This window comes from Knoellia terrae, assembly GCF_048606435.1.
GTDB lineage: Bacteria > Actinomycetota > Actinomycetes > Actinomycetales > Dermatophilaceae > Knoellia > Knoellia terrae.
Genome location: NZ_JBMBWH010000011.1, coordinates 1 through 54,578 on the forward strand (window position 1 = coordinate 1; position 54,578 = coordinate 54,578).

Sequence of the window (54,578 nt, forward strand, 5' to 3'; positions counted from 1 at the left end):
GCCCTCAACGGCGCGTCACCAGCCGACCGCGTGCCCAACCTCTCCGGACAGAACACCTAGGCTTGGCGCCCATGAAGGTCCTCGTCATCGGCGCCGGTGCCCGAGAGCACGCCATCGTCCGCAGCCTCGTGGCCGACCCCTCGGTCGACGCGGTCGTCGCCGCCCCCGGCAACCCCGGCATCGGGCTGGTGGCGCGGTGCGAGCCGCTCGACGACGTCACCGACGGTGCGGCCGCCCTGGCGATCGCCCGCCACCACGAGGTGGACCTCGTCGTCATAGGCCCCGAGGTCCCGCTCGTCGCCGGCATGGCGGACGTCCTGCGGGACGGCGGGTTCGACGTGTTCGGGCCCTCGGCCGACGCCGCTCGCCTGGAGGGGAGCAAGGCCTTCGCCAAGCAGGTGATGTCCGCCGCCGAGGTCCCGACCGGGCTGGCCCACCTGTGCACGACCCTCGACGAGGTCACCGACTCGATGGACGCGCTCGGCACGCCCTACGTCATCAAGGACGACGGTCTCGCGGCCGGCAAGGGCGTCGTCGTCACCGAGGACCGCGAGGCGGGGGTGGCGCACGCCGCCGCCTGCCTCGCCAAGGACGGAGGCCAGGTCGTCGTCGAGGAGTTCCTCGACGGCCCCGAGGTCTCGCTCTTCGTCCTGAGCGACGGGGTGAACGTCCTCCCCCTGTCACCCGCCCAGGACTTCAAGCGGGTGGGGGACGACGACGCCGGGCCCAACACCGGCGGCATGGGCGCCTACAGCCCGCTCGACTGGGCGCCGGCCCACCTCACCGACGACCTCGTGAGCCGGGTCGCCCAGCCGACCGTCGACGAGATGCGCCGCCGGGGCACGCCGTTCGTCGGGGTGCTCTTCATCGGTCTGGCCCTCACCTCCCGCGGCCCCCGGGTCATCGAGTTCAACGCCCGCTTCGGCGACCCGGAGACGCAGGTCGTGCTCGCCCGGCTCCGCACCCCTCTCGGCCAGCTGCTCAGGGCGGCTGCCACCGGCCGGCTCGACGAGTACGACGCGCTGCGGTGGTCCGACGAGCATGCCGTCACGGTGGTCGTGGCTGCCCACAACTACCCCGGAACCCCCCGGACCGGCGACCGGGTGGACGGGCTCGACGACGTCGAGGGCGTCCCCACGGCATACGTCCTGCACGCAGGGACGGCGCTCGACGCCGAGGGGGCACTCGTCTCATCCGGTGGTCGGGTGCTCTCGGTCGTCGCCACGGGCGCCGACCTGCGTGAGGCCCGCGAGCGTGCCTACGCGGCGGTCGGCCACGTGGAGCTCGAGGGGTCGCACCACCGTGGCGACATCGCGCTGCGTGCGTCGCGCGGCGAGGTCACCGTCGGCTGATGGACCGCCCGCAGCCGGAGCTCGGCCTCACGGTGGACTGCACCAACGCCCCGGCGTTGGCGCGGTTCTGGTGCCGCGCCCTGGGCTACGTCGAGTCGCCCCCGCCGCAGGGGTGGAGCGACTGGCCGAGCTTCCTGCGTGAGCACCAGGTGCCCGAGGACGAGTGGGACGACGGCGCGACGATCCGCCCGCGCGCCGGCGACGGGCCGTCGATCAGCTTCCTGCGGGTGCCCGAGCCCAAGACCGTCAAGAACCGCGTCCACCTCGACGTCAGGGTCAGCGGCGGGCGCCACGTCGAGCAGTCGCTGCGGGAGGAGCGCATCCGTGCCGCCGAGGCCGACCTCGTGGAGCACGGCGCCCGGCGTCAGCGGGAGGACCGGGTGGACGGTCACCTCGACCACCTCGTCATGGAGGACCCCGAGGGCAACGAGTTCTGCATCGTCTGAGCGTCGCCCCGAGCCCGGAGCCCTCAGTCGTCGACGCCGCGCGCGCTCAGCGCCTCGCCCAGACGGTCCGCGTGCCGCAGCGATCGGACGATCAACGGCACGGCGAACGCGCGTGGGCTCGACCTGAGGCCGCGTGCGTGCTGCGCCTCGCGCACCTCCTGCGCCAGTCCGAGGACCACGTGCACCGAACGGATCCCGAGGGCGAGCATCAGCCCGACCCGCTGCGGGTCGACGCCGAACCGGCGCAGCCAGCCGGCGCAGCGCACGACGACGTCGACCATCGCCGTCGTGCGGGTCGTGAGGGTCACCAGGCCGGCCAGCAGGACGAGCACGACGAACGAGCCCACGACCCCGACGCCGGTCCGCCAGGAGGCGAACACCCACTGGACGGCGAGGAGCGGCACGGCGACCCACGCCAGCCCGACCACCTGCCGGAGCAGCGCCCGCAGCGGCAGGCGCGCGACGGCATACCCGAGAAGGACGAGCGCGAGGGCGAGGGTGACCTGCCACGGCTCCCGCCACACCGCCAGCGCGACGCCGGTGGCCACGAGGAGGAGCAGCTTCGGCCCGGCCCCGACGCGGTGCACCAGCGAGGTGCCGGGGAGGTAGAGCGGGACGGCCTGGACGGGCATCAGCGGGTCGCGAGCTCACGGTAGGCCGCGACCGCCTCGTCGGCGCCACCGTCGTGGACCACCCGGCCCTCGTCGAAGACGAGGACGCGCTCGAAGCCGCGCAGCAGGTCGAGGTGGTGGGTCACGAGCACGACCTGCTGCGGCAGGTCGTCGACGAGGCGTCGGACCATCTCCGCGTTGCGCAGGTCGAGCAGGGTGGTCGGCTCGTCGAGGACGAGCAAATCGGGCCGGGTCACGAGGACGCTCGCCAGCGCGAGGAGCTGCTTCTGGCCTCCCGAGAGGAGGTGGGCCGGGTGGTCGGCGTGGTCCGCCAGCCCGTATGCCGTGAGCGCCCGTCGGGTGCGTTCCTCGACCTCGTCGCGGGTGAGGCCGCGGCGCCGCAGGCCGAAGGCGATGTCCTCGCCGACCGTCGGCATGACGATCTGCGCGTCCGGGTCGGTGAAGCAGAAGCCGACGCGACGGCGGACCTCGCGGCCGTCACGCACCGTGTCCAACCCGTCGACGGTCACCGAGCCGGTGTCGGGGTGCACCAGACCGTTGAGGAGACGGACGAAGGTCGACTTGCCGGAGCCGTTGGCACCGACGACGCCGATGCGCGCCTCGGGAAGGTGGAGGTCGACGTCGCGCAGCACCATCCGTCGCGCCGCCCCGTCGCCGAACGAGTGGCTGACGGAGCTGACGTGGATGTCGGGCACGGGCGTGGGTGGGGCGGGCTCAGGCGTGGATGCGCGAGGTCTCGTCCACCGGCTGGCGACGCGCGGGGATGAGGCCGGGATAGGCCGTGTGGACGCCGACCGCGACGAGCGCGGTGAGGACCGCCTTGACGAGGTCGCCGGGGATGAAGACACCGGCGAGCGTGGTGGCCTTGATGAGCGAGAGGTCCGCAACCAGCGCCATCCCGACGATGCCGATGGCGTTGAGCACGAGGACGCCGCCGAGGACGTTGGCCATGACGCCGAGCGGGACGCGGTAGGGGCGGCCGATCATCTCGGTGAGGCGCCCGACCAGCCAGGCGGCGACGGGGAAGCCCACGAGGTAGCCGACGCTCGGTCCGGCAAAGACGCCGAGACCACCGCGGCCGCCGGAGAGCAGGGGCAGGCCGATCGCGACGAGCGCGAGGAACAGCAGCACCGCCGACGCTCCTCGCTTCGAGCCCAGGATGGCGCCGGCGAGCATGATGCCCATGGACTGGGCGGTGATGGGCACCGCGCCGCCGAACGGCGCGACCGCGGGGATGAGGCCGAGGGCGGCGATGACACCGGTGAACATCGCGATGAGGGCGAGGTCGCGTGACGAAAGCATGCCCGTACTGTGCCAGTTCGCGGTTGCCGCCGGGAGGCGCGGGTCGGCCCGCGGACGGGTGCCGGCGCGCGGGGGGCGCCCTGCGAGAATCGGCGCCATGACGACGCCCGACGCCCAGGCCCCGGTCGCGATCCCCGGCTTCACGCACGTCTACTCGGGCAAGGTGCGAGACCTCTACGCGCCGGACGGCCGCGACGACCAGCTCCTCCTCGTGGCCTCGGACCGGATCTCGGCGTTCGACTTCGTCCTCGACCCTCCGATCCCGGACAAGGGCGAGGTGCTGACCCGGCTGTCGCTGTGGTGGTTCGACCAGCTGGCGGACCTCGTGCCCCACCACGTGGTCTCGACCGACGTCCCCGACGTCGTGGTCGGCCGGGCGGTGCTCGTGCGCCGCCTCGAGATGGTGCCGGTGGAGTGCGTGGCCCGCGCCCACCTCACGGGGGGCGGGCTGCGGGAGTATGTCGCCGACGGCACGGTGAGCGGCCTCGCCCTGCCGGCCGGCCTCCGGGACGGAGACCGTTTCGCCGCGCCGCTCTTCACGCCGTCGACCAAGGCGCCGATGGGCGAGCACGACGAGCCGATGACCTACGAGGCGGTCGAGGCGGAGGTCGGCCCCGAGCTGGCAGCCCGCCTGCGGGACCTCACGACCCGCATCCTGGCCCGTGGCAACGAGATCGCCGGGGAGCGCGGCATCCTCATCGCCGACACCAAGGTCGAGTTCGGGCTCGACGTCGACGGCACGGTCGTGCTCGCCGACGAGGTCCTCACCCCTGACTCGTCACGGTTCTGGCCGGCCGACCAGTGGGAGCCCGGACATCCCCAGCCGAGCTTCGACAAGGAGTTCGTGCGCGAGTGGCTGCTGTCGGCGGAGAGCGGCTGGGACAAGGCGTCCGGGGAGGCGCCGCCACCGCTGCCCGCCGATGTCGTGGAGCGCACCCGCGCGAAGTACGTCGAGGCCTACGAGCGCCTCACCGGGCAGACCTTCTGAGCGGCTCCGTCGCGCGAAGGGATCAGGGTCGCCTGCCACGGAAGGGCCATGTCACCCGAACTCGACGCTCAGTAGCGTCCGAGCAGGGTTGGCACCGCCCCCCGCGGTGGAACCCGGCCCACCCGACACACGAAGAGCAGGAGCATTCATGAAGCGACTCAGCACCATCTGCGTGATGGCCCTCGGACTCGTCCTCGGCGGCGCGGCCTCGGCGCAGGCCGGCGAGTACAACGGCAAGGGAGCGCCCGTCCCCGGCGGGGAGAACGGCAAGTCGGCGTGCTCGTACTCCGGGCGCGACGTCCCGGACAGCGTCGAGGGGAACCCCCCCCGGTCGTGACGACGACGACCTCTCCTCGCAGCGCAACTACACGCAGAGCTACGGCCTCTTCGTCAGCCTGGGCCTGAAGGACTTCGTCCCCAGCCCGGGCGAGGAGTGCCGGGGGAACCTCGCGGCTCACTGAACCGGTTCCCGGGGCTCGACGACCGCCCTGGCAGCCGCGTCCGGCCTCCCGGACGCGGCTGCCGTGCTGTGTGACGTGGCCAGTAGCCTGTGAGTCGGCCCGGCCGCACCACCCCTCGGAGAACCTCCTGTGTTGGTTTCGTCGCACGACCTCGCCCTGACCACCGTCGAGGGTGGGTCCGCCCTCTCGCCGTTCCGGGCGCGGGCCCTGCTCGCCCGGCTCCGCGCGGTCGACCCGGGAGTCACCGGCGTCACCGCGCGGTTCGTGCACTGGGTCGCGAGCGAGCAGCCCCTCACCGTCGACATCACGGCGACGGTCGAGCGGCTGCTCACCTACGGCGAGGCGTATGCCGGTGAGGCCGGTTCCGAGGGGCCGCACACGCTCGTCGTGGTCGGGCCCCGGCTCGGCACCATCTCGCCCTGGGCGAGCAAGGCCACCGACATCGTCCACAACTGCGGCATCGACATCCGCCGCGTCGAGCGCGTCACCGAGTTCGTCCTGGAGGGTGCCGAGCTCTCGGGTGACGCGTGGGGCGCCGTCGCCGCGGTCCTGCACGACCGCATGACCGAGACCGCGCTGCCGTCGCGCGACGCAGCGCGGGCCCTGTTCGACGAGCGCCAGGCCGAGCCGATGGAGCACGTCGACGTCCTCGGAGGCGGGCGGGCCGCGCTGGAAGGCGCGAACACGGCATACGGTCTGGCGTTGTCCGACGACGAGATCGACTACCTCGCGGAGGCCTTCACCGGGTTGCGCCGCAACCCCACCGACGTCGAGCTGATGATGTTCGCGCAGGCCAACAGCGAGCACTGCCGTCACAAGATCTTCAACGCCGACTACGTCGTCGACGGGGAGCCGCAGGTCCGCAGCCTCTTCGGGATGATCCGGCACACCGAGCAGGTCGCCGGTGCCGGGACGGTCGTCGCGTACAAGGACAACGCGTCGGTCATGGAGGGTCGTCGGGTCGAGCGCTGGCTCCCCGGGCGTGGTGACGGGCCGACGGCCTACGCCGCGCGCGAGGAGGACGTGCACGTCCTCATGAAGGTCGAGACGCACAACCACCCGACCGCGATCTCGCCGTTCCCCGGGGCCGCGACGGGTGCGGGTGGTGAGATCCGTGACGAGGGCGCGACGGGGCGCGGGTCCGCGCCCAAGGCCGGGCTCACCGGCTTCGTCGTGTCCAACCTGCACCTCCCCGGCACGGACGAGCCGTGGGAGCGCGAGGTCTACGGCGCACCCGAGCACATCGCGACGCCGCTCGACATCATGGTCGAGGGCCCGATCGGTGCGGCGGCGTTCAACAACGAGTTCGGGCGGCCGGGGCTCGGCGGCTTCTTCCGCGTCTACGAGCAGACCGTCGACGGCGTGCGCCGCGGCTACCACAAGCCGATCATGAGCGCGGGCGGCCTCGGCTCGATCAGCGCCGACCAGACCGAGAAGGTCCGCTTCCCGGCGGGGACGCTCCTCGTCCAGATCGGCGGGCCGGGCATGCGCATCGGGATGGGCGGAGGTGCTGCGTCCTCGATGGCCTCGGGTGCCAACGCGGCCGAGCTCGACTTCGACTCCGTGCAGCGCGGCAACCCCGAGATGGAGCGGCGCGCGCAGGAGGTCATCAACTCCTGCTGGTCGATGGGCGCCGACAACCCCGTGCTCGCGATCCACGACGTCGGTGCCGGTGGGCTCTCCAACGCCTTCCCGGAGCTCGTCGACGACGCCGGACTCGGGGCGCGCTTCGACCTGTCCGCGGTGCTGCTCGAGGAGTCCGGCCTCGCCCCCAAGGAGATCTGGTGCAACGAGAGCCAGGAGCGCTACGTCCTCGCGATCGCGCCCGGGTCGCTCGAGCTGCTCGAGTCGTTCGCCGAGCGTGAGCGCTGCCCGATCGCGGTCATCGGCGTCGCCGCCGACGACGCCCAGCTGCTCGTGGCCGGCGACTCCGACGACGACGTGCCGATCGACATGCCGATGGAGGTCCTGCTCGGCAAGCCGCCGAGGATGACCCGCGACGCGACCCGGGTGACGTGGACGGGGGACGCGCTCGACGTGGGCTCCGTCGACGTGCTGGACGCGGCCTACGCCGTCCTGCGGCACCCGTCGGTGGCCAGCAAGCGGTTCCTCGTCACCATCGCCGACCGCACGGTGGGCGGCTTCTCGCACCGCGACCAGATGGTCGGGCCGTGGCAGGTGCCCGTCGCCGACGTCGCCGTGACCCTGGCCGACCACGCGGGCTTCGCGGGCGAGGCCATGGCGTCGGGGGAGCGCATGCCGCTCGCGTCCGTGAACGGGCCGGCCTCGGGCCGGATGGCGGTCGGCGAGGCGCTGACGAACCTGCTCGCCGCGCCGCTGCCGGCGCTGACCGGCGTCAAGCTGTCGTGCAACTGGATGGCCGCCGCGGGCGAGTCCGGTGAGGACGCCGCCCTCTACGACACCGTCGAGGCCGTGGCCATGGAGCTGTGCCCGGCGCTCGGGATCTCGGTGCCCGTGGGCAAGGACTCGATGTCGATGCGGACCCGCTGGACCGATGCCGACTCGGGGGAGTCACGGCAGGTGACGTCGCCGGTGTCGCTCGTCGTGTCGGCGTTCGCCGCCCTGCCCGACGTGCGGGGGACGCTCACGCCGCAGCTGCAGCCCGACTCGGCGCTCGTCCTCGTCGACCTCGGTGCCGGTGCCGACCGTCTCGGCGGCTCGATGCTCGCCCAGGTCTCCGGCGTCTTCGGCGGTGACGTGCCCGACCTCGACGACCCGTCTCGGCTCGTGGCCCTCGTCGAGGCGGTGCGTGAGCTGCGTTCTCGGGGGCTGGTGTCGGCCTACCACGACCGGTCCGACGGTGGCCTCTGGGCGACCGTGTGCGAGATGGCCTTTGCCAGCGGTCTCGGGGTGGAGCTCGCCGTCGACACGGTCGAGGCTCTCTTCAGCGAGGAGCTCGGCGCCGTCCTCGGGGTGCCGGCCGACGCGGTGGGCGAGGTCCGCGAGGTGCTCGTGCGTGCCGGGGTCGGCGAGCTCTCCTCGGTCGTCGGCGGCACCCAGCAGGAGCGTCGGGTGCGGGTCTCCGTCGACGGTGAGATGCCCATCGACGAGGCCGTGCGCGACCTGGCGCAGGCCTGGGACGAGGTGTCCTGGCGGATCTCGTCGCTGCGCGACAACCCCGAGTGCGCCGACGAGGAGCACGCGTCCGTCGGGTCCGACGACGACTCCGGCCTGCACGTCTCGACCTCGTTCGACCCGGCCGAGGACGTGGCGGCGCCCTTCCTCAACGTGGGCGCGCGGCCCCGGGTGGCGATCCTGCGCGAGCAGGGCGTCAACTCCCATGTCGAGACCGCCTACGCCTTCCACCGGGCGGGGTTCGAGACCCTCGACGTCCACATGACCGACCTCCAGACCGGCCGGGCGTCGCTGGCCGACGTCGTCGGCCTCGTCGCCTGTGGCGGGTTCTCCTACGGCGACACCCTGGGGGCCGGTGAGGGATGGGCCCGCTCGGTGCTCTTCAACGACCGCCTCACCGACGAGTTCCACGACTTCTTCCACCGCGGTGACACGTTCGGGCTCGGCATCTGCAACGGCTGCCAGATGTTCGCGGCGCTGGCCGACCTCATCCCCGGGGCGCAGGACTGGCCGCGGTTCACCCGCAACCGCTCCGAGCAGTACGAAGCACGCCTCTCGCTCGTCGAGGTGCTCGACTCGCCCTCCATCTTCACCTCGGGCATGGCCGGCTCACGGATCCCGATCGCGGTCGCCCACGGCGAGGGCTTCGCCGACTTCTCCGTCCGCGGCAACGAGGCGCGCGTCCAGCGCGTGGCGCGGTACGTCACCAACGACGGCGGCGTCGCGACGGCATATCCGCTCAACCCGAACGGGTCACCGGACGGGCTCACGGCCGTGACGACCCCCGACGGCCGGTTCACCGCGATGATGCCGCACCCGGAGCGGGTCCAGCGCAACGCCCAGATGTCGTGGACGAGCGGCCGTGTCGAGGACCTGTCGCCGTGGATGCGCCTCTTCCGCAACGCCCGCACCCACGTCGGCTGACGCTCAAGGGGGTGGCGCGGGGGACGGGGCGGTGTCCGCGGCGGCCGCGCTGAACGGCGCCGTACTGGCGCTGCGCTCGAGCACCTGCCGTGGTGCCACGACCCCGGTCGGCAGGGGCTGGCGGGCGGCGGCGCGCATGAGGTCGTCGACGGGCAGTGCGTCGCGCGAGGCGAGCAGGACGACGTTGCCGTAGCCCTTGGACTTGAGGACGCCGTGCAGGGCGACGTATGCCGTCTGCGCACCCGGGCCGAGCGCGTCCCTGGCACCGGCGGCAACGCGGGCGGCATACCGCAGCCCGGGCCGGTCGCCGAGGTTGGCGAGGAAGAGCCCACCCGGTGCGAGGACCCGTGCGACCTCGCCCAGCCACTCCACGGTGGTGAGGGAGGCGGGGACCTGCCCGCCGGCATACGCGTCCAGGACGACGAGGTCGGCACTGTCGGGTGCGAGCGCGGCCACGCCCTCCTCACCACCGAGCGGGCGCACCCGGATCCGGTGGCCACGCGGGAGCGGCAGCTCGCGGCGCACGGCCTCCGTGAGCGCCGCGTCCGGCTCGAGCACGATCTGGGGTGATCCGGGGCGGGTGTGGTGCACCCACCGCGCCAGCGTCAGCCCGGCACCGCCGACATGGGTCACCCGCAGGGGCGCCGGCCGCGCGAAGACCGCGTCGACGGCCAGGGCGAGGTGCTGGACGTACTCGAAGGCGAGGTAGGACGGGTCGCTGAGCGACACCGCAGACTGGGCGTGGTGGCCGACATGGACCCACGTCACGTCGCCGTCGGCGACGAACTCGGCCTCACTCACCCGCACAGCCAAGCACCCCCTCGCGCCGACGTGGCGCGAGGGGGTGCGAGGGGTGGTGCGGCCGGGGACCGGTCAGAGGCCGTCGACGCGGCTGGCCGGAGCGGTCAGACCGGGGTTGGCCTCGAAGTACTCGACGAGGTTGGCCAGGTCCTCCGGGCCGCCGGCGCGGTTCGTGCCCTGCGTGAAGGCGGTGAACAGGTCTCCCCCGTCGGCGAGGAAGTTCAGCGTCGCGACCCGGTAGGTCGTCGTCGGGTCGATCGGCGTGCCGTCGAGGGCCATGGAGCCCCGGACGACGCGCGAGCCCTGCGGCTGCGACGCGTCCCAGCCGTAGGTGAACCCCTCGGACACACCCAGCGCCAGCGTGGGGCGCGAGCCACGGGCGGCCACGGGCTGGTACTGCTGCTCGAGAGCCTGGCGGATCTGGTCACCGGTCAGGTCGATGCTCACGAGCAGGTTGTTGAACGGCGCGACGTCGAACGCCTCGGCGTAGGTGATCTGGCCGGAGCCCTCGGTGTACTTCGGCGTCATCGGCAGGTCCTCGCGAACGCCTCCGACGTTCATGAAGGCGATCTGTGCGCCGCCCTCGTCGGCGCCGTCGGTGCCGGCGAGGATCGCGTCGGCCACGACGTCGGCCATCGGGGTCTCGATGCCGCGGTTGCCGCTGGAGTCACCGAGGATGTCCTCGGAGTGCGTCCCGACGACCTCCGCCTTGAGCGGGCCGGCGAGGGTGTTCCACTTGTCGATGATGCTCGTGATCGCCGGGTCCTTCGGCGCCGTCCGGGCGACGAGGTGGTTGACCGCGCTGGAGCGGTCGCGCACGACCTCACCGTTGCGGGTGTTGATCACGAGACTGGTCTCGGTGACGGTACGACCGTAGTCGTGCGCGCTCGTCACCAGACGCGAGTTGCCTGCCGGGTCCGGAAGCGAACAGATGTAGCCCTGGTGGGTGTGACCGGTGATGATCTGGTCGACCTCGGGCGTGATCTGGGCCGCGATCTCGGCGATCGGTGCGGAGATGCCGTTGCAGCCGTTGATCGTGCCGGTCTGGTAGCCCCCCTCGTGAAGCAGGACGACGATGCTCTTCACGCCCAGCTTCTTCAGGGCTGCAGCCTGGGCGTTCGCGGTCGTGACCTCGTCGAGGAAGTCGACGGATGACACACCGGCAGGGCTGACGAGCGTCGGCGTGGCCTCGAGGGTCATGCCGATGAAGCCGACCTTGACCCCGTTGACGGTCTTGACGGACGTGCCCGGCAGGAGGGTCTGGCCGTCGTCCTTGCGGACCACGTTGGCCGAGAGCCACTGGAAGTCGGCACCGGCGTAGGGCTGGTCGGGGAAGTAGCAGCCGTCGGTCGGGTGGCAGCCGCCGTTCTGCATGCGGAGCAGCTCGTCGGTGCCCTCGTCGAACTCGTGGTTGCCGACGGAGCTGACATCGAGCTTCATCTCGTTGAGCGACTCGACGGCCGGCTCGTCGTGGAACATGCCGGAGAGGAACGGCGACCCGCCGATGAGGTCACCGGCTGCGACGGTGAGGCTCGAGCCCTTGCCGGCCTTGGCCCGCAGGTTGCTCAGCGTGGTCGAGAGGTGCTCGGCACCGCCGACCGGGGTCTGGCTCGGGTCCTCAGTCGGCGTGAGCTTGGGGTCGGTCGCCTCGAGGTGCCCGTGGTAGTCGTTGAACGACAGCAGCTGCACCGTCGTGAGGTTGGGGTTGCCCCCGGGCTTCTTCGGCTCTGCCCGTTCGGCGGTGGCCGGGGCGGCCGCGAGGGTTGCGGCGCAAGCCGCCGCCAGAACGGTTGCGCCGACCCGGCGCCTGGTGGTGATCGTCATGCCAACTCCTGGTTCCGCCACTCCGGTGAGTGCGCGCGCGTCGTCGCCGGCAGGGTCGCGGCAACTCGGCCTATGGTGCCCTGATCGGGGACGTTTGCACAGCCTTCTGTGCAAACGTGACGTGAACGACGTGCGACGGGCCGCTGCGGCGGTGTCGTCCGAGGTCAGACCTACGATGGGCGGTATGCCGCCCCGCCGCCGAGTGCCCGTCGCCGCCGGTCACGCGGCACTCACCACGTGGGTCGCCGACCCTGCCGCGGCCGACCGCGCGACGACCGCGCTGGCAGTGCGGTTCACCCTCGAGGAGCTCGGCATCCGTGCTCCCGGTCGCAGCGTCGAGGTGCGCGTGCCGCCCTTCGGCGTGGTCCAGTGCGTCGAAGGGCTCCAGCACCGCCGTGGCACCCCGCCCAACGTCATCGAGACCGACGCGGCGACGTGGCTGGCGCTCGCCGTCGGCCGCGAGGACCCGGCGGAGGCTGCGGGTGGGGGTCGGCTGAGGGTGAGTGGCACGCGAGCCGACCTCACGGCATACCTGCCGCTCTTTCCCGACCACCCCGACGACGAGACGAGCTGAGCCGACGTGCGACACGGGATCTCGATCCTGCCCGACCTCCCCTGGCGTGAGGCCGGCCCACGGTGGCGGGCGGTCGAGGAGATGGGGTTCAGCCACGCCTGGGTCTACGACCACCTCGTGTGGGGTGGTCTCCCGGACAGCACGTGGTTCCCGGCGGTGCCGACGCTCGCCGCGGCCGCGGGGGTCACGTCGACGATCCGGCTCGGCACCTTCGTCACGTCGCCGAACTTCCGCCACCCCTACCTCTTCGCCCGCGACGTCCTCGCCCTCGACGACCTCTCCGGCGGCCGCTTCCTCTGCGGTCTCGGCACCGGCGGAGACCTCGACTCGACGATCCTCGGGGAGTCGCACGCGCTCAAGGCGCGGGTCGACCGCTTCCACGAGTTCGTGCCGCTGCTCGACCGCCTCCTGCGCGAGGACCACGTCGACCACGACGGGCAGTGGTATGCCGTCCGGGACGCCCGCACGCTGCCGGCGCCCGTCCGCGACCGCGTGCCGTTCGTCGTTGCGGCCAACGGTCCGAGGTCGCTGAGGCTCGCGGCCTCGCACGGTGACGCGTGGGTGACCACGGGCACCGGGGGCGAGACCCTCGGGGAGTGGTGGGACGGCGTCGCCGGGCTGGCGCAGCGGTTCACGGACACGGCCGGGTCGGAGGGCAAGGACCGCTACCTCCTGCTCGACGCCTCCCCCCGGTTCTCGCTGGAGTCGGCCGACCTCTACGAGGAGATGACCGGCCGCGCGGCCGAGCTGGGCTTCACCGACACCATCACGCACTGGCCCCGGCACGAGGCCCCGTACGCCGGGTCCGAGGCGACGCTGGAGGAGGTCGCCTCGCGATTTCGGCCGCGCGGCGGGGACGCCGGGGCCTCCGGTGGCTGCGCGCCCGAGGCGAAGTAACGTGGGCGTGTGAACAGCCCGGTCCGCCGTCCCAACCACCTCCGCGTCCTCATCATCGGCGCGGTGGTCGGCTTCGCCATCGGTGGTTTCCTCGGGGTCTACCGGGGCCTCGAGCCGTCCTCACGCGTGGTCCAGGGTGAGTACTCCACCTCGTCGGCCGTCGGCTACCTCGGCCTCATCGGGGCCATCGTCGTCGGGCTCCTCGCCGCGGCGGTCTCCATCCTCATCGAGAGCATCTCCGAGCGGCGCAACCGATGAGCTCGGGTCTGCGGCTCGCCCTGGGCATCCTGCTCGTCGTCGTCGGGCTGGTCTGGATGCTGCAGGGCCTCGGTGTGCTCGGTGGCAGCGCGATGAGCGGTGTGACCCTGTGGGCGGTCGTCGGACCACTGGTGGCCCTGGCCGGGGTCGGTCTGGCCGTCACGACCCGCCGTCGCCCCTGAGGTCGAGCTCAGGCGAAGGAGAAGAGGGCGACCGGTTCAGAGGTCGGCGCCTGCGAGCCGGTCGCGGGCTCGAGCGTGATGCCGGCGCCGGTGGCGACGGTCGCGTCGCCCTCGAGCATGACGGCGACCGTCTGGTTGGACGTGGGGATGAGCCCGGCGCTGACCATGCCCTGACCCGGCACGTCGAACCAGAGCTGGTAGGCCTTGCCGGCGGGGGGCGTCGGCATCGCGTCGGCGACGAAGACCGCCTTGTTCATCGACGGGCTGCGGACGATGGCGATCTCGGAGGCGCCCATGGGCTGCTCGAGCCGCTGGGCGTCGTCGGCCCGGAGCACCTGCTCGGTGGCGGTGACCTGCTGCCCCGTGGTGCCGTCGTCCCACGGCTGCCACGTCGCGGCGGCGACGCCGATCACCGCGGCGGCGGCGGCTCCCGCGAGCCACGGCTGGACTCGGCGACGGCGCCGGGCGGCGAGCTCGTCGACGACGGGCTCACCCTGCGCGGCGGCGGCGGGGGTGGTGGTGGCGGTGGTGGTCGGGGCGGGCTCGGCGTTCACGGAAACCGCGCCGGCCTGGGGCAGGGGGGAGAGCTGGCGGGTCTGCGAGATGGCGGACAGCACCGAGGCGCGCAGCGCCGGGGGCGGGGACAGCTCGACGTCGGAGGTGAGGGTCGCGGCGGCGGCGCGCAGCTCGGCGACCTCGGCCCGACAGTCGGGGCACTGGTCGAGGTGGATCTCGAAGGAGTCGCGCTCCTCCGCAGTCACGGCATTGACGGCATACGCGCCCGCCAGAGCGTGGGTGTCAGGGTTCATGCCGTCACCTCCAGGGTGTCACGTAGTCGGATGAGACCGTCGCGGATCCGCGTCTTCGCGGTCCCGAGCGGGATGTCGAGGAGGGCGGCCACCTCGGTGTGGGTGTGGCCCCCCAGGTAGGCGAGCTCGACGGCTCCCCGTTGGGTGTCGGTGAGGCTGGCCAGTGCCCGCCTCACGCGTTGCTGGTCGAGGCGGACCTCGACCTGCTCCAGCGTCGAGTCGTGCTCGCGTTCGGCGGTGGTCGTCTCGTAGGTGACCTCGCGTGCCTTGCTGGCCTCGACCGAGCGGATCCGGTCGACGGCCTTGCGGTGCGCGATGGTGAGCATCCAGGAGAGGGCCGAACCCCTGGAGGCGTCGTAGCGGGTGCAGTGCCGCCAGATGTCGAGGTAGGCGTCCTGGGTGACCTCTTCGCTCTGCGCCCGGTCCCGGACCACCCGGACGACGAGCCCGTGGAGGCGGGTGGCGGTCGCGTCGTAGAGCTCCGCGAACGCCGCCTCGTCACCGCGTGCCGACCGGGCCAGGAGAGCGCCCAGGTCCGGCCCCACGGCAGCGGTCGGTAGGGACTCGTCCCCGGATCCGACCGCTGCCATGATGACCATGATGGCCTACGTGGTGTGGAGCCGGATCACATGGCCGGCAGAAGGACACCGTCGATGATGTAGACGGTGGCGTTGGCGGTCTGCACGTTGCCGCAGATCACCTTGGCCTCGCCGACGGTGAAGTCCTCGCCACTGCCCGCGACGGTGATGGTGCCGCCACCGAGGGTCTTGTGGTCACCGGCGATCTTGTCGGGGGCGATCTTGCCCGCGACGACGTGGTTGGTGAGCACCTTGGTGAGCAGGCCCTTCGGGTCGGCCATCGCGGCGTCCATCGTCGCCTTGGGGAGCTTGGCGAAGGCGTCGTTGACCGGCGCGAAGACGGTCAGCTCGGGGGCGCTGTTGAGGGTGTCGACGAGACCGGCCTCACCGACGGCGGTGACGAGGGTCGACAGGAGCGGGTTGGCGCTCGCGGCGGTGGCGACGGGAGCCGTCGACATGCCGTCGAACGAGCCGGCGCCCGAGGCGGGGACCTGGCTGCAGGCGGCGCCGAACGGCTTGCCCGCCATGGCTCCGGAGGTGGACTCGGAGGCGGACTCCGAGGGGGAGGCCGAGGCGCTGGGGGAGGCCGACGCCGAGGTCGAGCTCTCCGTGGTGGAACCGGCGTCGGTGTCGGCCTCCGAGCTGCCGCAGGCCGCGAGGCCGAGCGGGAGGACGAACGCGAGGGCGAGGGCCGAGGAGCGGTGCGTGAGCTTCATGATCGATCTCTTCCTGGAAAGGGTTGGCGTACACCTCTTGTTCGAGGCTGCTCCCCACCCGGATTGCCTGTCGCGCAATGTTTGTCGAACTTTTTTCGCCACCCCCCGACACAGCTTTTGCTCCCCATGGGGGAACCTTCGGGGTCCGGAGGGAAATGTTCCCTCCGGACCCCCACGGTTCCCTCCTGGGGAGCAAAAGTGGGGGCGCGGTGTGGCGGGCGCGGGCTACTCGACGGTGACGGGGATCGTGTGCCAGCCGGTGGCCCCGCGGGGGAAGGGCTCGGTGCGCTGCTCCGGCTGGACCGCCCCGGTGAGGTCGGTGGCACGGACGGTCAGCTGGTGCTGGCCGGCGGGCGCGTCCCACTCGAGGTACCACTGGCGCCAGTAGTCGATGTTGGCGTCCGGTCCGAGCATGGCCTGCTGCCACGGTCCCTCGCCGATGCGGACCTCGACCTTCTGTATGCCGCGTCCCTGGGCCCAGGCGACGCCGCCGATGACGTTCTTGCCGGCCTTGAGCTGCGCCAGGCCGCGGGGCGTGTCGATCCGCGACTGGGTGAGCACCCGCCCGTCGATGGCCCAGTCGCGCTCGGTCCAGTAGGCCTTCTTCTCGGCGTAGGTCGTGGCGGTGAGGCGCTCGACCCACTTCGTGGACCCCACGAACCCGAAGAGGCCGGGGGTGACGAGGCGCACGGGATAGCCGTGGCGGCGGGGCAGCGGCTCGCCGTTCATCCCGATGGCGAGCAGGGCCTCGCGGTCGTCGGTCAGCGCCTGGACCGGGGTCGAGATCGTCATGCCGTCGACCGACGTGCTGAGGATCTGGTCGGCACTCGAGCGGACCCCGGCCTGCTCGAGCAGCTGGCGGACGGGGACGCCGAGCCAGCGCGCGGCACCGATGTAGCCGCCGCCGACCTCGTTGCTCACGCAGCACATCGTGATGTCCTTCTCGACAAGGTTCATGGCCGTGAGGTCGGCGTAGCTGATCGAGAAGGGGTTGTCGACGTCGCCGTCGATGGTCAGCTCCCAGCTGTCGGCATCGACGCGCGGGATGACCAGCGCGGTGTCGATCCGGTAGAAGTCCTTGTTGGGCGTGCGGAACGGCACGAGTCCCTTGACCCGGCCCTCGAGCCCGGCCGGCAGCGGCGGCAGCGCCTCGGCCGCGGCGGGCAGGGAGGCCGAGGACGGGGCGATCGCGTCGGACGTGAGCTTCTGGCCCAGCCCGCCGACGGCGGCCGCACCGACGGCGGTGCCGCCCGCGGCGAGCAGGAAGCTGCGGCGCGCCGGCGCGACCGGGGCTCCCGTCTCGCGGGCGTTGTGGTCGGTCGGTCGCTCCTGGCGCGCTGCGACGCCCTCTTCCGTGCCCCCAGCACGCGGAAGAAGACCGAGCAGCAGTCCGAGAACGGCCACGCCGACGAGCCCGGTCACCAGACCGGGGATGACGTCAGCAGGCCCCGCCGTGGGACGCAGGACGGCCGCGGCGGTGGCGAGCAGGGCCAGCGCGAGGATGACGAGCCGGCCCACGGTGGGTCGGCGCGCCGCGAGCACCCCGGCCACGGCGGCGAGCAGGAGCGTGACGAGCGCCACGCTGCCGATGAGCACCGGCTTGTCGGCGGTGCCCATCGTCCGGACCGCCCACTCCTTGACCGGCGTCGGCGTCGCGTCGATGACGGTCGAGCCGACGGCCAGCACCGGGGAGGCCTCCGGGGCCACGAAGTACGCAGCCAGGTGACCGGCCGCGGCACCGGCAGCGGCCGCGAGCAGGCCGCTGGCGGCATACGGCCAGCGTGAGCGGGTGGTGCCGGAAAGGTCCATGTCCAGTCATTCGGAGCCGAGGCCGGTGCGGATGGGTGGCGGACGGTCGCACCGGTGTCCCGCGTGCTCGTGGGACACTGACAGCGTGGCACGCGGAGACGGACGACTCACCCACGACCTCATGCCCGGCGAGAAGGGCCCTCAGGACGCCTGCGGCGTCTTCGGTGTCTGGGCCCCCGGCGAGGACGTCGCCAAGCTGACCTACTACGGCCTCTACGCCCTGCAGCACCGCGGTCAGGAGTCGGCGGGCATCGCCGCGTCCAACGGTCGCCGGCTCCTCGTCTACAAGGACATGGGCCTGGTCTCGCAGGTCTTCGACGAGCGGTCGCTGGGATCGCTCAAGGGCCACCTCGCGGTCGGCCACTGCCGCTACTCGACCACCGGCGCCTCCACCTGGGAGAACGCGCAGCCGACCCTCGGCGGCCACGACGGCGGCACCGTGGCGCTGGCCCACAACGGCAACCTCATCAACTCCGCGGAGCTGCGCGACCTCGTCGACGAGCGCACGGGAGCCGGCCCGCACCCCGGCGAGCTGGGTCGCGGCAACACCACCGACACGGCCCTGGTCACGGCCCTGCTCACCGCCGACCCCGACCGCACCCTCGAGGACTCCGCGCTCGACGTGCTCCCGCGGCTGCGTGGCGCCTTCTGCTTCGTCTTCATGAACGAGCACACCCTGTATGCCGCCCGCGACCCGCAGGGGATCCGTCCCCTCGTGCTCGGCCGGCTCGAGCGCGGCTGGGTGGTCGCCTCGGAGACGGCGGCGCTGGACATCGTCGGCGCGTCCTTCATCCGCGAGGTCGAGCCGGGCGAGCTCATCGCGATCGACGAGGACGGTCTGCGCTCGCAGCGCTTCGCCGAGACCGACCGCAAGGGCTGCGTCTTCGAGTACGTCTACCTCGCCCGTCCCGACACGACCATCAACGGCAAGGTCGTCCATGAGGCCCGGGTCGAGATGGGTCGCGCCCTCGCCCGTGAGCACCCGGTCGATGCCGACCTCGTCATGCCCACCCCGGAGTCGGGCACGCCCGCGGCGATCGGCTACGCCCAGGAGTCGGGCATCCCCTACGGGCAGGGCCTGGTCAAGAACGCCTACGTCGGCCGCACCTTCATCGCCCCCTCGCAGACCATCCGCCAGCTCGGTATCCGGCTCAAGCTCAACCCGCTCAAGGACGTCATCAAGGGCAAGCGGCTCATCGTCGTCGACGACTCGATCGTCCGCGGCAACACGCAGCGCGCGCTCGTGCGGATGCTGCGCGAGGCCGGGGCCGCCGAGGTCCACGTCCGCATCTCCTCGCCCCCAGTCCGCTGGCCGTGCTTCTACGGCATCGACTTCGCGACCCGGGCCGAGCTCATCGCCACGGGCATCGGGGTCGAGGAGGTCTGCCGCTCGCTCGGAGCCGACTCCCTCGGCTACATCTCCGAGGAGGGGATGATCGCCGCCACCGACCAGGCGCCCGACAAGCTCTGCACCGCGTGCTTCACCGGCACCTACCCGATCGAGCTGCCCTCGGCCGACCGGCTCGGCAAGGGGCTGCTCGAGCTCGAGTTCCCCGTCGACGCCGGCGCCAGCGACGTCACCGACACGGGGACGCTCGACGTCGACCGGGTGTCGGTCACGGCCGCCGGTGGCGCCGCGGAGGCCGTGCGCCGCCCGTGACCCGTCTCCGGTGCACACCGATCCGATCACTAGGCTGACCGGCGTGAGCGGACAGGGCGAGCAGATCACGTATGCCGCGGCAGGCGTCGACGTCGAGGCAGGTGACCGTGCCGTCGAGCTGATGAAGGCCGACGTGCGTCGGGCGACCCGGCCCGAGGTGCTCGGCGGGCTCGGCGGCTTCGCGGGCATGTTCGACGCGAGCGCCCTGACCCGTTTCGAGCGGCCGGTCCTCGCCTCGAGCACCGACGGTGTCGGCACCAAGGTCGCCATCGCGCAGGCGCTCGACCAGCACGACACCATCGGCTTCGACCTCGTCGGCATGGTCGTCGACGACATCGTCGTGTGCGGGGCGGAGCCGCTCTTCATGACCGACTACATCGCCTGCGGCAAGGTCGTGCCCGAGCGCATCGCCGCCATCGTCGGCGGCATCGCTCGTGCCTGCCAGCAGGCGGGGGTGGCCCTCGTCGGCGGCGAGACCGCCGAGCACCCCGGTCTCCTGGGTCCGGACGAGTACGACGTGGCGGGCGCCGCCACGGGCGTCGTCGAGTACGCCGACGTGCTCGGACCCGACCGGGTCACAGCCGGTGACGTCGTCCTCGCGCTCGAGTCCAGCGGCCTGCACTCCAACGGCTACTCGCTCGTGCGCCGCATCGTCTCCGCCGCCGGCTGGGAGCTCGACCGCGACGTGCCCGAGTTCGGGCGCACGCTCGGCGAGGAGCTGCTCACCCCCACCCGTGTGTATGCCGCGGACCTCCTGGCGCTCATCCGTTCGGACGGCGTCGACGTGCACAGCCTCAGCCACGTGACCGGCGGTGGGCTCGCGGCCAACCTGGCGCGGGTGCTCCCCGACACCGTGCTGGCCCGGGTCGACCGCTCCACGTGGACCCCGCCTGCCGTCTTCAGCACGCTTCAGCAGCTCGGCAACGTCCCGCGCGACGACATCGAGCGCACGCTCAACATGGGTGTCGGCTTCGTCGCCGTCCTCCCCGCCGCGTCCGTGGACCGTGCCGCCGCGGTGCTGGCAGAGCGCGGTATCCGGTCGTGGGCCCTCGGTGACGTGCAGGCCCTCGACGGCGCGAGCCTCGACTCCGGCGCCGAGGTCGTGCGGGGCGCCAAGGGTGTCGACGGCGGCTCGGTGCAGGTGCTCGGCGACCACCCCTCCGCCTGAGCCGCGACCGCTCGTCGCCGAAGTTTTTCCGTCGGGCGCTACTGGCCGGGGTCGGGTCGGGGTATGGCGCCCCCACGCAGGCCAGCGCGCCTGGTGACGTGAGAGGCCGCATGAACGCTCCCGAGAACTCCCGACCGCCCCATGACGACGACGACCGCCGTCGCGTGGCAGGTGCGCCCGGGTCTGCCCGCGTGGACCGCACCGCCAGCACCCCCACGGGCGGGGAGACGGTCACCCGCCGCTACCGTCGCGGCCTCGGCGCCCCCTGGTGGCTGGCGCTGGTCGGTGTCCCCGCCATCCTCGCCGCCGTCGGTCTGGGCCTCGACGGTGACGATGACGCCCGTGCCGCCCACCCCGCGACCTCACAGGGTCCGGCCGGCAGTGCCAGCCCGAGCGCGGACGGCGCAGCCTCGCCCTTCTCGGTGCAGCGCGTCGGCAACGAGGTGACCCTGACGGGAACGGTCCCGGACGAGTCGGCACGCAGCGCGATCGTGGACGACGTCAAGGGCAGGCTTCCGGGCGTCAACGTCGTGGACAACCTGCAGGTGGCAGCCGGCGCTCCGGCCGCCGGGGCCGCGGTCACCGCGCTCGCCGAGGCCGCCAGCGCCGAGGACTTCTCGCTCGAGGCCGACGGGGAGACCGTCGTGCTCAAGGGCGTAGCCGCCTCGGAGGAGGCCAAGGCAGCCGCGGAGACCGCGGCGAAATCGACGTTCCCCGGGGCCACGGTGGACAACCAGCTCACCGTCGGCGCCGGAGCCTCCCCCTCCGCCAGTCCGAGCCCGTCGCCGAGTGCCTCACCCAGCGCCGGCGGTGACGGCTGCGCCACGCTCGCCACCGACATCAAGGCGATCACCGAGCGGACCAAGATCACCTTCCCGGACGACCAGGCGACGCCGACACCGGCTTCCCGGACAGCGCTCAAGGAGATCGCGCAGACCTGGAAGGCCTGTCCCGAGGCGCCGGTCGTCAGGGTCGGCGGCTACACGAGTGCCCCCGGCAGCGCCGCCAAGAACCTGCGGCTGAGCGATGAGCGCGCCCGGAACGTGCGCGCCGTCCTCATCCAGGGCGGCATCGGGGCCGACAAGGTCGTGGCCAAGGGCTACGGCGAGACCACGTTCATCGCATCGAACTCGACGGAGGCGGGCCGCGAGGCCAACCGACGCGTCGAGATCACGGTCGGCTGAGGAGGCCACGCATGACCGAGTTCTTGATCCAGTGGTTCTGGTACCTCATCGCCTTCGCGGTGGGTGCCCTCGTGGCGTGGCTCGCCGCACGCCGCATCAAGCCCACGAGTGAGGACGAGGCCTTCGCCGACCTCCCGCACGCGACGAGGACGGGAGACTCCCGATGAGTGACGTCAGCTGGTGGCTCATGCTGCTCTCGTTCGTCCTGGGGGCGGTCATCACGTGGCTCTGGGTGGTGCGCCGAGCCACCCGCCGGGTGGCACACGTCGTGCGGAGCGAGCGGCACGTCGCCACCGCTGCGCCCGTCGGACGGGTCCACCACGACGCAGACGCGGAGGAGGAGTTCGAGGACGAGGAGTCCGCCCGTCGCGCCGGGTCCACGAGGTGGGACGAGCGCCACGGCTGAGTACGCGACCTCCTGACACGACGTCAGGGGAGGGAGCATCCTCGGACCATGTCCCTGCCAGAGCAGCCGCGCCTCCAGCCCGACGCCGCCTCCCTTCCTGCTCCGCGGCCGGTCGACGGACGTCCGGTTGGTGCCCGGGTGCGGACGGCGCGGTGGTGGGCGGTCGGGGTCCTGACCGCCGCGACGGTGGCGCTGGCCGCCTACCTGGCGCTGGTGCTGCTCGCCACGTGGCTGATGGTGTCGGCCGTCGACGCCGTCACCGACCTCGGGACCAGACCGCTCGACGTCACGTCCCTCCTCCTCGACGTGGCTCCGGGCCTGCTCCTCGGGTGGTGCGTGGGCCTCATCCTGGCGGGCGTGCTGGCTCGGGGGCAGGCGCTCGGCGCGCGCGCAGCCGGGTGCGTCGCCGGCACGCTGGGCTCCTTCGCCGGGGGAGCGGTGCTCGCCGCGACCGGCATCCTCTGAGAGGACCCGGCGACCGTCAGACGATCGTGATCTGGGGTCCGTAGAGCGCCATCGCCGCGAGGGCGCGCTCGTGGTTCTCGACGGTGGAGCCCGCGCACCCGGCTGCCGCGACCCGCACGGTGGCGCCCGCGTCGGCAGCGGGCAGCGCCGTCGAGAGCACGCAGCAGTCGGTGGAGACGCCGGTGAGCATCAGCTGAGCGTCGTCGCCCACCACCTCCCGCAGGACCGGCCACTTGCCGAACGTCCCGGCAGAGATGACCCGGTCGGCCACGCCGGCCAGCCCGGGCACGACGGCATACAGAGGGTGGTCGTCGGGGACGAGCGCGAAGGGCCAGGTCTCGTAGTACGGCAGCCACGACCCGCCGAGCGACGGGTCCGCGACGAAGTGGGTGACGATCGTGCGCTCCGGCCCGAACGCGGCCGCGAGCGTCGCGATGCGGGGCATCGTCTCCGCCCACATCGGCGAGCCCCAGGCGCTGGTGGCCGGGTCGGCGAAGATGGCCTGCGGGTCGACGACGACGAGCCACTCGTCCGGCAGCGGCTCGACGGCGTCCACCGGGGGGCTCACGCGCCGCTCTCCTGGCGGCGCACCGTGCCGCGACGGGCCACCCAGGTGACGGCGAACGACAGGACGAGCGAGAGCAGGACGCCGAGGTTGGCGTAGGCGAAGGTGCCCTCCCAGTACGCCCCGGCCGGGTCGTCGACGAAGGTGCCGAGACCGAGGGGGTCGAGCAGGAAGCCCTGCCAGTTGTTCCACGTCGCGTCGTCGGCGAAGTTGTTGACGACCAGCCCCCAGCCGAGCACGGACGCGACGACCATCGTCCCGATCGACACCCAGTCGTAGGCGCCGTAGCGGCCCCGGGAGTCGAAGAGCGCGTCGTCGTCGTAGTCGCGGCGGCGCAGGGCGATGTCGGCGATCATGATCCCCGCCCACGAGGCGAGCGGCACCCCGAGCGTGATGAGGAACGACTGGAACGGGTTGATGAAGCTCTCGGCGACGAAGACGACGTAGAAGGTGCCGAGCGTGAGGATGACGCCGTCCACGAGCGCGGCCATCGGGCGCGGGATCCTCGCGCCGAGCGAGATGAGGGTGAGCCCGGAGGAGTAGATGCCCAGGACCGCTCCCGACACCAGCGACAGGATCGCGGCGAGGAGGAACGGCACGAGCACCCAGGTGGGCAGCAGCGTCGCGAGGGTACCGATCGGGTCGGCGGCGATGCCGGCGAGGACCTCCTCGTCGGAGCCGGCCAGGGCGAGGCCGTAGCTGACGAGCAGGGCCGGCGCGAGGGCGCCGCCGAAGGTGTTCCAGCCGACGATCGCCGCACCGCTGGCCGTCCGGCGCTGGTAGCGGGACCAGTCGGCGGCGATGTTGATCCAGCCGAGGCCGAACCCGGTCATGACGAGGGTGAGCGCGCCGATCACCGGGCCGATACCCCCCGAGGGCAGGGCCGAGATCGCCGACCAGTCGAGGTGCTGGACCGTCATGGCGACGTAGAGGATCGTGATGGCGCCGGTGACCCAGGTCAGCACCGACTGCATCCGCATGATGATGTGGTAGCCGGCGACCGAGGCGAGCACGATCATCGCGGCGACGACCACGGCGGCGATGACCTTGGTGATCGTGCCCCCGCCCCAGCCGAGGCGCTCGAAGATCGTCGCGGTCGCGAGGACCGCGAGGATGGCGAGGAAGGTCTCCCAGCCGATGGAGGTCAGCCACGAGACGACACCCGGCACCTTCTGCCCCTTGACGCCGAACGCGGCGCGCGACAGCACCATCGTCGGGGCGGAGCCCCGCTTGCCGGCCAGGGCGATGATGCCGCACAGCGCGAAGGACACGACGATGCCGAGAATCGTCACGACGACGGCCTGCCAGAAGGAGATGCCGAAGCCGAGGACGAAGGCCGCGTAGGAGATGCCGAACACCGACACGTTGGCCGCGAACCACGGCCAGAAGAGGTCACGTGGTGAGGCGGTGCGGTCCGCCTCGTCGATGATCTCGATCCCGGTGGTCTCGACCCCGAGCCGCCTGGCGGCATCGGCGGTGCGCACGTCAGTCATGCCCGTGAGCATGTCAGATCACCGGAGGCAGAACACACAAGCCGCACGCGCACGTGCGAGTCAGGATCGGACGGACGACCGGACGTCAGCGACGTCCGCTGGCCCACTTGTCGTAGTCGTCGTCCTCGTCGGTGTCGCTGGACGGCGCGACCCGCGTCGAGGGCAGCGACGGCGCGCTCCCGTGAAGTTCGCGCTCAAGCGAGCTCAGGTCGGTGTCCGGGCTGTAGTACTTCAGCTCCCGGGCCACCTTGGTCTGCTTGGCTTTTGCTCGGCCGCGCCCCATGGCGAGACCCCCTTGTGCGTCTGCCGGGCGACATACCCGAAGGGACGGCCCCAGAGGGGTCATCCCGTATCGAGCTGTGGTCCCGGGAATCGTGTGTGTGTCGTGGGGTCAACGCTACATCAGGGCGGACTGATTCCGCTCCACCGGTCAGCGGTCGGGAAGCCAGATCGTCGGGGACCCTGCGGCCATGCGCTGCTCGGCGATGTGGTCGGCAGCCGCGGCCGGGCTCTCGCCCCGGTCGTCGGCCGCCCGGAGGACCTCGAGGGTGTGCTCGAAGATGGCGCTGGCCCCCTGCCTGGCCCGCTCGAAGTCGAAGCCGCGCAGCTCGTCGCTCACCTGGATGACCCCGCCGGCGTTGACGAGGAAGTCGGGGCAGTAGGTGATGCCCCGGGCCACGAGCCGGTCCGCGGTGCCACCCTCGCCCTCGGTGACGAGCTGGTTGTTGGCGCCGCCGCAGACGATGCGGGCGCGGAGCATGTCGACGGTGTCGTCGTCGAGGGCGCCACCGAGCGCGCAGGGGGCGTAGACGTCGAGGTCGCTGCGCACGAGGGCCGCGACGTCGCCCACGCTCTCGACCGCCGGATGGGTGGCCAGCACGCCCGTGACGGCCGCGACGTTGACGTCGGTGACGACGACCTGGGCACCGTCCTCGACGAGGTGGCCGGCGAGGATGCGACCCACCTTGCCGACTCCGGCGACGCCGACCCGCCGACCGCGCAGGGTGGGCTCGCCCCAGACGTGCTGGGCGGCGGCGCGCATGCCTTGGAAGACGCCGTATGCCGTGAGCACCGAGGAGTCGCCCGCACCACCGTTCTCGGGGGAGCGACCGGTCGCGAACCGGGTCGTCTCGGCGACCACGTCCATGTCCTGCACGTAGGTGCCGACGTCGCAGGCGGTGACGTAGCGCCCGCCGAGGCTCTCGACGAAGCGGCCGTAGGCGCGCAGCAGCTCCGGGGTCTTCGCGGTCGCCGGGTCCCCGAGAATGACCGCCTTGCCGCCACCGTGCGGGATGCCCGCCATCGCGTTCTTGTAGCTCATCCCGCGCGACAGGCGCAGGACGTCGGCCAAGGCCTCGTCGCCGCTCGCGTACGGGTAGAAGCGCGTGCCGCCGAGCGCCGGGCCCAGCGAGGTGTCGTGGATGGCGAGAATCGCGCGCAGGCCCGAGGCCGGGTCGGAGCAGTGGACGACCTGCTCGTGCTCGGACGTATCGAGCGGGTCGTGGGCGGCGGGACGGCCCGCGGGGACGGTGACGGACGACGCGGTCACGGTGGCGACTCCTTGGTCAGTGAGGGCTGCGGGATGGTGCAACAGGTGCTCGGCGTGGGTCGCACGCACCCTCACAGGCTAGTAGGGCCGGTCAGCCCTCGACGCCCGTCGACCCGTGCGGGGCGCCCACCGGCTTGGACTCCGGAGACCCGCGCTCACGCAGGTAGATCGCGAGGACCACCATGCTCCCCACCGCGAGGAACTCGGACTGCCAGTTCTGGAACGTGCGGCTCCAGAAGTCCGGGGCGGCGAGGTAGTCGCCGAACCCGAGGGGGGCCTTGAGGTCGCGGATCTGGTCGGCGTTGAAGGCGGCGCGGCCGGCGACGAGCTGGGCGCTCCAGGACCCGAGGAAGATCAGCCCCATCGTCAGGCCGAGGGAGTGCGAGTAGAGCCGGCGGCGCCACCCGTCGACCACGGCCCAGCGTGGCGATCCGGGCAGCGCGAAGCGCCCGACCCTCTGCTCCTCGTCGCTCTCCCGGCCGACCTTGTCGAGCTCCTTGGACTCCGGGGACCCGCGCTGCACGAACCACACGGTGAGGACGATGAAGAGGAGGAACTGGAGGTACTCGGACTGCCAGTTCTCGGCGAGGTCGACGGCGAACGTCGACGACGCGAGGTACTCGGCCATCCCGATGGTCGGGAACCCCTGGTCGCGGGACTCGCCGTTGAGCTCGGCGAGGCCGGCGACGGCCTGACCGACCAGGGCCACGAGGAGCAGGCCGGCAAAGACCAGCGACAGCCCGTGGTCGCGCAGCGCACGGAGGCGTCCGGTCATCGGGAGCTCACCCCCATGGCGACGCACCAGACCAGCCCGGCACCGATGAAGAGCAGCCACCCGAGGAACGTCCAGCGCATGGGCGTCACCGTCCCTCGACCGAGCAGTCGTAGGGGAGGTCCTTCCCGCGGGGCTCGCACCCGGCGGCGGTCACCAGCCAGCCCTCGTCGAAGCGCGCGAGGAACAGCGTGGTGGCGCCCCAGCGCACCATGGCGTCCCGGCCGTAGACCTCGACCGTGGGCTCGGTCCCGCTGGGGCCACCCTCGGGGGCCACCTCGCCGAGCGCGCCGGCGCAGTCGTCGCCGACCGAGCGCAGCTCCTCGAGGGTGGCCGGGGCGAGCAGGTCGCAGGCGCCCTCCGGTGCTGACGAGGCCGCCGCGAGGAAGGCCGTCGCCGCGTCCCCCGCAGCAGTGTCCTCGACCGATCCGCGGGCGGCGCACCCGCCGAGGACGAGGGCCAGCGACACGGCGAGCACGGCCGCTGAAGCCGGGAAGCCAACGGCACGGAGAGGACGGGGCGTGTGACGGATGTGACCTGGCACATGGCAACTATGGCACCGGGATGGGCGAGGATGGCCGCATGCGCATCGGCTACAAGGCCTCGGCGGAGCAGTTCGCCCCAGGTGACCTCGCGGCATACGCCGTCCTCGCCGAGGAGCTGGGACTGGACTCGGTCACCATCTCCGACCACTTCCAGCCTTGGCGGCTCGAGGGTGGGCACGCCCCCAACTCGCTCGCGTGGCTGTCCTGGGTTGCGGCCCGCACCGAGCGCGTGATGCTCGGCACGTCGGTGATGACGCCGACGTTCCGCTACAACCCGGCGGTCGTCGCCCAGACGTTCGCGACGCTGGGGTGCCTCGCCCCCGGCCGGATCATGCTCGGTGTCGGCACGGGTGAGGCGCTCAACGAGGTCGCCGTGGGGTCGGTCCCCGAGAGCGGGTGGCCCGAGTTCAAGGAGCGCTACGCGCGGCTGCGCGAGGCGGTGCGGCTCATGCGCGCGCTGTGGACGCAGGAGTCGGTGACCTTCGAGGGCGAGTTCTACCGCACCGAGGACGCGCGCATCTTCGACCGCCCCGACCAGCCCGTGCCGGTCTACGTCGCCGCCGGCGGCCCGCTCGTCGCGAGGTATGCCGGCCGGTCCGGTGACGGCTTCATCTGCACCTCCGGCAAGGGCCGCGAGCTCTACGCCGACAAGCTCCTGCCCGCGGTCGCGGAGGGCCTGGCGAAGGCCGACCGGTCGCCCGCGGACATCGACCGGATGATCGAGATCAAGCTGTCCTGGGACCCCGACCCCGATCGCGCGCTCGAGAACACCCGCTTCTGGGCGCCGCTGTCGCTGACCGCCGAGCAGAAGCACTCCATCACGAGCCCGGCCGAGATGGAGCGGGCGGCCGACGAGCTGCCGATCGAGCAGGTCGCCCAGCGCTGGATCGTCGCCTCGGACCCCGACGAGGTCGTGGCGGCCGTTCGCGAGTACACCGACCTCGGCTTCGACCACCTCGTCTTCCACGGACCCGGGCACGACCAGGAGCGGTTCCTGCGGACCTTCACCGAGCAGGTCGTGCCGGGGCTGCGCGACCTCGTCCCCGCCACGGCCGTCACGGCGGCCCCCGACGACGCGGAGGCGAGCGCCTGATGGACGCCACCGCGATCTCCGCCACCGAGCTCGACGTGGCGACCCTCGTCCTGCGTCTCGCGCTGGGACCGATGCTCGTCCTCCACGGCCTCAACAAGGTCCGGGGCGGGCTGTCCGGCACGGAGAGCTGGTTCGAGTCGCTCGGCCTGCGCCCCGGGTGGCTGCACGCGCGGGTCGCCGCCGCCACCGAGATCGGGGCCGGGATCCTTCTCACCCTTGGCCTGCTCACCAGCCTTGCGGCCATGGCCTTCGTCGGTCTCATGACCGTGGCCGCCCTCACCGACCATCGCGGCAAGGGCTACTTCATCTTCAAGGGCGGCGCCGAGTACGTCGTGCTCGTCGCCATGGTCGCCGTCGGCATCGCCGTCGCCGGCCCCGGCCGCTGGTCCCTCGACTCCGCCCTGGGCCTCGACCTCGCCGGTCTCGGTTGGGGCGCCGTCGCCCTCGTCGGGGGCCTCGCCGCGGCCGCCGGCCTCCTCGCCACGTCCTACCGTCCGCACCAGACCAGGAGCAACGCATGACCCTCTCGCCCCGCGACGCCGTGATCGTCGACGCCGTCCGCACCCCCATCGGCCGCCGCAAGGGCTCGCTCGCCGCCGTCCACGGCGTCGAGCTCTCGGCCCACGTCCTGCGCTCCCTCGCCGAGCGCTCGCAGCTCGACCCGGCGCTCGTCGACGACGTCATCTGGGGCTGCGTCCAGCAGGTCGGCCAGCAGTCCTTCAACCTCGGCCGCAACGCGGTCCTCACGGCGGGTTGGCCCGAGTCGGTGCCCGCCACGACGATCGACCGGCAGTGCGGCTCGTCGCAGCAGGCGGTCCACTTCGCCGCCGCCGCGATCCAGTCCGGGCAGCAGGACGTCGTCGTCGCCGGTGGCGTCGAGATGATGACCGCCGTGCCGATGGGCTCGCCGCTCGTCAACAAGGACCTCGGCTTCCCCTACCCGACCTCACTGCTCGAGCGCTACGGCGTCGACACGTTCAACCAGGGCATCGGGGCCGAGCTGATCGCCGAGAAGTGGGGCCTGTCCCGCGAGACCCTCGACGCGTATGCCGTCCGCTCCCACGAGCGGCTCGCCGCCGCCATCGACGCGGACCGCTTCTCCGACCACATCGCGCCCGTCACCCTCGCGGACGGCTCCACCTTCTCGGTCGACGAGGGCCTGCGCCGCGGGACCTCGCTGGAGTCGCTGGCCGAGCTCAAGCCGGTCTTCAAGGACGACGGGGTCATCCACGCCGGCAACGCCTCGCAGATCAGCGACGGCGCCTCTGCCGTGCTGCTCATGGCAGCGGAGAAGGCCGAGTCCCTTGGCCTGACTCCGATCGCGCGCTTCCACACGGGAGCGCTCGCGGGTGACGACCCGGTGATGATGCTCACGGCGCCGATCCCCGCGACGCACAAGGTGCTCGAGCGCTCCGGCCTCTCGCTGTCGGACATCGGCGTCTTCGAGGTCAACGAGGCGTTCGCCTCCGTGCCGCTCGCGTGGCAGGCCGAGTTCGGCGTCGACGAGGCGCTGCTCAACCCCAACGGCGGCGCCATCGCCGTGGGCCACCCGCTCGGTGGGTCCGGGGGCCGCATCATGAGCGACCTCGTCTTCCACATGAAGCGCGAGGGCATCCGCTACGGCCTGCAGACGATGTGCGAGGGCGGCGGCATGGCCAACGCGACCATCCTCGAGCTCGTCCGGGCATGAGCGACGCGACCGCGTCCACCCCGACCGGTGAGGTCCGGGTCGAGGTCGAGGGTGCGGTCGGGCGAGTCACGTTGGCCGCACCAGAGCGCCTCAACGCCGTGGCGCCCCCGATGCTCCGGGACGTGGCCGAGGGGGTGCGGCGGCTCGACGCCGACCCGGCCGTGCGCGTCATCGTGCTGTCCGGGGACGGGCGGGCGTTCAGCGCCGGCGCCGACCTCGGTGTGCACGTCGACGAGGGCGACCTCGACGCGACGCTCTTCTGGGTGGGCGCCGCCGTGCGGGCCGTCCTCGAGGCTCGGACGCCGGTGCTGTCGCTCGTGCCCGGGGTGGCCGCCGGGGCCGGGCTCTCGCTGGCCCTGTCCGCCGACTACGTGCTCGTGGCGGAGGACGCCGTCCTGGTCCTCGCCTTCGGCGCCCTCGGGCTGATGCCCGACGGCGGCGCCACCGCGCTGGTCGCGGCGTCGGTCGGTCGCGCCCGCGCCCTGCGCCTCGCCCTCACCGGCGAGCGACTCTCAGGCACCATGGCCGAGCGGTGGGGCCTGGTCTCCGAGGCGGTGCCGTCGGATGCGTTCGCGGCGCGCGCCGAGGAGCTCACCGCCCAGCTCGCGACGCTCGCCCCTGAGGGGACCGCCCTCACGACGGCGGCGATCACCGCCGCGACCCTCGACCTCGACGCGACGCTCGCCCGCGAGGAGAGCGGTCAGCAGGCGCTGCTCCGCACCCCCGACTTCGTCGAGGGGCTGACCGCCTTCCGCGAGAAGCGGCGACCGGCGTTCGGGTCGTGACCACCGCCATGGGCGAGCCGGGCACCGAGCGGGCGCGGACGGCATACCGGTCGTCGGACTGGACGGTGGCCGACCTGCTCGCGCTCAAGGGCGGGCGGACGATCTCGGTCGTCGTGCCGGCGCGGGACGAGGAGGCGACGGTCGGGTCGGTCGTCGAGCGGCTCGTGGCCGACCTCGTGACGGGTGGAGGCGGCCTCGTCGACGAGGTCGTCGTCATCGACTCCGACTCCACCGACGCCACGGCTGAGGTGGCAGCCGGGGCAGGGGCCCGGGTGGAGGCGGCCGCGGCGATCCGGCCCGACCTCGGGTCGGTGCCGGGCAAGGGCGAGGCGCTGTGGAAGTCGCAGTTCGTCACCCGCGGAGACCTCGTCGTCTTCGTCGACGCGGACCTCGTCGACTGGGGCACGCACTTCGTCACGGGCCTGCTCGGGCCGCTGCTGGTCGATGAGCGGGTCCACCTCGTCAAGGCGGTCTACGACCGGCCGATGATCGACGCGGAGGGGCGCGAGGAGGAGACCGGAGGCCGGGTGACCGAGCTCGTCGCCCGTCCGTGGCTGGCCCTGCACCGGCCCGAGCTCGCCGGGACCGTGCAGCCGCTGTCGGGGGAGTGGGCGATCCGGCGCACGGCGCTCGCGTCGTACTCCGTGCCGGTCGGCTACGGGATCGAGATCGCCGCCCTCATCGACACGGCCGACACGTTCGGGGTGGAGGGGATCGCGCAGGTCGACCTGGGCCGGCGCACGCACCGGCACCACCGCCATGACACGCTCGGCCTCATGGCAGTGCAGGTCCTCGCAGCCGCCGACCGACGCCGGGTCAGGTCCGACGGCGAGGCGCCGAGCGCGAGCGCGCCCCTCGTCGACGAGACGACGGTCCTCACGCAGTACGCACGGCGCGCCACGGGCTTCGAGCCCGTCACCACCCCGGTCGGCATCGGCGAGCGTCCGCCCGCGGCGTCATGCTGACCTTCCGGCTGGGGCGCCGCGAGTTCGACGCCCGCTCGCGCCTCGTCATGGCGATCGTCAACCGCACGCCGGACTCGTTCTACGACAAGGGGTCCACGTGGAGCGAGGACGCCGCCTTCGACCGGGTCCGTGAGGTCGTCGAGCAGGGCGCGGACATCGTCGACATCGGCGGCATCAAGGCCGCTCCCGGCGTCGAGATCGGTGCCGACGAGGAGAAGGCGAGGGTCGTCGACTTCGTCGCGGCGGTGCGGGCGGAGCACCCGGACCTGCTCATCAGCGTCGACACGTGGCGCGCCTCCGTGGGCCGGGCCGTCCTCGAGGTCGGTGCCGACATCCTCAACGACGCGTGGGGTGGAGCGGACCCGGACCTCGTCCGAGTGGCCGCGGAGTTCGACGCCGCGGTGGTGTGCACCCACACCGGAGGCGTCACGCCGCGGACCCGCCCGCACCGCATCGAGTACGACGACGTCGTGGCCGACGTCGTGGGCTCCCTCCTCGCGCAGGCCGACCGGGCCGTGGCGGCCGGCGTCGACCGGTCCCGCGTCGTCATCGACCCGGCACACGACTTCGGCAAGAACACGTGGCACTCGCTGGAGGTGACCCGCCGGCTCGACGAGCTCGTCGCCCTCGACTGGCCGCTGCTGGTCTCGCTGTCCAACAAGGACTTCGTCGGTGAGGCGCTCGACCTGCCGGTCGGGAAGCGGCTCACGGGAACGCTCGCCACCACGGCGATCTCCGCCTGGCACGGCGCGCACATCTATCGCGTGCACGAGGTGGTCGAGACGCGTCAGGTGCTCGACATGGTGTCGGTCATCTCCGGCGACCTGCCGCCGGCCCGCACCGCCCGGGGGCTCGCGTGACTCGTTCTGCCGCCCCGGGAGCACGTGGCCCGGTGACCGACGTGGTCGTCGTCCCCGGTGCGCCGCTGCTGCTTCCGGAATACCAGGGCCGGACCCCCGCCGACGCGGGTCTCGTCGACGACTGCGCCGCGGTGGTCCGGGCGGCCGTGGCGACGGCGTCACACGTCGTCGTCGTGCACGCCACCGACCGCGAGCCGCGCAGCACCCGCCCACCGGTGGGCCTGCGGGTGGCTGACCACCTGCTCGCCGCCTCACACCTCGACTTCGACGTCGAGCACCTCGCCGTGGCGTGGGACGCCCCGGTCGCCGACTGCGTGGGCGCCGGCAGGGCTCTCTCCGAAGAGGGCGCCGGGTCCGCGGAGCACCCGACCACCCTGCTCGTCGTCGCGGACGGGTCCGCCCGGCGCACCGAGAAGGCGCCGGGTCACCTCGACCCCCGGGCCGCCGCGGTGGACGACGCCCTCGTCGACGCCGTCCGCTCCTGCGCGGACGGCGGCCTGGGCCGCCTGCTCGACCTCGACCCCGACCTGTGCGCCGACCTGCTCGTCGCCGGCCGCGCTCCGCTCCAGGTCCTTGCCGCCGCCGCGGAGGGCGTGCCCCTCGCCGTCGAGTCGCTCGAGGTCAGCGACCCCTTCGGCGTCCTCTACCTCGTCGCCCACCTCACCCGCACCCCCTGACCCCAGCTCTCGCTCCCTCCGCTCGCGATCGGCGAGGTCCCGTCCTCCCGGGAAGTCGCGGCGGGACGATGCGTCGCGCGGACGGCATACGGGCGGTGCCGACAGGATCTGCACGGAACCTTCACAGGTCGTGCGCCCACCGACCGCACCGCCTCTCCTAGCGTCCTCCTCATGATCTCCGTGAGCGGACTGACGAAGCAGTACGGCGCGGTGCGCGCCGTCGACGACCTCAGCTTCGAGGTGGAGTCGGGGAAGGTGACCGGCTTCCTCGGGCCGAACGGCGCCGGCAAGTCGACGACGATGCGGGTGGTCATGGGACTGGACCGACCGACCGCCGGGACCGCGACGGTGAACGGCAGCTCGTATGCCGCGTTCCCGGCACCGCTGCGGGAGGTCGGGGCGCTGCTGGATGCGGGTGCCATGCACCCGGGACGCTCGGGCAGGGCGCACCTGCGGATCGCCGCCCACAGCAACGGAATCCACCGTGACCGGGTGGAGGAGGTCATCGAACAGGTGGGTCTGGGCAAGGCGGCCGGGAGGCGCATCAAGGGCTACTCGCTCGGGATGCGGCAGCGGCTGGGCATCGCCGCAGCGCTCCTCGGGGACCCACCCGTCCTGGTCTTCGACGAGCCGGTCAACGGCCTGGACCTCGACGGCGTGCGGTGGATCCGCAGCCTGCTGCGCGGGTTCGCGGAGGAGGGGCGCACCGTCCTCGTCTCCAGCCACCTCATGAGCGAGATGCAGCTCATCGCCGACCGTGTCGTCGTCATCGGGAGGGGACGGCTCATCGCCGACACCGACATGCCCGGCCTCCTGCGGGGCCTGGGCGGGCAGCGGGTGCGGGTGCGCACGCCCCAGGCCGACGGGCTCGCGAGGGCACTCGGCGCGGAGGCCGAGGTGGGGCGACCCGCGCCCGACGAGCTGGAGGTGAGCGGCCTGCTCGCGAGCGAGGTCGGCGACCTCGCGCACGAACACGGCATCCGGCTCCACCACCTCGCCGAGGTCGAGCAGTCCCTCGAGGACGCCTACCTCTCGCTCACGGAGGGCAGCGTGGAGCACCACGGACACGCCCTGGACGCCCTCGCGCAGGGAGCGGTCCGATGAGCACCGCGACGGTGCTGGCCCGGGCCGGCCGGGCGGAGTGGAGCCGGATCTGGAGCGTGCGCTCGAGCTGGGTCTTCACGGGGCTGATCTCGTGCGCCGTGGTCGGCCTGGGGCTGCTCGTCGGCATCGACGTCGCGAACAACCCGGAGTCGGTGCCTCCAAGCGCCTCCGCGTGGGAGGGCGCCCGCTTCACCGCGATGTTCGCCCTCTTCGGCACGGTCGCCATGGCGGTGGTGACGAGCACCGCCGACCACGGCACCGGAGCGATCGTGCCGACGCTGCAGTGGACTCCGCGACGCGGCGTGCTGCTCGCCGCACGCGTCCTCGTCATCGCGCTCACCGTCACCGCCCTCGGGGTGGCGCTGGTCGTCGCGGCCAGTGTCGTGGTGTGGGTCCTGGCACCACCGCGGGTGGGGCTGCCGGCCGGTGACGGGTTCCGGTCGATGGGCGACATCGTCGTCGTCCTGGGCTGCGGAGCGCTGCTCGGGATCGGCCTCGGCCTCGCGACCCGCAGCACGGCCGGCGCGTTGGTGCTCGCCATCGCGCTGCTGCTCGTCCTGCCCCTGCTCGTGGCGCAGCTGCCCTTCGAGTGGGCCGCGACCACGTCGGCGCGGCTGCCCGGGTCCGGGGCGCTCTTCCTCATCTTCGGCGAGGGCCCGCTCGACGACATGACGGTGACGTCGGCGAGGCTCACCATGCTCGCGTGGGCGGTGGGCGCCATGGCCGCAGGCGGGTGGCGCCTGCTCCGCAGCGACGCCACCCGCTGAGGTCTCACGGCGCCGCGCGACGTCTAGTCTCGACAGGGACCGGAGGAGGAACCATGACGAACGACCACGCTGCTCGGACCACGACACGGGTGAGGGTGACCGACGACGGACCAGTGCTGGTCGACGGGCCGGTGGAGGTGGTCATGGACGACGGCTCGACGGTACGCTCCGAGCGCCGGGTCGTGGCGCTGTGCACCTGCCGGAGAAGCCGGATCGCTCCGTTCTGCGACACCAGCCACCGCACCAAGGTGCGCGCCGACCGAGAGGTCACCGCATGACGGCTACCGACGTGCGGGTCCTCCGGTCACCCCGCCTCCCGACCGCCCGCGGACCCATCTCCCGAGCGGTGATCGACCACTGCTCGGGCCGTGCGCTGCCACTGCCTGCGGAGGTCTCCGTGGCCGACCCCTACGGCGAGGACCTCCAGCTCGCCCTGTACGTCTGCTACGAGCTGCACTACCGGGGCTTCGACGGTGTACCGGACGCCATGGAGTGGGACCTGCCCCTCCTCGGCCTGCGCCTCGAGCTCGAGGAGGTGTTCCTCGAGGCCCTGCACCGCGACGTCGCCGGTGGCACCGACGTGGACGCCGAGGTGACGGAGCTGCTGACCGAGACGGTGGGGGCCCGAGGCATCTCGCACCACCTGCTCCGGGACGGGACGCTGGAGCAGTTCCGCGAGTACGTCACCCACCGGTCGGCCTACCACCTCAAGGAGGCGGACCCGCAGCTGCTCGTGGTCTCACGGATGGCGGGACGCGTGAAGGCCGGCCTGCTCACGGTCCAGCACGACGAGTACGGCGCCGGCAGGGTCGAGGCGATGCACTCCGAGCTCTACGCGGCGATGATGCACGAGCTCGGGCTGGCCTCGACCTATGGTGACCATCTCGACCGGGTGAGCGGCTCGGTGCTCGCGGAGGTCAACCTCATGTCGCTGTGCGGGCTGCGGCGCGAGCTGCGGGCCGCCGCCGTGGGCCAGTTCGCGCTCATCGAGCTGACGTCGTCACCCGGGTCGGCGCGTCTCGTCCGCGCCGCCCGACGGCTGGGGTGCGGGCCGGCGACCGAGCGGTTCTACGCCGAGCACGTGGAGGCCGACGCGGTGCACGAGCAGATCCTGCGTCGCGAGGTGATCGCACCGATGCTCGCCGATGAGCCGGAGCTCGCCGAAGGCCTTGTCTTCGGCATCCAGGCGGGGCAGCTCCTCGGCAGCCGGTTCGCCGACGAGGTGCTGGACGCGTGGTCGTCGGGGCGGTCCAGCCTGCGGTGACAGCCGTCGTCCGCTCGGAGGCGCGCACCCGCTCGACGTCCTAGGGTGGTCGGGCCAGCCCGGACCAGCCCGACCCGCTCCGGACCTCCTCCCTCGGGTGAGGCTGTCCGCAACAGATGGGACACCACATGGAGATCCTGCACTCGGCCATCGCCATCCTCGGGGCGATCCTGCTCATCATCCGGTTCAAGGTCGACCCGGTCATCTCGCTGCTGCTGGCCTGCGTCTACCTCGGCCTCGCGACCGGTCTGGGCGCCGACGGCACCGTCGAGCAGATCACCGGCGGGTTCGGCGAGATCATGGCCGAGGTCGGGCTGCTCATCGGCTTCGGTGTCCTCATCGGGGCGCTCCTGCACTCGATGGGCACGTTCCGCGACCTGGTCGGCATCCTCGCCACCCGGGTCGGCAAGCGACTGCCCTACGCCATGGCCGGCACGCTCGCGACGATCTTCCCGTCCATCTACGTCGACGTGCAGGTGGTCCTCGCCGCACCCATGGCCAAGGAGTCCGCGCCTGCTGTCGACCGCCGGCTCGGGCTCCCGTGGCTCGCCGGTGCGTTGGGCGTCGGTATCTTCTCCGGCTACGTCTTCGTCGTCCCCGGGCTGGCGGCCGTCGCGGTGGCCGGGCTCATGGACGTGCCGCTGGGCACCTACCTCCTCTACGGTCTCCCGATCGGTCTCGCCACAGCCCTGATCACGACCTTCCTCTTCCGCCTGCTGCTCGGTCGCGGCTACTGGAAGCCGGAGTCCGACATCGACCCGGACGCCGTCATCGTCGACGACCGTCCGCACAGCGAGACCGAGGACGTGCCGCTCGCCGAGTCCGCCGCGCGCCTGCCGCTCGTCGTGCGGCTGCTGCCGATCCTCGTCCCGCTCGTGCTCATCGCCACCGGGGCGATCCTCCAGGTCGCGGACGCGTCCAACCCGGTGCTCGACTTCCTCGGTGACGCCAACATCGCCCTCTTCATCGGCCTGCTCATCGCGTTCGTCATGGTGCGCCGCTCGCTCGGTGCCGACGGCGTCGGCAAGGTGCTCACGGCCGGCTTCCACACCACCGGCGAGATCCTGCTCGTCACCGGGGTCGGTGGCTCGCTCGGCGCCGTCATCGCCGAGAGCGGCATGCAGGACACGCTCAAGGAGCTGTTCTCCGCCGACGAGAACGCCTCGGTGATCGTCAGCATCCTGCTGGCGTGGTTCATCGCCGCGGTGCTGCACTTCGCCATCGGCTCGGTCTCGGTCGGCGCGATCACGGCCGCCGGCATCATCTCGCCCGTCGTCGGCTCGCTCGGCGTCGACCCGGTGGTCATCGCCCTGGCGATCGCCTCGGGTGCGATGTTCGCGCTGCACGTGAACAGCAACTTCTTCTGGATGTTCAGCACCCTGCTGGACCTCTCCACCAAGGGCACGCTGAAGACGCTGACGATGACGACCTCGCTGGGAGCGCTCGTGTCGCTCCCACTCGTCATCGTGGCCAGCCTCGTCGCGGCCCTGTAGCCGCGTCGAGCCCGCACGCGGGTGCAGGCGCACCGGGTGCCGGCGCCCCGCCCGGTCGGCACAGCGGCTCAGCGGCTCAGCGGCTGAGCTGCTCAACAGCTCAGGCGCGGTCCAATGTGGTTGTCCACGAGCGACATCGCGGAGGCGATCGCCATGTGCATGTCGAGGTACTGGTACGTCCCGAGGCGGCCACCGAACCAGACGTCCGGCTCCGCGGCCGCCAGCTCCCGGTAGCGGTGGAGCCGGTCACGGTCCGAGTGGCTGTTGACGGGGTAGTACGGCTCGTCCCGCAGCTCGGCCGCCCGTGAGTACTCCCGGACCAGGAAGGTCGACTCGAACGCCCCGACCACGGGGATGCGACCAGGACCGCGATGCTCGGTTTTGTGTGGACATCCGACCCCCCGCCGGCCGCCGCCTCAGCGTCCTCTGCCGGTGTTGATGGCTGTCTGTCCGATCCACGGACCCCTCCCTACCCACAGATGGGGCAGGGCAAGCAGGATCGTGGGGGTTTGGCGGTGGACCCAGTGGGGCATAGGGGTTCGGTGACCCAGCCCAGCTCCGGATTCCGCCTGACCCCCCTTCCGCACTACACCCGCACCACCCCGGGAGGAAGCAGGGTGACCTGCGGTGGGTGCTGCCTGCCGCTGCCCCTCGGGTGCCTCGTGGGAGTCGTCGCCCTCGGCGCGCCGGCGGTGCTCGGTCTCGTCAGGCGCCGGGTGCTCCACGGCGCGTGAGCCCGTCCCGCGGACGGGAGGGCAGGTGTCGCAGCAGCAGCCAGAGCGGGACGGTGCCGACGACCGCCAGCAGCGCGAAGGGCGGGATGACCGAGAGCGACACCACGGTGGAGGCCGGGTCGGCCCGGACGCCGAACCACTGGTCGACGGCGATGCTCACACTCTCGATCACCCACAGGCCGAGGACCGCCCCGATGACGACGGCGCCACGTGCCTCTCGACGACGCAGCCAGTGCGCGCCGACCGCCGCGAGGGGCAGCCAGATGCCGAGGTCCTGCACGTAGATGGCGTTGGTCTGGACTCCGGTGCCCTCGAGCAGGGGAGTGGGGAAGGCTCGCAGGGACGGGATGACGACGGCGAGCCAGGCGAGGGCGTTCAGCGCCGCGACCACCCACACGTAGGTCGCGATGCCCCTCACCGGGGCCCGCTTCGCGACCTGCCGCCCGACCCGCCGGGTCTCGGGGGCCGGGAGAAGGTAGCCGGTCGCCCAGAGGGCGGTGCCGAGGAGCGCGACGTAGAGGAGGAAGGCCGCGTTGAACGGCGTGAGGAAGAGGAAGAGGACGGCGTTGTAGATGACGTGGAGCAGCGCGCCCGCCCAGAGGACCAGCGCCTCCCGCGAACCCTGCCGGGCCCACCACACCGAGCCGAGGAGAACCGGCACCGCCAGCCCGCCCAGCACGAGCGCGGTGCCCCGTGCAGAGCCCTGCATCGCCTCGGGCCCGTGCAACAGGCCGGGGTCGACGAACGTCCACAGCGCCGCGACGAGGGCAAGCACGGACGTCGCCCATGCGAGCCGGGTCGCGGTCCGGAGGGCGGCGCTGGTGATGCTGGCTGGCTGGTTCGTGGTCCTCAGGCTCTGGATGGTCACACTTCACCCTGTCGCCGGCGACCGCCCACGGACAGGGAACATGGTCCCGCCGGAGTGCAGACGGAGGGGCTGCTCATCCATGATGGGGTGATGGCTTCCACGGCTGACGCACCGCGAGACCGGGCGACCCCCGCGACGACCTCCTGGGGCCGGCCGGGGCCGGGGGAGCACTTCCGTCCCCAGCTCACCCGCCCCGACTGGGTCGACCTGTGCGGGACGTGGGACTTCGCCTTCGACGACGAGTCCGTCGGCATGACGCAGCAGTGGCAGCGTCGCGAGGACGTCTTCGACCGCCGCATCGAGGTGCCGTTCCCGTTCGAGTCGTCGGCCAGCGGCATCGGTGACACCGACTACCACCCGGTCGTCTGGTACCGGCGGACGATGAGCGTCGTGCCGCAACCGGGCCGACGGGTGCTGCTGCACTTCGGGGCGGTCGACTACCGCGCCCACGTCTGGGTCAACGGGCACGCGGTGACCTACCACGAAGGTGGCCACACCCCCTTCGCCACCGACATCACGTCCATCCTCGACCCCTCCGGGGAGCAGGTGCTCGTCGTCCGGGCCGCCGACGACCCGCACGACCTCCGCCAGCCGCGGGGCAAGCAGGACTGGCAGCCGGAACCGCACGCGATCTGGTACGACCGGACATCCGGCATATGGCAGCCCGTCTGGCTGGAGGAGGTGCCCGAGACGAGGATCCGCGACCTCGGCTGGGTCCCCCGGGTCGACGAGCGGGGCATCGACCTCACCGTGCGACTGCGCACCGACCGCCCTGCTCGGCGACATCTCACCCTGCGGGTCGTCCTGCGTCAGGCGGACCGGGTGCTCGCCGACGACACCTACGCCGTCCAGTCGGAGGAGACGCAGCGTCGCATCACCATCAGCGAGAGCGACATGAGCATCGGTCACTCGGACCTGCTGTGGTCACCCGAGAACCCGAGCCTCATCGACGCGACGGTGACGCTGCTCGAGGACGGGGAGGTGGTGGACGAGGTCGGCAGCTACACCGCGCTCCGTGACATCGGCTCCTCGCGGGACCGGTTGCTGCTCAACGGCCGCCCCTACTTCCTCCGGCTGGTCCTCGCGCAGAACTTCTGGCCCGAGACGCACCTTGCGGCGCCGGACGCTGAGGCCCTGCGCAGGGAGGTCCAGCTCATCAAGGACCTCGGCTTCAACGGCGTCCGGCTGCACCAGAAGGTGGAGGACCCGCGGTTCCTCGAGTGGTGCGACCGGCTCGGGGTGCTGGTGTGGGCCGAGATGCCCGCGGCCTACGAGTACTCCGGTCAGACCGTCGCGCGGGTCACGCGTGAGTGGATCGAGGTGCTCGAGCGCGACGCGAGCCACCCGTGCATCATCGCCTGGGTGCCGGTGAACGAGAGCTGGGGCGTGCCCGCGCTCCAGCGTTCCGGGGCGCAGCAGGACTTCGTGCGGTCGATGTACCACCTGACCAAGGCGCTCGACCCCGAGCGACTCGTCATCGGCAACGACGGCTGGGAGCAGCCGGTCACAGACGTCGTCACGGTGCACGACTACACCGCCCAGGGGCACACGCTGCGAGAGCGCTACGGCACGCGGGCCGCCCTCGCCGAGACGGTGGAGCACACCCAGCCGCTGTACCGCGCCATCCTCCTCCCCGGCACCTCCGGCAAGGAGGTGCCGGTCGTCATCAGCGAGTTCGGCGGGATCACGTTCGACCTGGAGCGTCGAGAGGGGTGGTTCGGCTACGGCGCCGTGAGCACGCCTGAGGAGCTGCTCCGCGGCTACGCGGACCTCGTGGAGGCGCTGCTGTCCAGCTCCGTCCTCGCGGGCTTCTGCTGGACCCAGCTCACCGACACCCAGCAGGAGCGCAACGGCCTCCTCACGTCCGCGCGCACCCCGAAGGTGCCACTCGACCAGATCCGGGCGATCACGACCCGGCTCTCGGCCGCGGTGGCCGGCGACGCCGTCAGCGAGTTCGCCTACGGCGACTACGTGCCGGCAGAGCCGCCCTCGGACGACTAGCGCGCCGCGCCGCCCGCCGCCGAGTTTCAGCCGGCGTCTCGGGTGAAGACCACCATGCCGTCGTCGGCTCGCCCTCGGCTGAGGCCGGAGCAGGTGTCAAGCACGTCGGCGATGAGCTCTTCGGCGATGACGGACCGGACGTCGGACTCCTCGATGGCCCGACACTGCATGCTGCGGAAGGTGACGTTCCCCGGGTCCGTGGCGTCCAGCGACCACGGGCGACGGGGCAGCATCTCCTCGGGAACGGCGAGCACCGACGAGTTCGGCAGGCCGGTCTTCAGCGAGGCGACGTTGCCCGAGGTGAAGAACAGTCCGACCGGCTGGCGCAGGGTGCCCGCAAGGTCCTTGATCTCGCGGGCCTTCTCCTGGTTGACGACCGGCTGACGCACCCAGGCGGTGCTGCGGAAGACGCCGGCGGGTGCGAACTCACCGGTGAGGCGCTTGTAGGTCAGCTCGGGTGACGGCGCCTTGATCACCGTCGTGGCGAACACGGCGGCCGGAAGGCAGGCCAGGAGGAGGGGGTAGGCCAGCCGAGGTGTGGGTCGGCGACCGTCGAGCGTGGCCACCGCCGCGACGAGCAGCCAGACCGCGATGACGCTGGCAGGGATGAGGAAGAACTGGAGCTGTCCGAGGCTGCTCGACCGGCCCACGTAGTACGGGAACATCAGCAGGCCCCAGCACCCGAAGTAGAACCCGCCTGCAGCCGCAACGGCTGTCGCGGCGCTGCCGCGCCAGAGCACGGGGAAGGCACTGGCGACACCGGCCACCAGCACGAACAGCACGAGAACGTAGTTGCCGTACGGCGGCATCGGCAGCTGCGCGAACCCCCCGGCGAACTCGAGGCTGAAGGCGACGAGGTACTCGGGACGGAACGGCCCCCCGGTGACCCATACCAGGGCGACGTAGCCCACGGCGAAGCCGACCCATCCCGCACAGGCGAGTCCGAAGGCACGCCAGCCCGCTCGCATCGCGATGACGACGAGGACGGCCGCGACGGTCGCGGGAACCCCTGACTCGAAGTTGTTGAGTGCGGCCGCACCGGCGATGGCGCCCACCGCCACCCACCGGCGTCCCGACCGAGGACGCGCCACCGCCAACAGCAGCACGACGGCCAGCAGGACGGGCAGCAGCGAACGCTCCGGGATGGTCTGGAACAGCCGCTGCAGCCCGGCGGGCAGGAGACCCTCCGGCTGGCTGGGCTTCATCAGCAGGACGGGAACCACCAGCAGGGGAGCGAGCGCCCGCTTCCCCGGCGGCAGCATGAGGGCTGCGGCCACGACCAGGGCGACGACGGTGACGATGCTGAGCAGCGAGACCCAGGCCATGATCGACCACTCGACGTGGTCCGCCACCAGCGGCCGGAAAGGCGCCAAGGGCAGACCGAGCAGGCCGCCGTACTGGGGGACGTAGTCGGACAGGGGCAGGTTCCCGGCGACCGGGCCGAGCAGCTCGTCGATGTTGCGGGCGGCGTGCATGGCGTCGTACAGCCCGCGGGGGGTCTGCACGAGGCTCGGGAGGTAGAGGCCACCGCCCACGGCGAGCGCGACCGGCCACAGGAAGCGCACTGCGTCCTTCGACGCCGGGAGCAGGGCGAGGACGAGGACCGGCACGAGCAGGACGCCCAGGGCGAGGTTGAGCGGACCCAGACCGAACGCCGCGTCGACCCACGCAGCAGAGGCCGCCACCCCGGCGGTGCCCACCACGGTCAGTGCCACCACGGGCCAGCTCTCCAGCAGGCGCGCGGACGCTGCCCTGACGCGGGCCAGCGAGAGGGTGAAGGCGAGCCCTCCGGCTGCGAGCACGGCCACGACCCACACGAGCTTGTCGCGCACCTCGAACAGCGGGTCGACCTCCAGAGGCCGACGCGGGTCTGCGTGCCCGGTGGCCTTGAGGTTGGCCCACAGCGTCAGCACGGCGACGGCGGCAACGGTGATGAAGGCGGCCCCGACGGTGGCGAGCAGCACCGTGCGTGCCAGCGCGGGGCGCGCGCCGCCTGCTGTCACCGACGACGTGGCAGGGGTGGCGCGAGTCGCGTCCCGGCGCTCCCGTGACGGAGCATCCGTGTCGCGAGGCGCCGGCGTGACAGCCGGTTCGGCGATGTTCCTGATGTCCCGTCCCCCAACGGTCGGTCCGGCGTGACGTTGGTCAGGATACGGGACTCGGTCAGGTGGGCCTCGGAGGCGGCCCGGCGCGGCCCGTCAGGTGGCTGGACGCTGCGGGGCGAAGAACGTCCGGATCGGACGGTCCACGAGGGAGATGGTGGCCAGGGACGGGGTCGAACCGTCGACCTTCCGATTTTCAGTCGGACGCTCGTACCAACTGAGCTACCTGGCCTAGGGGTGTTGCACATGCGTCCGCGACCGGTCTGACCTGCGGTTTCACCCCAGGTAGGCCTGTCGCGGCGCGACCATCATAACTCATGGTCGAAGCTCTTCCTGACGCCGATTCGTCTCCGGTCGTGCAGGTTCCGACGGGGAGGTCGGCAGGCCTCTGCCGTGACTGAAGCCATGCCCGAAACGCCGGGCACATCACGGCAGAGGCGTCCGCCTGCGGGGCAGGCGGTCAGCCCTCGAACAGTCGGGGACAGCGCTGGAAAGCGGGGAAGTTCGGATCCGCCTCGATCAGCTGGAGATAGAGGGGGCCCGCGGGTGTCTGATCGACGACGACGTAGATCCCCGTGCCGACGACCTTCGACGCCGGGTGGCCGAAGTCGAAGTCGACCAGGAGGCCGGGCCCAGCGCTTCCGGTGTGAGGAACGGTGCCACGGACGAAGCCAGTGGCGGAGAGGGGCTTGGCGAAGTTGTCCGCGCTGCTGCCGCCCGTGATTCCGGGTGGAGCGAGTTCGCCTTGACCGGAACACCACTGGCCGACGATCTCGTGGACGGTTGCCGACGCCGGGGCGGCCGGCAGCAGCGTGGCGGCTCCCACGAGCGCCACCCCTGCGACAAGTTGTGCCGATCTTCTGGTCATGCGAAACCCCTTTGAGAGACGTGCCTACCTGATGTGGACCAACGGCCCAAGAGAGATGACCGGCCGCCGGTAGTGCGACGGCGCGGCCACCTCGACGTGACCCGGACGAACGACCGTTCGTTTGCAGACAACTCCTCACGAAGGTCCCTGTCCATGACGCGTTCTTGCCATCGCCAGTCGGCAAAAGAGGTCATCACCTCAGTCGCGGCTCAGGAAGAACGCAGTGTCCGAATGTCAGTTGCCTCGGCACAAGCCCAACGTGCCCGGTGCGCCCTTGGGCAGGCCGTAGAACTTCCACGAGTCCGCGGCGGTCTGGACCTGCGAGTCGACCTGTCCTTCTGCGGGGTCCATGTCGTTGAGCCCGCTGGCTGCGCAGGCTGACTGCGCGTGGTCGAGCGCCCCGGTGGTGTTCGTGCTGCCGATGGTCCCGGGTGGTCCCTTGATCTCGCCAGCCTCGGCGGTACTGACGGAGATGGTGAACCCAGCCATGGTGCAGAACAGCACTGCGAGTGATCGCTTCACAACTCTTCCTTCCTTCGGGGGCGCCAGGCGCGGCACCGTCTCTCATCGTGATCCCGTTGCGGCGCCAGCCCCATGACGTAGACGAGTCACCCGTCATGGGCCGCTCAGGCTGGTCCGCGCGGGCACAACCGTGACGACGCGGTCTGGTCGTACCCTGCAGAGGTCCTCAGGGCCCTCGGGCTCGTACGGTGGGTCGAGGACGGCACCGCGCGAGAACACGTCACAAGGAGAGCTCATGGACCGGCAGTTCGGCACGATGCCCGGCGGGGAGCCGGTCTCGGCCTTCACCCTCAGCAGCGACACGGGTCTCCAGCTCACCGTGCTCGACCTGGGCGCCACGGTGCAGAGCATCCGGGTGCCCACCGGCGCAGGGACGTCCGAGGAGGTGGTGCTCGGCTTCGACGACGCCGCCGGCTACACCTCGCCGGACAACCCCTACCTCGGTGCAAGCGTGGGGCGCTACGCGAACCGCATCGCCGAGGCGTCGTTCGAGCTCGACGGGCAGACGTATGCCGTGTCCGCCAACGAGGGTCCGACCTCTCTCCACGGCGGCGTCGAGGGCTTCCACGCCCGGGTGTGGGCCGTCGTGGACTCCGGCTCGGACAGGCTCACGCTGCAGCTCGTCAGCGTGGACGGCGACCAGGGCTTCCCCGGCACGCTGACGGCGACGGCCACCTACGCGGTCGACGGTGACGCCGTCACGATCGACTACGAGGCCACCTGCGACGCCCCCACGGTCGTCAGCCTCACCAACCATGCGTACTTCGCGCTGGGCGGTTCGGACGGGGGCGGCGCCGACGCGCACGTGCTCACGGTCCACGCGGACGAGTACCTCCCCGTCACCCCTGCGTCGACGCCCGAGGGCCGCACCGAGCCGGTGTCGGGCACGCCCTTCGACCTCACGACGCCGACTGCCCTGGGACCGCGGGTCCGGTCCGCCCATCCCCAGGTCGCGCGGGTGGTGGGCATCGACCACACCTTCGTCCTGCGCGGCACCGGCGTGCGACCGGCCGCCCGGCTCGAGCACCCCGGCACCGGTCGCGCCCTCGAGGTCGAGACCGACCAGCCGACGATTCAGGTCTACACCGGCAACCGGCTCGACGGGTCTCTCGCCGGACACGAGGGCCGGCTCCTGCGTCAGGGCGACGGCATCTGCCTCGAGACCCAGCGGCACCCGGACGCTCCCAACCAGCCGAGCTTCCCGTCGGCGGTGCTGCGACCCGGGCAGACGTACCGCTCCCACACCCGCTGGACCTTCTCGGCCTGACGCCTGCACCGTCGCGCTGGTTCCGTCCGCGCGGAATGCGCACGACGTCTCGCCACGTTGGCCCGACCATGCGCGCCATCACCTACAGCCAGTACGGCACCCCCGACACCCTCTCCCTCACCGACGTTCCCGACCCCCGGGTCGGGCCCGGTGAGGTCCTCATCCGGGTCCGGAGTGCCTCCGTCAACCCGGTCGACTGGAAGGTCGCCGCGGGCTACCTCGACCCCCTGATGCAGGTGGACTTCCCGGCGATCCCGGGCTGGGACGTCGCGGGCGTCGTCGAGGCCGTCGGCCTGGACACCCCGGAGTACGCCGTCGGTGACGAGGTGATCGCCTACGCCCGCAAGGACTGGGTCCAGCACGGCACCTTCGCCGAGCTCGTCGCGGCCCCCGTGCGCACCGTCGCCCGCAAGCCGCAGAGCCTGGACTGGAACCAGGCCGCAGGGCTCCCGCTCGCCGGCCTCACGGCATACCAGCTCCTCACGCGGCTCGGCACGAAGGTGGGGGACACCGTCCTCGTCCACGCCGCCGCCGGCGGTGTGGGCATCCTCGCCGTCCAGATCGCGAAGGCGCTCGGCGCCCGGGTCATCGGCACGGCCTCCGAGGCCAACCACGAGTTCCTTCGTGGTTTCGGTGCCGAGCCGGTGTCGTATGCCGACGGGCTGGCCGAGCGCGTGCGTGACCTCGCGCCCGAGGGTGTCGACGTCGTCGTCGACTTCGTCGGTGGCGTGCTGGAGACGACGCAGGCGGTGCTCAAGGAGGGTGGACGGCACGGTTCGATCACCGACGGCACCGTCGCGGAGGCCGGCGGCATCTCCGCGTGGGTGCGGCCGAGCTCGGACGACCTGCAGGCGCTCGCCGACCTCGCCGACGCCGGGAGGCTCACCGTCCCCGTGGCCGAGGTCTTCCCGCTGGAGGACGTCGCCAAGGCGTTCGAGCTGAGCCAGGGCGGGCACGTGCGCGGCAAGATCGCCATCGAGGTCAGCCGCTGACCCCGATCGGTCAGTGCACCGTCGCGAGCAGCACCCCGACGCCGACGAAGAGGCCGCCGAAGGTCCTGTTGAGGGTGCGCTGACCGCGCGGCGTGCTCGTGACCCGGCGCAGCCCCTGCGCCGCCGTGGCGAAGAAGGCCCACATGACGACGACGTCGATGACGACGGTCGTGGCGGCCAGCACCGCGTACTGCGGCAGCAGCGGCCGGTCCGGCCGGATGAACTGCGGGATGAAGGCGAGGAAGAAGACCAGCGCCTTCGGGTTGGTGAGGTTGACGAGGACACCGCGGCGGAACATCGCCCACGGCGTCCTCGTGCCGGTCAGGTGATCCCCCTCGTCGTCGCTCGGTGCTCGAGCGCGCCACTGGCGGACGCCGAGGACGACCAGGTAGGCGGCGCCGCCGTAGCGGACGGCGGTGAACAGGGCGGGTGAGCCGGCAACGACGACGCCCACGCCGGCGGCGACGACGACGATGTGGGTCACCAGGGCGACCTGCTGGCCGAGGATGCCCCAGATCGAGCGGGTCCACCCCACGCCGAGCGCGTTGGCCATGGTGTTGATGGCGCCCGCGCCCGGGGTGAACGAGATGAGCACGGCGGTCACCACGAGGGACGCCCAGACCGACCACGACATGGAGGCAGGCTATGGCCTCGCACTCATGCCTCCATGACCGGCCGGTTCGATGCCACCGCACGTCCGGACATGACGAGAGGCCCACACCTGGTGGTGTGGGCCTCTCCGTGCTGGCGACCCCGACGGGACTCGAACCCGCGACCTCCGCCGTGACAGGGCGGCGCGCTAACCAACTGCGCTACGGGGCCTTGCGGTTGCAAGACCGTTACTGCGTATCCCCAACGGGATTCGAACCCGTGCTACCGCCGTGAAAGGGCGGGGTCCTGGGCCGCTAGACGATGGGGACCCGTCTTCCGACAGGAACCCACGTCGCGCAGCGCGCAGCGCTCGGATCCGTCGTGGACTCGGAAAGCATAGGGGACGATCGCGCCCATTCCAAAACGAGCCCGTCCGTGCGTGCAGCGTCATTCCGTATGCCGGCCCACGCAGAGCGTGGGACCCGCGCGGCCCCTCAGCCGCGCGCCTGCCGAAGGGCCGCGCGCACGAGGTCGATGGCCGCGGACTCGCTGAGCCCGGCCCGCGCCGCGCTGGCGGCGTAGGCGGTCGCGCTGCGGTGGAGGGCCGTGTCCGTCGCATGTCCGCCGGAGGCGACGACCGTCCCGGCGCGACGGCGGGTCGTCACCAGGCCCTCGGCCTCGAGCTCCTTGTAGGCCCGCGCCACCGTGTTCACGGCGAGGCCGAGGTCGCCCGCGAGCGCCCGCACCGTGGGCAGGCGGTCGCCCTCGCCCAGGTCGCCGCGCCCGATGAGCCCGGCCAGCTGCGCCCGGACCTGCTCGTACGGCGGCTCCCCGGAGGCGGCGTCGACGGTCAGCCCGAGGTCGGTCATGACCCCAGTGTGGCCCTCCCTCAGGCGGGGTTGGCCCAGGCGTGGACGCGGTCGGCATCCCACGTCGTGACGATGCGGTCCCAGGGGACGCCGAGCCGCTCGGCCCGCTCGCAGCCATAGGCCTTCATGTCGAGCTGGCCCGGCGCGTGGGCGTCCGAGTCGACCGAGAACAGGCACCCGATCTCGAGCGCCAGCTCGACGAGCTCGTCGGGCGGGTCGCACCGCTCGGGCCGGGAGTTGATCTCGACGGCGGTGCCACCCTCGAGGCAGGCCTCGAAGACGGCTCGGGCGTCGAAGTCCGACTGCGGACGCTTCCCGCGGGATCCCTCGACCAGCCGTCCCGTGCAGTGGCCGAGGACGTTGACGCGCGGGTTGAGCACGGCGGCCACCATGCGTCTGGTCATCGGACCGGAGTTCATCCGCAGCTTGCTGTGCACCGAGGCCGTGACGAGGTCGAGCTGGTCGAGCATCGCGTCGGTCTGGTCGAGGGAGCCGTCGTCGAGGATGTCCACCTCGATGCCCTTGAACAGCCGGAACGCCTCTCCCACACCACGGTTGATCGCGTCGACGATCCCGATCTGCTGGGTCAGCCGCTCCGCCGTCAGCCCGTTGGCGATCCGCAGCTGCGGCGAGTGGTCGGTGAGGACCATCCAGCGGTGGCCGAGCTCGATGCCGGTGAGCACCATCTCGTCGATGGGCGACCCGCCGTCGGACCAGTCGGAGTGCAGGTGGCAGTCGCCCTGCAGCGCGGCATACAGGTCCTCGCCTCCCGCCACGAGCGGACCGCTGCTCTTCTCCTGCAACGACGCGAGGTATGCCGGCAGCTCACCTCTCACCGACTCCTCCACCACCGCGGACGTCGACTTCCCGATGCCGGGAAGGTCCTTGAGCGTCCCGGCGCGGGCCCGCTGCTCGACCTCGTCGTCGTCGATGCCCTTGAGCGCCCTGGCGGCCTTGCGGAACGCCTCGACGCGGTAGGTGCCGGCGCGGGTCCGCTCCAGGAGGAACGCGATGCGTCGCAGGGCGTCGACGGGGTCGACCGGGGCCTCGAGCGGCGGGAGGAGCGCAACCATGGGGCTCAGTCTCGCCCACTGCCCCGGCGCTCGCCGCTAGCGTGGCGGGGTGACAGAGCAGAACCTGCCCGCGCCGGTGGCCGGCCCGGGGCGCATGCGCCAGAGCGCGATCTACCGGCGGGGCACCCTCGGCCAGGCGCCGCGCGTCCCGACGACCCCGCAGCAGCTCGAGGACCGTGCCCGCGAGGTGATGAGTGACCGGGCCTGGGCCTACGTCGCCGGGGGAGCCGGCGCCGGCGCCACCGTGCGCGCCAACCGGGCCGCGTTCGACCGGTGGCAGATCGTACCGCGCGTCCTGCACGGACACGTGAGCCGTGACCTTCGGACCGAGGTGCTGGGCACGTCGATGGCGGCGCCGGTGATGCTCGCTCCTGTGGGAGCGGCCGAGCTCGTCGCCCGCGACTCCGACCTCGCCATCGCAAGCGGCGCTGCCGCGGCAGGGACGCCCTACATCGTGTCGACACAGGGCTGCTCGCCGATGGAGGAGACGGCGACAGCCATGGGTGACGTGCCGTGGTGGTACCAGCTCTACTGGTCCACCGACGAGCCCCTGGTCGACTCGCTTCTCGGTCGGGCCGAGGCCGCAGGGGCGCGGGCGCTCGTCGTCACGTTGGACACGACGATGCTCGGCTGGCGCACCGCCGACCTCGACCTCGGGTCGTTGCCGTTCACCCAGGGCATGGGCATCGCGCAGTACACCTCCGACCCCCGCTTCATGGAGATCGTCCGGCAGCGGGTGGCCGCGGCGGGTGAGGGTCCTTCACCCCTGGCCGGGACCGCGGGCGCCGCCAGGGTCCGAGCCGCCGCCGGCGGGGCACGGACGCTGCTCAACCAGTCACGCCGCCACCCCGGTGGCACGAGGGAGAACCTGCGCTCACCCGTGCCGCGGGCCGCCGTCGAGACCTTCCTCGACATCTACTCCAACCCGGGCCTGTCCTGGAAGCACATCGAGACGCTGCGGGAGCGCACCACCCTGCCCGTGCTGCTCAAGGGCGTCCTCCACCCGGACGACGCGGCGAGGGCGCTGGACGTCGGAGTCGACGGCATCATCGTGTCGAACCACGGCGGGCGGCAGGTCGACCGCTCGATCGCCTCGCTCGACGCGCTCGTGGCGATCCGTGAGCGCGTGGGCCGCGAGCCGGTCGTCCTGCTGGACAGCGGGATCCGCACGGGCGCCGACGTCTTCGTGGCCCTCGCCCTCGGTGCTGACGCGACCCTGCTCGGCCGACCCCATGTCTACGGGCTGGCGCTCGACGGCGCCGACGGGGTGCGCGCCGTCATCGACGACGTCATCGCCGAGCTCGACCTCACGATGGGGCTGACCGGCGCGGCGACCGTCGGCGACATCACCCGCGACGCCTTCCTCCTGCCTCGCCCCTGAGCCGGCCCTCCTCGACGATCTCGGCGAGGGCGGAGAGCAGGCGCTCGACGTCGTCCATGTCGGTGTAGGGCGCCAGACCGACGCGCACGCCGCCCTCGTCCCCGAGGCCGAGGTGGCGCGACGCCTCGATCGCGTAGAAGTGTGAGGCCGGTGCGTTGACCCCCCGCTCCGCCAGAGCCCGTCGCACGTCCTGCGCCGGACGACGGTCCACGGTGAAGAGCAGGGTGGGGGTGCGCTTGCGCGCGTTGGAGTGGACCCGCACCCCGGGCAGCGAGCGCAGGCCGGACTCGAGCCGGTCGAGGAGGCGGTGCTCGTGCTCCTCGAGCGCCTCGAAGCTCGCGAGGATCCGCTCGCGCCGGGACCCGGTGGCGGCCGGGTCGAGGGACGCCAGCACGTCGACCGCCGCCGTCACCCCGGCGAGCAGCTCGTAGGGCAGGGTCCCGAACTCGAAGCGCTCCGGCACCGCGTCGGAGGACGGCAGCAGCTTGTCGATCCGCACCGTCTCGAGGAGCTCGGGAGACGCAGCCAGCACGCCGATGTGCGGGCCGAGGAACTTGTAGGGCGAGCAGGTCCAGAAGTCGACCCCGAGCGAGTCGAGGTCGACCGAGGCGTGCGCCGTCGCGTGCACACCGTCGACCCAGTGCAGGGCGCCGACCTCGTGCACCGCCCGGGCGATCTTGCAGACCGGCGGCTTGGTGCCGATGAGGTTCGAGGCCCCGGTGGTGGCGACCAGCCGGGTGCGCTCGCTCAGCAGCGACGTCACGGCGTCGGAGTGCATCTCGCCGGTGTCCGCCTCGAAGTCGGCCCACCGGACGACCGCGCCCACCGCCTCCGCCGCCTGGACCCACGGCCGGATGTTGGAGTCGTGGTCGAGCCGGGTCACGACGATCTCGTCTCCGGGCGCCCAGGTCTTCGCCAGGGCCCGGGCGAAGTCGTAGGTCAGCGCCGTCGCGCTGCGGCCGAAGACGACGCCGCGGGGGTCGGCGCCGAGCAGGTCGGCGACGGCCTGGCGGGCGTCGCGCACGACCCCCTCGGCCCGGCGCTCGCTGGCCGTGACGTCGCCGCGGTTCGAGATCGCCGACACGAGGGTCGCGTGGACCGCGTCGGCCACCGGCGACGGTGTCTGGCTGCCGCCCGGCCCGTCGAAGAAGGCGGCGGGCGAGGACCCGTCGCTCCCTTCGGCCAGTGAGGGGAAGAGCGCACGGATCGCTGCCACGTCGTAGGTCACGACGACCAACGTACCCAGCGGCGCCCCCGCTCGGGTGGTGAGGTCAGGCGTCGTCGGCCCACGTGTAGCGGCGAACCGTGGCACCGTCGAGGACGGTGAGCCCCTCGTCGTCGACCCGCAGCGCCCGCAGCGGCTCCCCGCTCACCACCCGGCCCGTATGCCGTCCGCCCACCTCGAGCGTCGGCCTGCCCTTCCCGAAGGGCCACCACCAGACCCGCGAGCGGACGGATGCGACCCTGATCGGCTGCTCGGCCGTCGGCGCCGACGCGCAGGGCTCCGACGTCGTCGAGGTGCGGCTCCGGTCGAGGGTCTCGAACATGGTGAGCGCACACCCCCCCGACGACGCCGCGCGCAGGGTCAGACGGCCGTCCGGACCGACGGTCGCCCGCGACTCCGGTCGCAGCACGACGCGGCTCGACGCCGGGTCGACGAGGACGAGGGTGCCGTCGGGGGTGGGCAGGACCCCGACCGTGGGCAGGTTCCCGTCGGCGCCGACGACCGGGGCCGACGTGCCGGTCGCCGTCGGCTGCGGGGTCTGCCACGCCTCCCGCCCGTTGCCGTCGACGCCGATGAGACGGCACCCGCCGGGGGTTCCCCCACAGGCCTGGACCACCGTGACCGACGGCCCGGCCGCGACGAGCGCGAGCGCGTGGGCGGGTGGACCGGTCCAGGTCCAGCGCGATCGCCCGTCCAGCCCGGCACCGTCGAGCCGGTCCTGTCCGAGCACGAGCAGGCGGCCGGCACCGACGGCCGGTGTCCCCGAGGTCACCGAGCCGAGGGTGATCCGGGTCCCCGTGACGAGGTCGACCGCCACCGCGGACCCGCTTCCGACGAGCGCCCGCCCGCCGAGGACCTCACCGCGAAGCCCCGCCGCCTCCCACTGCCCCTCGAGGTCGCTGGTCCGTGGGGTCGTGGACCAGGCGAGCAGGGCGAAGGCGAGCAGGGCGAGGGCGGGCACGACGGCATACGCGATCGTGCGGTGGCGCGTGGCGCCCTCGAAGGAGCGGGTCAGCCACTCGCGCGCCAGCTGTCTCGCGCTCCCTTCAGCCCACTTTTGGCAGCGCGGGCTGCGCGGCGCAGGTTGGCCTTGACCATGGCCTTGGTGTCGGCTCCGTCGGCCGCCCCGGCGCGAGGCGCGGCGGGCGACCCCTTCTGGCCCTCGTAGGGGATGGGCGCCCACAGCTCGTTGAGCCCTGCGTCGGGGTCGTCCATGACCTCCGCGGGCATGTCGCGCAGGTGCAGCCCGGCGTCCTTCGCGGCCTGACGCGCCTCGTCGTCGTAGGGGCGCTTGCGCCAGGCGTCGACGAGGTAGGTGCGCGTCTTGGTGTAGTCGCAGTACCGCTTGGCGTGCGAGTCGTTGGCCCCGATGTGGGCGAAGATCGCGATGCGGTCGCCGTCGGCCTCGGCCACCTCGTCCGACGTGAACCGGTCGTGCTCGGTGGGCATGGGGAAGGGCGCGTCGGGGTCCTTGAGGAGCATGCCGTTGCCCGAGTGGGTGATGCGCATGCTCCACACGGCGAGGTCGCCCGGCTTGGTCTTGACGTAGAGGACCTCGCCCTCCGTCGTGTTGCGCATGTCGTGCGACCCGATGCGCAGGTTGAGCCCACCGGTGTGCTCCGAGTGGTCCTGGCAGTAGATGCCGAACCTCAGCTGGGTGTAGCGACTGTCCCAGTCCGGGGCGTGGGGGTCGACCCGGTCGGCGTTGTCCTTGTGCCAGCCCTTCTGTGTCCCGTTGATCGTGAAGGAGCTGTCCCCGCCGTAGAAGAGGTCATCGGTGCCGAGCAGCTTGCGAGCCACCGCGACCATCCGGCCGTCGGTGAGGACGTGGCGCAGCCTGGGGTTGGCCAGGAGGTCGCCGCCGTAGCCGCGGGAGGCATACGCAGCCTCGCGCAGTGCCTCGATCTCGTCCGGGGTGTAGACGCCGGGGA

57 protein-coding genes, 3 tRNA genes and 1 pseudogene (1 of these 61 running past the window's edge) are annotated in these 54,578 nt (G+C 72.2%); 32 read left to right on the plus strand and 29 right to left on the minus strand.

All coding sequences use genetic code 11. The features are described 5' to 3' along the window. Positions 1 to 71 precede the first annotated feature (71 nt). A complete protein-coding gene (gene purD / locus ACOJV9_RS14135; protein WP_420185862.1) occupies positions 72 to 1,352 on the plus strand; it encodes a phosphoribosylamine--glycine ligase in 1,281 nt (426 codons plus the stop codon). Further along, positions 1,352 to 1,798: a VOC family protein gene (locus ACOJV9_RS14140; RefSeq protein WP_420185863.1), complete on the plus strand. Its 447-nt coding sequence runs from the start codon at positions 1,352 to 1,354 to the stop codon at positions 1,796 to 1,798. The genes purD and ACOJV9_RS14140 overlap by 1 nt, the downstream gene beginning before the upstream one ends. A gap of 23 nt (positions 1,799 to 1,821) precedes the next feature. Here ACOJV9_RS14140 and ACOJV9_RS14145 read toward each other — a convergent pair whose 3' ends face one another. Genes ACOJV9_RS14145 through ACOJV9_RS14155 form a run of 3 tightly spaced genes read right to left on the minus strand, consistent with a single transcriptional unit; the run spans position 1,822 to position 3,732 of the window. Further along, complete coding sequence (locus ACOJV9_RS14145) at positions 1,822 to 2,430, minus strand: energy-coupling factor transporter transmembrane component T family protein (protein WP_420185864.1); 609 nt, start codon at positions 2,428 to 2,430, stop codon at positions 1,822 to 1,824. Then, positions 2,430 to 3,125: an energy-coupling factor ABC transporter ATP-binding protein gene (locus tag ACOJV9_RS14150; RefSeq protein ID WP_420185865.1), complete on the minus strand. Its 696-nt coding sequence runs from the start codon at positions 3,123 to 3,125 to the stop codon at positions 2,430 to 2,432. Before ACOJV9_RS14150 ends, ACOJV9_RS14145 begins: the two co-directional genes overlap by 1 nt. A gap of 19 nt (positions 3,126 to 3,144) precedes the next feature. Further along, positions 3,145 to 3,732, minus strand: coding sequence for a biotin transporter BioY (locus ACOJV9_RS14155; RefSeq protein WP_420185866.1), 588 nt, complete (start codon positions 3,730 to 3,732; stop codon positions 3,145 to 3,147). A gap of 97 nt (positions 3,733 to 3,829) precedes the next feature. On the opposite strand from ACOJV9_RS14155, the gene ACOJV9_RS14160 reads away from it, so the two are divergent. The 3 genes from ACOJV9_RS14160 (at position 3,830) to purL (ending at position 9,201) form a co-directional block, all read left to right on the plus strand. Beyond that, a complete protein-coding gene (locus tag ACOJV9_RS14160) occupies positions 3,830 to 4,720 on the plus strand; it encodes a phosphoribosylaminoimidazolesuccinocarboxamide synthase (protein ID WP_420185867.1) in 891 nt (296 codons plus the stop codon). A 148-nt stretch (positions 4,721 to 4,868) separates the two neighbouring features. Further along, positions 4,869 to 5,057, plus strand: coding sequence for a hypothetical protein (locus tag ACOJV9_RS14165; RefSeq protein WP_420185868.1), 189 nt, complete (start codon positions 4,869 to 4,871; stop codon positions 5,055 to 5,057). 256 nt (positions 5,058 to 5,313) lie between these two features. Then, on the plus strand, positions 5,314 to 9,201 hold the full coding sequence (gene purL / locus ACOJV9_RS14170; RefSeq protein ID WP_420186005.1) for a phosphoribosylformylglycinamidine synthase: 3,888 nt from the start codon (positions 5,314 to 5,316) through the stop codon (positions 9,199 to 9,201). A gap of 3 nt (positions 9,202 to 9,204) precedes the next feature. Here purL and ACOJV9_RS14175 read toward each other — a convergent pair whose 3' ends face one another. Further along, complete coding sequence (locus ACOJV9_RS14175; protein ID WP_420185869.1) at positions 9,205 to 10,002, minus strand: spermidine synthase; 798 nt, start codon at positions 10,000 to 10,002, stop codon at positions 9,205 to 9,207. A 72-nt stretch (positions 10,003 to 10,074) separates the two neighbouring features. Continuing rightward, on the minus strand, positions 10,075 to 11,826 hold the full coding sequence (locus ACOJV9_RS14180) for a bifunctional metallophosphatase/5'-nucleotidase (protein WP_420185870.1): 1,752 nt from the start codon (positions 11,824 to 11,826) through the stop codon (positions 10,075 to 10,077). Positions 11,827 to 12,010: 184 nt separating this feature from the next. Here ACOJV9_RS14180 and ACOJV9_RS14185 point away from each other — a divergent pair, with 184 nt between their 5' ends. From ACOJV9_RS14185 to ACOJV9_RS14200, 4 genes are read left to right on the plus strand one after another with little or no spacing between them, the layout of a single operon-like run. Next, positions 12,011 to 12,400: a sterol carrier family protein gene (locus ACOJV9_RS14185; protein ID WP_420185871.1), complete on the plus strand. Its 390-nt coding sequence runs from the start codon at positions 12,011 to 12,013 to the stop codon at positions 12,398 to 12,400. Between the two features lie 6 nt (positions 12,401 to 12,406). Next, positions 12,407 to 13,297, plus strand: a complete 891-nt coding sequence (locus ACOJV9_RS14190) for an LLM class flavin-dependent oxidoreductase (protein WP_420185872.1) — start codon at positions 12,407 to 12,409, stop codon at positions 13,295 to 13,297. A 9-nt stretch (positions 13,298 to 13,306) separates the two neighbouring features. Next, positions 13,307 to 13,555 carry a hypothetical protein gene (locus ACOJV9_RS14195; protein WP_420185873.1) on the plus strand — a complete coding sequence of 83 codons (249 nt, stop codon included), beginning with the start codon at positions 13,307 to 13,309 and terminating at the stop codon, positions 13,553 to 13,555. Further along, positions 13,552 to 13,737 (plus strand): hypothetical protein, encoded by a 186-nt coding sequence (locus tag ACOJV9_RS14200; protein ID WP_420185874.1) that lies wholly within the window; start codon positions 13,552 to 13,554, stop codon positions 13,735 to 13,737. Before ACOJV9_RS14195 ends, ACOJV9_RS14200 begins: the two co-directional genes overlap by 4 nt. An 8-nt stretch (positions 13,738 to 13,745) precedes the next feature. On the opposite strand, the gene ACOJV9_RS14205 is transcribed toward ACOJV9_RS14200, so the two are convergent. The 4 genes from ACOJV9_RS14205 to ACOJV9_RS14220 form a co-directional block, all read right to left on the minus strand. Then, positions 13,746 to 14,546: an anti-sigma factor gene (locus tag ACOJV9_RS14205; RefSeq protein WP_420185875.1), complete on the minus strand. Its 801-nt coding sequence runs from the start codon at positions 14,544 to 14,546 to the stop codon at positions 13,746 to 13,748. Next, on the minus strand, positions 14,543 to 15,145 hold the full coding sequence (gene sigK / locus ACOJV9_RS14210) for an ECF RNA polymerase sigma factor SigK (protein WP_420185876.1): 603 nt from the start codon (positions 15,143 to 15,145) through the stop codon (positions 14,543 to 14,545). Before sigK ends, ACOJV9_RS14205 begins: the two co-directional genes overlap by 4 nt. A gap of 26 nt (positions 15,146 to 15,171) precedes the next feature. Further along, positions 15,172 to 15,840, minus strand: a complete 669-nt coding sequence (locus ACOJV9_RS14215) for a fasciclin domain-containing protein (RefSeq protein WP_420185877.1) — start codon at positions 15,838 to 15,840, stop codon at positions 15,172 to 15,174. 225 nt (positions 15,841 to 16,065) lie between these two features. Continuing rightward, on the minus strand, positions 16,066 to 17,649 hold the full coding sequence (locus ACOJV9_RS14220; protein ID WP_420185878.1) for a molybdopterin-dependent oxidoreductase: 1,584 nt from the start codon (positions 17,647 to 17,649) through the stop codon (positions 16,066 to 16,068). An 85-nt stretch (positions 17,650 to 17,734) separates the two neighbouring features. On the opposite strand from ACOJV9_RS14220, the gene purF reads away from it, so the two are divergent. From purF to ACOJV9_RS14250, 6 genes are all read left to right on the plus strand, one after another. Next, positions 17,735 to 19,309, plus strand: a complete 1,575-nt coding sequence (gene purF, locus ACOJV9_RS14225) for an amidophosphoribosyltransferase (RefSeq protein WP_420185879.1) — start codon at positions 17,735 to 17,737, stop codon at positions 19,307 to 19,309. Positions 19,310 to 19,352: 43 nt separating this feature from the next. Further along, complete coding sequence (gene purM, locus ACOJV9_RS14230; protein WP_420185880.1) at positions 19,353 to 20,477, plus strand: phosphoribosylformylglycinamidine cyclo-ligase; 1,125 nt, start codon at positions 19,353 to 19,355, stop codon at positions 20,475 to 20,477. Positions 20,478 to 20,587: 110 nt separating this feature from the next. Further along, the gene (gene arfA / locus ACOJV9_RS14235; protein ID WP_420185881.1) at positions 20,588 to 21,661 is read left to right on the plus strand and encodes a channel-forming protein ArfA/OmpATb; all 1,074 of its coding nucleotides are present in this window, start codon (positions 20,588 to 20,590) and stop codon (positions 21,659 to 21,661) included. 11 nt (positions 21,662 to 21,672) lie between these two features. Further along, a complete protein-coding gene (gene arfB, locus ACOJV9_RS14240; RefSeq protein ID WP_420185882.1) occupies positions 21,673 to 21,828 on the plus strand; it encodes a channel accessory protein ArfB in 156 nt (51 codons plus the stop codon). Then, positions 21,825 to 22,067, plus strand: a complete 243-nt coding sequence (gene arfC, locus ACOJV9_RS14245; RefSeq protein WP_420185883.1) for a channel accessory protein ArfC — start codon at positions 21,825 to 21,827, stop codon at positions 22,065 to 22,067. Before arfB ends, arfC begins: the two co-directional genes overlap by 4 nt. A gap of 48 nt (positions 22,068 to 22,115) precedes the next feature. Then, a complete protein-coding gene (locus tag ACOJV9_RS14250) occupies positions 22,116 to 22,532 on the plus strand; it encodes a hypothetical protein (protein WP_420185884.1) in 417 nt (138 codons plus the stop codon). A 16-nt stretch (positions 22,533 to 22,548) separates the two neighbouring features. Here the strand turns inward: ACOJV9_RS14250 and ACOJV9_RS14255 are convergent, their stop codons facing one another. From ACOJV9_RS14255 to ACOJV9_RS14280, 6 genes are all read right to left on the minus strand, one after another. Next, positions 22,549 to 23,100 carry a cysteine hydrolase family protein gene (locus ACOJV9_RS14255; RefSeq protein ID WP_420185885.1) on the minus strand — a complete coding sequence of 184 codons (552 nt, stop codon included), beginning with the start codon at positions 23,098 to 23,100 and terminating at the stop codon, positions 22,549 to 22,551. Beyond that, entirely contained in the window at positions 23,097 to 24,590 is a 1,494-nt protein-coding gene (locus ACOJV9_RS14260) for a purine-cytosine permease family protein (protein WP_420185886.1), read from the minus strand. Before ACOJV9_RS14260 ends, ACOJV9_RS14255 begins: the two co-directional genes overlap by 4 nt. Before the next feature lie 85 nt (positions 24,591 to 24,675). Then, a complete protein-coding gene (locus ACOJV9_RS14265) occupies positions 24,676 to 24,873 on the minus strand; it encodes a DUF3073 domain-containing protein (RefSeq protein ID WP_420185887.1) in 198 nt (65 codons plus the stop codon). A 147-nt stretch (positions 24,874 to 25,020) separates the two neighbouring features. Then, the gene (locus ACOJV9_RS14270) at positions 25,021 to 26,208 is read right to left on the minus strand and encodes a Glu/Leu/Phe/Val family dehydrogenase (protein WP_420185888.1); all 1,188 of its coding nucleotides are present in this window, start codon (positions 26,206 to 26,208) and stop codon (positions 25,021 to 25,023) included. A 22-nt stretch (positions 26,209 to 26,230) separates the two neighbouring features. Beyond that, positions 26,231 to 26,914 (minus strand): DUF6766 family protein, encoded by a 684-nt coding sequence (locus ACOJV9_RS14275; protein WP_420185889.1) that lies wholly within the window; start codon positions 26,912 to 26,914, stop codon positions 26,231 to 26,233. Between the two features lie 85 nt (positions 26,915 to 26,999). Continuing rightward, positions 27,000 to 27,389 (minus strand): hypothetical protein, encoded by a 390-nt coding sequence (locus ACOJV9_RS14280; RefSeq protein WP_420185890.1) that lies wholly within the window; start codon positions 27,387 to 27,389, stop codon positions 27,000 to 27,002. Between the two features lie 104 nt (positions 27,390 to 27,493). Between ACOJV9_RS14280 and fgd the strand changes: the two genes are divergently transcribed. The 12 genes from fgd to ACOJV9_RS14340 all read left to right on the plus strand — a co-directional run bounded on the left by fgd (position 27,494) and on the right by ACOJV9_RS14340 (position 38,154). Then, positions 27,494 to 28,549, plus strand: coding sequence for a glucose-6-phosphate dehydrogenase (coenzyme-F420) (fgd, locus tag ACOJV9_RS14285; protein WP_420185891.1), 1,056 nt, complete (start codon positions 27,494 to 27,496; stop codon positions 28,547 to 28,549). Next, entirely contained in the window at positions 28,549 to 29,070 is a 522-nt protein-coding gene (locus ACOJV9_RS14290) for a DoxX family protein (protein ID WP_420185892.1), read from the plus strand. The genes fgd and ACOJV9_RS14290 overlap by 1 nt, the downstream gene beginning before the upstream one ends. Next, positions 29,067 to 30,239, plus strand: a complete 1,173-nt coding sequence (locus ACOJV9_RS14295; RefSeq protein WP_420185893.1) for a thiolase family protein — start codon at positions 29,067 to 29,069, stop codon at positions 30,237 to 30,239. Before ACOJV9_RS14290 ends, ACOJV9_RS14295 begins: the two co-directional genes overlap by 4 nt. Next, entirely contained in the window at positions 30,236 to 31,024 is a 789-nt protein-coding gene (locus ACOJV9_RS14300) for an enoyl-CoA hydratase/isomerase family protein (protein WP_420185894.1), read from the plus strand. The genes ACOJV9_RS14295 and ACOJV9_RS14300 overlap by 4 nt, the downstream gene beginning before the upstream one ends. After that, positions 31,021 to 31,989 (plus strand): glucosyl-3-phosphoglycerate synthase, encoded by a 969-nt coding sequence (locus ACOJV9_RS14305; protein WP_420185895.1) that lies wholly within the window; start codon positions 31,021 to 31,023, stop codon positions 31,987 to 31,989. Before ACOJV9_RS14300 ends, ACOJV9_RS14305 begins: the two co-directional genes overlap by 4 nt. After that, complete coding sequence (gene folP, locus ACOJV9_RS14310; protein WP_420185896.1) at positions 31,983 to 32,849, plus strand: dihydropteroate synthase; 867 nt, start codon at positions 31,983 to 31,985, stop codon at positions 32,847 to 32,849. Before ACOJV9_RS14305 ends, folP begins: the two co-directional genes overlap by 7 nt. A gap of 32 nt (positions 32,850 to 32,881) precedes the next feature. Next, positions 32,882 to 33,526 (plus strand): class III extradiol ring-cleavage dioxygenase family protein, encoded by a 645-nt coding sequence (locus tag ACOJV9_RS14315; protein ID WP_420185897.1) that lies wholly within the window; start codon positions 32,882 to 32,884, stop codon positions 33,524 to 33,526. A gap of 171 nt (positions 33,527 to 33,697) precedes the next feature. Beyond that, entirely contained in the window at positions 33,698 to 34,630 is a 933-nt protein-coding gene (locus ACOJV9_RS14320; RefSeq protein ID WP_420185898.1) for an ATP-binding cassette domain-containing protein, read from the plus strand. After that, positions 34,627 to 35,397 (plus strand): hypothetical protein, encoded by a 771-nt coding sequence (locus tag ACOJV9_RS14325; protein ID WP_420185899.1) that lies wholly within the window; start codon positions 34,627 to 34,629, stop codon positions 35,395 to 35,397. Before ACOJV9_RS14320 ends, ACOJV9_RS14325 begins: the two co-directional genes overlap by 4 nt. 53 nt (positions 35,398 to 35,450) lie before the next feature. Further along, a complete protein-coding gene (locus ACOJV9_RS14330) occupies positions 35,451 to 35,675 on the plus strand; it encodes a CDGSH iron-sulfur domain-containing protein (RefSeq protein WP_420185900.1) in 225 nt (74 codons plus the stop codon). Next, the gene (locus tag ACOJV9_RS14335; protein WP_420185901.1) at positions 35,672 to 36,661 is read left to right on the plus strand and encodes an iron-containing redox enzyme family protein; all 990 of its coding nucleotides are present in this window, start codon (positions 35,672 to 35,674) and stop codon (positions 36,659 to 36,661) included. The genes ACOJV9_RS14330 and ACOJV9_RS14335 overlap by 4 nt, the downstream gene beginning before the upstream one ends. 116 nt (positions 36,662 to 36,777) lie before the next feature. Continuing rightward, positions 36,778 to 38,154 carry a GntP family permease gene (locus tag ACOJV9_RS14340; protein ID WP_420185902.1) on the plus strand — a complete coding sequence of 459 codons (1,377 nt, stop codon included), beginning with the start codon at positions 36,778 to 36,780 and terminating at the stop codon, positions 38,152 to 38,154. 92 nt (positions 38,155 to 38,246) lie between these two features. On the opposite strand, the pseudogene ACOJV9_RS14345 reads toward ACOJV9_RS14340, so the two are convergent. Continuing rightward, positions 38,247 to 38,489: pseudogene (locus ACOJV9_RS14345) on the minus strand (UDP-galactopyranose mutase); the annotation flags it as partial. 207 nt (positions 38,490 to 38,696) lie between these two features. Between ACOJV9_RS14345 and ACOJV9_RS14350 the strand changes: the two are divergent. Beyond that, complete coding sequence (locus tag ACOJV9_RS14350; protein WP_420185903.1) at positions 38,697 to 38,888, plus strand: hypothetical protein; 192 nt, start codon at positions 38,697 to 38,699, stop codon at positions 38,886 to 38,888. On the opposite strand, the gene ACOJV9_RS14355 is transcribed toward ACOJV9_RS14350, so the two are convergent. Beyond that, the gene (locus tag ACOJV9_RS14355; RefSeq protein WP_420185904.1) at positions 38,860 to 39,756 is read right to left on the minus strand and encodes a hypothetical protein; all 897 of its coding nucleotides are present in this window, start codon (positions 39,754 to 39,756) and stop codon (positions 38,860 to 38,862) included. The genes ACOJV9_RS14350 and ACOJV9_RS14355 overlap by 29 nt on opposite strands. Before the next feature lie 90 nt (positions 39,757 to 39,846). Here ACOJV9_RS14355 and ACOJV9_RS14360 point away from each other — a divergent pair, with 90 nt between their 5' ends. Further along, positions 39,847 to 41,757: a glycoside hydrolase family 2 TIM barrel-domain containing protein gene (locus ACOJV9_RS14360; RefSeq protein WP_420185905.1), complete on the plus strand. Its 1,911-nt coding sequence runs from the start codon at positions 39,847 to 39,849 to the stop codon at positions 41,755 to 41,757. 26 nt (positions 41,758 to 41,783) lie between these two features. Here the strand turns inward: ACOJV9_RS14360 and ACOJV9_RS14365 are convergent, their stop codons facing one another. The 4 genes from ACOJV9_RS14365 to ACOJV9_RS14380 all read right to left on the minus strand — a co-directional run bounded on the left by ACOJV9_RS14365 (position 41,784) and on the right by ACOJV9_RS14380 (position 45,249). Then, positions 41,784 to 43,760: a hypothetical protein gene (locus ACOJV9_RS14365; protein WP_420185906.1), complete on the minus strand. Its 1,977-nt coding sequence runs from the start codon at positions 43,758 to 43,760 to the stop codon at positions 41,784 to 41,786. 254 nt (positions 43,761 to 44,014) lie between these two features. Beyond that, a tRNA-Phe gene (locus ACOJV9_RS14370) sits at positions 44,015 to 44,091 on the minus strand. Positions 44,092 to 44,319: 228 nt separating this feature from the next. Then, entirely contained in the window at positions 44,320 to 44,685 is a 366-nt protein-coding gene (locus ACOJV9_RS14375) for a hypothetical protein (RefSeq protein WP_420185907.1), read from the minus strand. A 276-nt stretch (positions 44,686 to 44,961) separates the two neighbouring features. Further along, a complete protein-coding gene (locus ACOJV9_RS14380; RefSeq protein ID WP_420185908.1) occupies positions 44,962 to 45,249 on the minus strand; it encodes a hypothetical protein in 288 nt (95 codons plus the stop codon). Positions 45,250 to 45,484: 235 nt separating this feature from the next. On the opposite strand from ACOJV9_RS14380, the gene ACOJV9_RS14385 reads away from it, so the two are divergent. Beyond that, positions 45,485 to 46,516 (plus strand): aldose epimerase family protein, encoded by a 1,032-nt coding sequence (locus ACOJV9_RS14385; RefSeq protein WP_420185909.1) that lies wholly within the window; start codon positions 45,485 to 45,487, stop codon positions 46,514 to 46,516. A gap of 68 nt (positions 46,517 to 46,584) precedes the next feature. Continuing rightward, positions 46,585 to 47,508 (plus strand): NADP-dependent oxidoreductase, encoded by a 924-nt coding sequence (locus ACOJV9_RS14390; RefSeq protein WP_420185910.1) that lies wholly within the window; start codon positions 46,585 to 46,587, stop codon positions 47,506 to 47,508. Between the two features lie 10 nt (positions 47,509 to 47,518). Here the strand turns inward: ACOJV9_RS14390 and ACOJV9_RS14395 are convergent, their stop codons facing one another. The 5 genes from ACOJV9_RS14395 to ACOJV9_RS14415 form a co-directional block, all read right to left on the minus strand. Then, positions 47,519 to 48,142: a LysE family transporter gene (locus tag ACOJV9_RS14395; RefSeq protein WP_420185911.1), complete on the minus strand. Its 624-nt coding sequence runs from the start codon at positions 48,140 to 48,142 to the stop codon at positions 47,519 to 47,521. Between the two features lie 111 nt (positions 48,143 to 48,253). Then, positions 48,254 to 48,330: transfer RNA gene (locus tag ACOJV9_RS14400), tRNA-Asp, on the minus strand. Positions 48,331 to 48,355: 25 nt separating this feature from the next. After that, positions 48,356 to 48,428, minus strand: a tRNA-Glu gene (locus tag ACOJV9_RS14405). 165 nt (positions 48,429 to 48,593) lie between these two features. Beyond that, complete coding sequence (locus ACOJV9_RS14410) at positions 48,594 to 48,968, minus strand: GntR family transcriptional regulator (RefSeq protein ID WP_420185912.1); 375 nt, start codon at positions 48,966 to 48,968, stop codon at positions 48,594 to 48,596. 20 nt (positions 48,969 to 48,988) lie between these two features. After that, on the minus strand, positions 48,989 to 50,041 hold the full coding sequence (locus tag ACOJV9_RS14415; protein WP_420185913.1) for a PHP domain-containing protein: 1,053 nt from the start codon (positions 50,039 to 50,041) through the stop codon (positions 48,989 to 48,991). Between the two features lie 94 nt (positions 50,042 to 50,135). Between ACOJV9_RS14415 and ACOJV9_RS14420 the strand changes: the two genes are divergently transcribed. After that, the gene (locus tag ACOJV9_RS14420) at positions 50,136 to 51,422 is read left to right on the plus strand and encodes an alpha-hydroxy-acid oxidizing protein (protein ID WP_420186006.1); all 1,287 of its coding nucleotides are present in this window, start codon (positions 50,136 to 50,138) and stop codon (positions 51,420 to 51,422) included. Here the strand turns inward: ACOJV9_RS14420 and ACOJV9_RS14425 are convergent. The 3 genes in view from ACOJV9_RS14425 to ACOJV9_RS14435 are tightly spaced (at most 50 nt apart) and all read right to left on the minus strand, a layout consistent with a single transcriptional unit that may run on beyond the window. Beyond that, the gene (locus ACOJV9_RS14425) at positions 51,388 to 52,650 is read right to left on the minus strand and encodes a cysteine desulfurase-like protein (RefSeq protein ID WP_420185914.1); all 1,263 of its coding nucleotides are present in this window, start codon (positions 52,648 to 52,650) and stop codon (positions 51,388 to 51,390) included. The two genes, ACOJV9_RS14420 and ACOJV9_RS14425, sit on opposite strands and share 35 nt — an antisense overlap. A gap of 43 nt (positions 52,651 to 52,693) precedes the next feature. Next, positions 52,694 to 53,608 carry a PQQ-binding-like beta-propeller repeat protein gene (locus tag ACOJV9_RS14430; protein ID WP_420185915.1) on the minus strand — a complete coding sequence of 305 codons (915 nt, stop codon included), beginning with the start codon at positions 53,606 to 53,608 and terminating at the stop codon, positions 52,694 to 52,696. A gap of 50 nt (positions 53,609 to 53,658) precedes the next feature. After that, positions 53,659 to 54,578, minus strand: the 3' portion of a protein-coding gene (locus ACOJV9_RS14435) for a phytanoyl-CoA dioxygenase family protein (RefSeq protein ID WP_420185916.1). The gene runs 76 nt beyond the window's last position; 920 of the gene's 996 nt are visible here — the last part of the coding sequence; the start codon falls outside the window, past its right edge; it ends in the stop codon at positions 53,659 to 53,661.

Excerpts from the sequence above, each read along its gene's own strand:
- ACOJV9_RS14140 (WP_420185863.1), top strand. The coding sequence starts at position 1,352 with ATGGACCGCCCGCAGCCGGAGCTCGGCCTCACGGTGGACTGCACCAAC.
- ACOJV9_RS14260 (WP_420185886.1), bottom strand. The coding sequence starts at position 24,590 with ATGACTGACGTGCGCACCGCCGATGCCGCCAGGCGGCTCGGGGTCGAG.
- ACOJV9_RS14320 (WP_420185898.1), top strand. The coding sequence starts at position 33,698 with ATGATCTCCGTGAGCGGACTGACGAAGCAGTACGGCGCGGTGCGCGCC.
- fgd (WP_420185891.1), top strand. The coding sequence starts at position 27,494 with ATGCGCATCGGCTACAAGGCCTCGGCGGAGCAGTTCGCCCCAGGTGAC.
- ACOJV9_RS14250 (WP_420185884.1), top strand. The coding sequence starts at position 22,116 with ATGTCCCTGCCAGAGCAGCCGCGCCTCCAGCCCGACGCCGCCTCCCTT.
- ACOJV9_RS14395 (WP_420185911.1), bottom strand. The coding sequence starts at position 48,142 with ATGTCGTGGTCGGTCTGGGCGTCCCTCGTGGTGACCGCCGTGCTCATC.
- ACOJV9_RS14180 (WP_420185870.1), bottom strand. The coding sequence starts at position 11,826 with ATGACGATCACCACCAGGCGCCGGGTCGGCGCAACCGTTCTGGCGGCG.
- ACOJV9_RS14420 (WP_420186006.1), top strand. The coding sequence starts at position 50,136 with ATGCGCCAGAGCGCGATCTACCGGCGGGGCACCCTCGGCCAGGCGCCG.
- ACOJV9_RS14165 (WP_420185868.1), top strand. The coding sequence starts at position 4,869 with ATGAAGCGACTCAGCACCATCTGCGTGATGGCCCTCGGACTCGTCCTC.
- sigK (WP_420185876.1), bottom strand. The coding sequence starts at position 15,145 with ATGGTCATCATGGCAGCGGTCGGATCCGGGGACGAGTCCCTACCGACC.
- ACOJV9_RS14275 (WP_420185889.1), bottom strand. The coding sequence starts at position 26,914 with ATGACCGGACGCCTCCGTGCGCTGCGCGACCACGGGCTGTCGCTGGTC.
- ACOJV9_RS14300 (WP_420185894.1), top strand. The coding sequence starts at position 30,236 with ATGAGCGACGCGACCGCGTCCACCCCGACCGGTGAGGTCCGGGTCGAG.
- ACOJV9_RS14290 (WP_420185892.1), top strand. The coding sequence starts at position 28,549 with ATGGACGCCACCGCGATCTCCGCCACCGAGCTCGACGTGGCGACCCTC.
- ACOJV9_RS14410 (WP_420185912.1), bottom strand. The coding sequence starts at position 48,968 with ATGACCGACCTCGGGCTGACCGTCGACGCCGCCTCCGGGGAGCCGCCG.
- ACOJV9_RS14325 (WP_420185899.1), top strand. The coding sequence starts at position 34,627 with ATGAGCACCGCGACGGTGCTGGCCCGGGCCGGCCGGGCGGAGTGGAGC.
- ACOJV9_RS14200 (WP_420185874.1), top strand. The coding sequence starts at position 13,552 with ATGAGCTCGGGTCTGCGGCTCGCCCTGGGCATCCTGCTCGTCGTCGTC.
- purD (WP_420185862.1), top strand. The coding sequence starts at position 72 with ATGAAGGTCCTCGTCATCGGCGCCGGTGCCCGAGAGCACGCCATCGTC.
- arfC (WP_420185883.1), top strand. The coding sequence starts at position 21,825 with ATGAGTGACGTCAGCTGGTGGCTCATGCTGCTCTCGTTCGTCCTGGGG.
- ACOJV9_RS14385 (WP_420185909.1), top strand. The coding sequence starts at position 45,485 with ATGGACCGGCAGTTCGGCACGATGCCCGGCGGGGAGCCGGTCTCGGCC.
- ACOJV9_RS14360 (WP_420185905.1), top strand. The coding sequence starts at position 39,847 with ATGGCTTCCACGGCTGACGCACCGCGAGACCGGGCGACCCCCGCGACG.
- ACOJV9_RS14145 (WP_420185864.1), bottom strand. The coding sequence starts at position 2,430 with ATGCCCGTCCAGGCCGTCCCGCTCTACCTCCCCGGCACCTCGCTGGTG.
- ACOJV9_RS14340 (WP_420185902.1), top strand. The coding sequence starts at position 36,778 with ATGGGACACCACATGGAGATCCTGCACTCGGCCATCGCCATCCTCGGG.
- ACOJV9_RS14220 (WP_420185878.1), bottom strand. The coding sequence starts at position 17,649 with ATGGACCTTTCCGGCACCACCCGCTCACGCTGGCCGTATGCCGCCAGC.
- ACOJV9_RS14390 (WP_420185910.1), top strand. The coding sequence starts at position 46,585 with ATGCGCGCCATCACCTACAGCCAGTACGGCACCCCCGACACCCTCTCC.
- ACOJV9_RS14155 (WP_420185866.1), bottom strand. The coding sequence starts at position 3,732 with ATGCTTTCGTCACGCGACCTCGCCCTCATCGCGATGTTCACCGGTGTC.
- ACOJV9_RS14330 (WP_420185900.1), top strand. The coding sequence starts at position 35,451 with ATGACGAACGACCACGCTGCTCGGACCACGACACGGGTGAGGGTGACC.
- ACOJV9_RS14160 (WP_420185867.1), top strand. The coding sequence starts at position 3,830 with ATGACGACGCCCGACGCCCAGGCCCCGGTCGCGATCCCCGGCTTCACG.
- arfB (WP_420185882.1), top strand. The coding sequence starts at position 21,673 with ATGACCGAGTTCTTGATCCAGTGGTTCTGGTACCTCATCGCCTTCGCG.
- ACOJV9_RS14295 (WP_420185893.1), top strand. The coding sequence starts at position 29,067 with ATGACCCTCTCGCCCCGCGACGCCGTGATCGTCGACGCCGTCCGCACC.
- ACOJV9_RS14265 (WP_420185887.1), bottom strand. The coding sequence starts at position 24,873 with ATGGGGCGCGGCCGAGCAAAAGCCAAGCAGACCAAGGTGGCCCGGGAG.
- ACOJV9_RS14335 (WP_420185901.1), top strand. The coding sequence starts at position 35,672 with ATGACGGCTACCGACGTGCGGGTCCTCCGGTCACCCCGCCTCCCGACC.
- ACOJV9_RS14185 (WP_420185871.1), top strand. The coding sequence starts at position 12,011 with ATGCCGCCCCGCCGCCGAGTGCCCGTCGCCGCCGGTCACGCGGCACTC.
- arfA (WP_420185881.1), top strand. The coding sequence starts at position 20,588 with ATGAACGCTCCCGAGAACTCCCGACCGCCCCATGACGACGACGACCGC.
- folP (WP_420185896.1), top strand. The coding sequence starts at position 31,983 with ATGCTGACCTTCCGGCTGGGGCGCCGCGAGTTCGACGCCCGCTCGCGC.
- ACOJV9_RS14215 (WP_420185877.1), bottom strand. The coding sequence starts at position 15,840 with ATGAAGCTCACGCACCGCTCCTCGGCCCTCGCCCTCGCGTTCGTCCTC.
- ACOJV9_RS14205 (WP_420185875.1), bottom strand. The coding sequence starts at position 14,546 with ATGAACCCTGACACCCACGCTCTGGCGGGCGCGTATGCCGTCAATGCC.
- ACOJV9_RS14415 (WP_420185913.1), bottom strand. The coding sequence starts at position 50,041 with ATGGTTGCGCTCCTCCCGCCGCTCGAGGCCCCGGTCGACCCCGTCGAC.